Origin of the sequence: Vreelandella hamiltonii (assembly GCF_014651775.1) — a bacterium.
Taxonomy (GTDB): domain Bacteria; phylum Pseudomonadota; class Gammaproteobacteria; order Pseudomonadales; family Halomonadaceae; genus Vreelandella; species Vreelandella hamiltonii.
In genome coordinates this window covers 1-57,671 of the sequence record NZ_BMXN01000017.1, presented here as the reverse complement: position 1 = coordinate 57,671, position 57,671 = coordinate 1, and the positions used below count along the sequence as shown (strand labels likewise).

44 protein-coding genes (1 of these 44 running past the window's edge) are annotated in these 57,671 nt (G+C 62.5%); 35 read left to right on the top strand and 9 right to left on the bottom strand.

The features are described from left to right. Positions 1 to 293, bottom strand: the beginning of a protein-coding gene (locus IE091_RS13545; RefSeq protein ID WP_422822530.1) for a hypothetical protein. The gene continues 376 nt to the left of window position 1, outside the view; only the first 293 of its 669 coding nucleotides appear in the window; it begins with the start codon at positions 291 to 293; the stop codon falls past the left edge of the window. Between the two features lie 186 nt (positions 294 to 479). Here IE091_RS13545 and IE091_RS13540 point away from each other — a divergent pair, with 186 nt between their 5' ends. The 3 genes from IE091_RS13540 to IE091_RS13530 all read left to right on the top strand — a co-directional run bounded on the left by IE091_RS13540 (position 480) and on the right by IE091_RS13530 (position 4,474). Beyond that, positions 480 to 1,511 carry an OmpA family protein gene (locus IE091_RS13540; RefSeq protein ID WP_189463880.1) on the top strand — a complete coding sequence of 344 codons (1,032 nt, stop codon included), beginning with the start codon at positions 480 to 482 and terminating at the stop codon, positions 1,509 to 1,511. Between the two features lie 818 nt (positions 1,512 to 2,329). Then, positions 2,330 to 3,235 carry an HAD-IIB family hydrolase gene (locus tag IE091_RS13535; protein ID WP_189463879.1) on the top strand — a complete coding sequence of 302 codons (906 nt, stop codon included), beginning with the start codon at positions 2,330 to 2,332 and terminating at the stop codon, positions 3,233 to 3,235. A gap of 18 nt (positions 3,236 to 3,253) precedes the next feature. Then, positions 3,254 to 4,474: a glycosyltransferase family protein gene (locus IE091_RS13530; protein ID WP_081193615.1), complete on the top strand. Its 1,221-nt coding sequence runs from the start codon at positions 3,254 to 3,256 to the stop codon at positions 4,472 to 4,474. Positions 4,475 to 4,498: 24 nt separating this feature from the next. Here the strand turns inward: IE091_RS13530 and IE091_RS13525 are convergent, their stop codons facing one another. Next, positions 4,499 to 6,106, bottom strand: a complete 1,608-nt coding sequence (locus IE091_RS13525) for a methyl-accepting chemotaxis protein (RefSeq protein ID WP_189463878.1) — start codon at positions 6,104 to 6,106, stop codon at positions 4,499 to 4,501. A gap of 195 nt (positions 6,107 to 6,301) precedes the next feature. Here IE091_RS13525 and IE091_RS13520 point away from each other — a divergent pair, with 195 nt between their 5' ends. From IE091_RS13520 to IE091_RS13490, 7 genes are all read left to right on the top strand, one after another. Then, entirely contained in the window at positions 6,302 to 7,168 is an 867-nt protein-coding gene (locus tag IE091_RS13520) for an MBL fold metallo-hydrolase (protein WP_189463877.1), read from the top strand. Positions 7,169 to 7,202: 34 nt separating this feature from the next. Continuing rightward, positions 7,203 to 7,664, top strand: coding sequence for a YeeE/YedE family protein (locus IE091_RS13515; RefSeq protein WP_084123833.1), 462 nt, complete (start codon positions 7,203 to 7,205; stop codon positions 7,662 to 7,664). After that, positions 7,661 to 8,083 (top strand): DUF6691 family protein, encoded by a 423-nt coding sequence (locus IE091_RS13510; protein WP_189463876.1) that lies wholly within the window; start codon positions 7,661 to 7,663, stop codon positions 8,081 to 8,083. The genes IE091_RS13515 and IE091_RS13510 overlap by 4 nt, the downstream gene beginning before the upstream one ends. 145 nt (positions 8,084 to 8,228) lie before the next feature. After that, positions 8,229 to 8,930 carry a response regulator gene (locus IE091_RS13505; protein ID WP_016913284.1) on the top strand — a complete coding sequence of 234 codons (702 nt, stop codon included), beginning with the start codon at positions 8,229 to 8,231 and terminating at the stop codon, positions 8,928 to 8,930. Next, positions 8,927 to 10,282, top strand: a complete 1,356-nt coding sequence (locus tag IE091_RS13500) for an ATP-binding protein (RefSeq protein WP_189463875.1) — start codon at positions 8,927 to 8,929, stop codon at positions 10,280 to 10,282. Before IE091_RS13505 ends, IE091_RS13500 begins: the two co-directional genes overlap by 4 nt. Before the next feature lie 22 nt (positions 10,283 to 10,304). Beyond that, positions 10,305 to 10,967 carry a c-type cytochrome gene (locus tag IE091_RS13495; RefSeq protein WP_189463874.1) on the top strand — a complete coding sequence of 221 codons (663 nt, stop codon included), beginning with the start codon at positions 10,305 to 10,307 and terminating at the stop codon, positions 10,965 to 10,967. After that, the gene (locus tag IE091_RS13490; protein ID WP_016913287.1) at positions 10,964 to 11,983 is read left to right on the top strand and encodes a c-type cytochrome; all 1,020 of its coding nucleotides are present in this window, start codon (positions 10,964 to 10,966) and stop codon (positions 11,981 to 11,983) included. The genes IE091_RS13495 and IE091_RS13490 overlap by 4 nt, the downstream gene beginning before the upstream one ends. A 2,024-nt stretch (positions 11,984 to 14,007) precedes the next feature. Here the strand turns inward: IE091_RS13490 and dsbG are convergent. The 3 genes from dsbG to IE091_RS13475 all read right to left on the bottom strand — a co-directional run bounded on the left by dsbG (position 14,008) and on the right by IE091_RS13475 (position 17,535). Beyond that, positions 14,008 to 14,790, bottom strand: a complete 783-nt coding sequence (dsbG, locus tag IE091_RS13485; protein ID WP_189463873.1) for a thiol:disulfide interchange protein DsbG — start codon at positions 14,788 to 14,790, stop codon at positions 14,008 to 14,010. A gap of 64 nt (positions 14,791 to 14,854) precedes the next feature. Beyond that, positions 14,855 to 15,670: a TlpA family protein disulfide reductase gene (locus IE091_RS13480; protein WP_189463872.1), complete on the bottom strand. Its 816-nt coding sequence runs from the start codon at positions 15,668 to 15,670 to the stop codon at positions 14,855 to 14,857. A gap of 101 nt (positions 15,671 to 15,771) precedes the next feature. Next, positions 15,772 to 17,535, bottom strand: coding sequence for a sugar phosphorylase (locus tag IE091_RS13475; RefSeq protein ID WP_189463871.1), 1,764 nt, complete (start codon positions 17,533 to 17,535; stop codon positions 15,772 to 15,774). A gap of 282 nt (positions 17,536 to 17,817) precedes the next feature. Here IE091_RS13475 and nrdR point away from each other — a divergent pair, with 282 nt between their 5' ends. The 13 genes from nrdR to IE091_RS13410 all read left to right on the top strand — a co-directional run bounded on the left by nrdR (position 17,818) and on the right by IE091_RS13410 (position 34,887). Further along, entirely contained in the window at positions 17,818 to 18,330 is a 513-nt protein-coding gene (nrdR, locus tag IE091_RS13470; RefSeq protein ID WP_040460675.1) for a transcriptional regulator NrdR, read from the top strand. After that, complete coding sequence (gene ribD, locus IE091_RS13465) at positions 18,327 to 19,478, top strand: bifunctional diaminohydroxyphosphoribosylaminopyrimidine deaminase/5-amino-6-(5-phosphoribosylamino)uracil reductase RibD (RefSeq protein ID WP_016913292.1); 1,152 nt, start codon at positions 18,327 to 18,329, stop codon at positions 19,476 to 19,478. The genes nrdR and ribD overlap by 4 nt, the downstream gene beginning before the upstream one ends. A 72-nt stretch (positions 19,479 to 19,550) precedes the next feature. Then, the gene (ribBA, locus tag IE091_RS13460) at positions 19,551 to 20,717 is read left to right on the top strand and encodes a bifunctional 3,4-dihydroxy-2-butanone-4-phosphate synthase/GTP cyclohydrolase II (RefSeq protein WP_016913293.1); all 1,167 of its coding nucleotides are present in this window, start codon (positions 19,551 to 19,553) and stop codon (positions 20,715 to 20,717) included. A gap of 4 nt (positions 20,718 to 20,721) precedes the next feature. Beyond that, positions 20,722 to 21,210, top strand: a complete 489-nt coding sequence (gene ribH / locus IE091_RS13455; protein ID WP_016913294.1) for a 6,7-dimethyl-8-ribityllumazine synthase — start codon at positions 20,722 to 20,724, stop codon at positions 21,208 to 21,210. Then, positions 21,207 to 21,710 carry a transcription antitermination factor NusB gene (gene nusB / locus IE091_RS13450; RefSeq protein WP_016913295.1) on the top strand — a complete coding sequence of 168 codons (504 nt, stop codon included), beginning with the start codon at positions 21,207 to 21,209 and terminating at the stop codon, positions 21,708 to 21,710. Before ribH ends, nusB begins: the two co-directional genes overlap by 4 nt. 34 nt (positions 21,711 to 21,744) lie before the next feature. After that, positions 21,745 to 22,722 carry a thiamine-phosphate kinase gene (thiL, locus tag IE091_RS13445; protein WP_189463870.1) on the top strand — a complete coding sequence of 326 codons (978 nt, stop codon included), beginning with the start codon at positions 21,745 to 21,747 and terminating at the stop codon, positions 22,720 to 22,722. Beyond that, complete coding sequence (locus tag IE091_RS13440; RefSeq protein WP_039183688.1) at positions 22,719 to 23,192, top strand: phosphatidylglycerophosphatase A family protein; 474 nt, start codon at positions 22,719 to 22,721, stop codon at positions 23,190 to 23,192. Before thiL ends, IE091_RS13440 begins: the two co-directional genes overlap by 4 nt. Positions 23,193 to 23,247: 55 nt before the next feature. Then, positions 23,248 to 24,501: a DUF945 family protein gene (locus IE091_RS13435; RefSeq protein WP_189463869.1), complete on the top strand. Its 1,254-nt coding sequence runs from the start codon at positions 23,248 to 23,250 to the stop codon at positions 24,499 to 24,501. Between the two features lie 149 nt (positions 24,502 to 24,650). Next, the gene (lon, locus tag IE091_RS13430; protein ID WP_096923300.1) at positions 24,651 to 27,122 is read left to right on the top strand and encodes an endopeptidase La; all 2,472 of its coding nucleotides are present in this window, start codon (positions 24,651 to 24,653) and stop codon (positions 27,120 to 27,122) included. Between the two features lie 173 nt (positions 27,123 to 27,295). Continuing rightward, on the top strand, positions 27,296 to 29,440 hold the full coding sequence (locus IE091_RS13425) for a methyl-accepting chemotaxis protein (RefSeq protein WP_189463868.1): 2,145 nt from the start codon (positions 27,296 to 27,298) through the stop codon (positions 29,438 to 29,440). A gap of 190 nt (positions 29,441 to 29,630) precedes the next feature. Then, positions 29,631 to 31,781: a methyl-accepting chemotaxis protein gene (locus IE091_RS13420; RefSeq protein WP_189463867.1), complete on the top strand. Its 2,151-nt coding sequence runs from the start codon at positions 29,631 to 29,633 to the stop codon at positions 31,779 to 31,781. 130 nt (positions 31,782 to 31,911) lie between these two features. Continuing rightward, positions 31,912 to 33,756, top strand: a complete 1,845-nt coding sequence (gene ilvD / locus IE091_RS13415; RefSeq protein WP_189463866.1) for a dihydroxy-acid dehydratase — start codon at positions 31,912 to 31,914, stop codon at positions 33,754 to 33,756. Positions 33,757 to 33,831: 75 nt separating this feature from the next. Then, positions 33,832 to 34,887: an oxidoreductase gene (locus IE091_RS13410; RefSeq protein ID WP_189463865.1), complete on the top strand. Its 1,056-nt coding sequence runs from the start codon at positions 33,832 to 33,834 to the stop codon at positions 34,885 to 34,887. A 3,016-nt stretch (positions 34,888 to 37,903) separates the two neighbouring features. On the opposite strand, the gene nudE is transcribed toward IE091_RS13410, so the two are convergent. Beyond that, a complete protein-coding gene (nudE, locus tag IE091_RS13405; protein WP_189463864.1) occupies positions 37,904 to 38,518 on the bottom strand; it encodes an ADP compounds hydrolase NudE in 615 nt (204 codons plus the stop codon). 70 nt (positions 38,519 to 38,588) lie between these two features. Here nudE and yrfG point away from each other — a divergent pair, with 70 nt between their 5' ends. The 4 genes from yrfG (at position 38,589) to IE091_RS13385 (ending at position 42,505) form a co-directional block, all read left to right on the top strand. After that, complete coding sequence (gene yrfG / locus IE091_RS13400; protein ID WP_189463863.1) at positions 38,589 to 39,236, top strand: GMP/IMP nucleotidase; 648 nt, start codon at positions 38,589 to 38,591, stop codon at positions 39,234 to 39,236. A gap of 79 nt (positions 39,237 to 39,315) precedes the next feature. Beyond that, positions 39,316 to 39,705: a ribosome-associated heat shock protein Hsp15 gene (gene hslR / locus IE091_RS13395; protein ID WP_016913307.1), complete on the top strand. Its 390-nt coding sequence runs from the start codon at positions 39,316 to 39,318 to the stop codon at positions 39,703 to 39,705. Positions 39,706 to 39,759: 54 nt separating this feature from the next. After that, a complete protein-coding gene (hslO, locus tag IE091_RS13390; RefSeq protein WP_189463862.1) occupies positions 39,760 to 40,635 on the top strand; it encodes an Hsp33 family molecular chaperone HslO in 876 nt (291 codons plus the stop codon). 313 nt (positions 40,636 to 40,948) lie between these two features. Then, entirely contained in the window at positions 40,949 to 42,505 is a 1,557-nt protein-coding gene (locus tag IE091_RS13385) for a phosphoenolpyruvate carboxykinase (protein ID WP_100731819.1), read from the top strand. A 115-nt stretch (positions 42,506 to 42,620) separates the two neighbouring features. On the opposite strand, the gene IE091_RS13380 is transcribed toward IE091_RS13385, so the two are convergent. After that, positions 42,621 to 43,481, bottom strand: coding sequence for a LysR substrate-binding domain-containing protein (locus tag IE091_RS13380; RefSeq protein ID WP_189463861.1), 861 nt, complete (start codon positions 43,479 to 43,481; stop codon positions 42,621 to 42,623). A 111-nt stretch (positions 43,482 to 43,592) separates the two neighbouring features. On the opposite strand from IE091_RS13380, the gene IE091_RS13375 reads away from it, so the two are divergent. The 7 genes from IE091_RS13375 to rsd all read left to right on the top strand — a co-directional run bounded on the left by IE091_RS13375 (position 43,593) and on the right by rsd (position 51,259). Further along, positions 43,593 to 43,823, top strand: coding sequence for a DUF1127 domain-containing protein (locus IE091_RS13375; protein WP_229800839.1), 231 nt, complete (start codon positions 43,593 to 43,595; stop codon positions 43,821 to 43,823). A gap of 189 nt (positions 43,824 to 44,012) precedes the next feature. Beyond that, positions 44,013 to 45,365, top strand: coding sequence for an NADP-specific glutamate dehydrogenase (gene gdhA / locus IE091_RS13370; protein ID WP_189463859.1), 1,353 nt, complete (start codon positions 44,013 to 44,015; stop codon positions 45,363 to 45,365). Positions 45,366 to 45,499: 134 nt separating this feature from the next. Next, positions 45,500 to 45,913 carry a nucleoside diphosphate kinase regulator gene (gene rnk / locus IE091_RS13365; protein ID WP_039183820.1) on the top strand — a complete coding sequence of 138 codons (414 nt, stop codon included), beginning with the start codon at positions 45,500 to 45,502 and terminating at the stop codon, positions 45,911 to 45,913. 89 nt (positions 45,914 to 46,002) lie between these two features. Further along, the gene (locus IE091_RS13360) at positions 46,003 to 48,357 is read left to right on the top strand and encodes a Tex family protein (RefSeq protein ID WP_189463858.1); all 2,355 of its coding nucleotides are present in this window, start codon (positions 46,003 to 46,005) and stop codon (positions 48,355 to 48,357) included. A 139-nt stretch (positions 48,358 to 48,496) separates the two neighbouring features. Next, complete coding sequence (gene gshA / locus IE091_RS13355) at positions 48,497 to 50,137, top strand: glutamate--cysteine ligase (RefSeq protein WP_189463857.1); 1,641 nt, start codon at positions 48,497 to 48,499, stop codon at positions 50,135 to 50,137. Next, on the top strand, positions 50,134 to 50,655 hold the full coding sequence (locus IE091_RS13350) for a disulfide bond formation protein B (protein ID WP_189463856.1): 522 nt from the start codon (positions 50,134 to 50,136) through the stop codon (positions 50,653 to 50,655). The genes gshA and IE091_RS13350 overlap by 4 nt, the downstream gene beginning before the upstream one ends. Before the next feature lie 115 nt (positions 50,656 to 50,770). After that, on the top strand, positions 50,771 to 51,259 hold the full coding sequence (gene rsd / locus IE091_RS13345; protein ID WP_039183827.1) for a sigma D regulator: 489 nt from the start codon (positions 50,771 to 50,773) through the stop codon (positions 51,257 to 51,259). A 771-nt stretch (positions 51,260 to 52,030) separates the two neighbouring features. Here the strand turns inward: rsd and IE091_RS13340 are convergent. Beyond that, on the bottom strand, positions 52,031 to 55,114 hold the full coding sequence (locus IE091_RS13340) for an efflux RND transporter permease subunit (RefSeq protein ID WP_189463855.1): 3,084 nt from the start codon (positions 55,112 to 55,114) through the stop codon (positions 52,031 to 52,033). Beyond that, positions 55,098 to 56,189, bottom strand: a complete 1,092-nt coding sequence (locus tag IE091_RS13335; protein ID WP_189463854.1) for an efflux RND transporter periplasmic adaptor subunit — start codon at positions 56,187 to 56,189, stop codon at positions 55,098 to 55,100. The genes IE091_RS13340 and IE091_RS13335 overlap by 17 nt, the downstream gene beginning before the upstream one ends. A gap of 201 nt (positions 56,190 to 56,390) precedes the next feature. Here IE091_RS13335 and IE091_RS13330 point away from each other — a divergent pair, with 201 nt between their 5' ends. Further along, the gene (locus IE091_RS13330) at positions 56,391 to 57,365 is read left to right on the top strand and encodes a malate dehydrogenase (RefSeq protein ID WP_039183870.1); all 975 of its coding nucleotides are present in this window, start codon (positions 56,391 to 56,393) and stop codon (positions 57,363 to 57,365) included. Positions 57,366 to 57,671 lie beyond the last annotated feature (306 nt).

The following is a 57,671-nucleotide window of genomic DNA, read 5'->3' as shown; positions in this document are numbered from 1 at the left end:
CGGGGCTGGGTAGTGACGCTGCCACCGCGTGACACCAGCTCGCTGGTCAGCAGGGTTCTGAAGCCTCGTTCGAACTCTCCGCCACTGTAATAGCTGCCGTACTGCGCATGCTCGGGTGCCAGCACGTGCAGGTCCCGAAATCGCACGCGCTCGCTGGCCAGAATGCCCGCGGCTTCGTGGCGGGCAAGAACTTCCCAATGCTGGGCGGCCTGCATGCGCTGCTGCTCACTGTAAGGGTAGGTGGTAGCAATCGGCGTTTGTGATGTGTTGGCGTAAAAACAGCCGCTTAGCATCAAGCTAACCGCGCCAAGCCCGAGTGGGGCAAGATAGCGGCGAGTGAGAGACAGCAAAGGACGAATGCGCACCGGGTAGTTCCTTATCGCTAGTAAACGGCTTTTTGACAGGGCTTTTTGATAGACTAGTTTGCCATGCTCATAGTAGATCGGCCACGAGGTTTAAAACTTGAATGAGTAACCCCCATGCTTGAGGACCACCGTAGCGGCCCTCGTCACGATTCGTTGCTGTCATCTTACCCGGAAGACGATAGCAATAATGGCTGGATGATCAGTTACATCGACATCATGACGCTACTGGTGGCGCTGTTCGTGATCATCATTGCGGCGGCCGGGGTGACCGGCCCCGGTTGGAGCCCTGAAGCAGATGACACCGACGTCAGCGAAAGCAGTGTGCCTGCTCTTGAAGTGCCGCTGCCTGCATTGTTGGATGAACGACGCCAAAAGCGCAACATCGCTTACCTGAATGAGCCCGGCACGCTTAGCCCGATGGCCATCAGCGCGGCCTTGGGGGTGGCGGGCCTGCCTTCGCCCGTCATGCCTGTCCTTCCGCTGACTGAAGTGCCTCCCTTGCTGGCTCGCGCGCCCATCGAAAGCGACACATCGCCCGTCGCGCCGCTGCTGGAGCGCTACTTGCCTGCCTTGCCAACGCCGCTGCTCGTCGATGAGACGCAGCGCCTGGGCCAGCCGCTGGCCAGTTACATGGTACTGCTGACCGACCGGCCGCCTGTCAACGTGCAACAGATCGACGATGAGGCCATCAGCAGCGCTTTGGCGCTAGATGAGCAGCTGTCCGAACGCGTCGAAACATCGCTTTATTTGCCGAACCTGGAAGGCGTCGAGGTCTCCAGGGTAGCGGAAGGTATCAGCCTGCGGGTGCAGGATCAGCTGCTGTTTCCCTCTGCCGCGGCGGGGTTGTCGGAAGGCGGTACATCGCTGGTGGGCAGCCTGCTGGAAACCATCCAGCGCTATGACGGCGAAGTATGGGTCGAAGGGCACTCGGACAGTCAGCCGATCAATACCCCTGAGTTCTCGTCCAACTGGGCGCTTTCCAGCGCACGGGCCATTGCCATCGTTGAAGCACTGGAGGCCGCAGGTGTCGAGCCAGAGCGGCTGCGCGCCGTCGGGTTTGCCGATACCCGCCCGCTGGAGGATAACAGCAGCGCCGAAGGGCGCGCCCGCAACCGCCGTGTCGAAGTGGTGATTCACGTGGAGTAGGCACTCACGCGCTGGCTTGGGGCAGCTCACTGTTGTAGGGGGGCTTCAGCCCGCGATGATTGCAGCATCTGGCTTGATATGGGTGGCTACTCAGGCAGTCGCCCAATGAAATTGGCCTCCCACAGGCAGGCTTGAGTAGCTGCTTTGGCTATAAGCCAATGAATGGGCCTCCCACTGTTCAAGAAGCCCTGCTGTTAGTGGGAGCTTTTTGTGGGAGGGAGCTTTAGCTCGCGATGATTCAAGCACAGGTGCCTGCCCAGGCAGTCGCCCAATGAAATTGGCCTCCCACAGGATAGCCTGGGTGACTGCTCTGGCTATAAGCCAAAGAACGGGCCTCCCACAGGTAGGCTTGGGACTGCTTTGCTTTGCTGAACAAAAAAAGCCCGCCAGGGGGGTGGCGGGCATCAAAGGGCTTGGCTCACTGCAGCCCACTGACATCAGGTGAGGGGGTGTACGAGACAGTCAGTGGGTACAATTCGAGTATAGCTATTCTGGAATGTTTGCCAAGGGTTTGTGCAAATTTTTTGCTTTTTTTATGCTCGGTGTTTTAATTAGATAAATCTTGTACAACAATCCCGCGCTATTTCTCCGTCTTCTGTACCTCTTTTTCATGCTCTGTTTTGGTGCATTATGGGTTGCCCTATTTTGGTGCTTGCTCTGGCATCGCTTAGATCGTGTTTTAATCTTTTGATTTTATTTAATTAAAGCATCTTGGCATGCATTCTGCTTTGGTGGTTGTCTACCTTGGGTATTGATCTCAAAAGATGGCTACGTTGGGCTTTTGGGTGACCTGATTTCAGTTTGCAGAAGGTGCTGCCATGACCGAGTTCGCTAGTCCTGAACTACTTGATCCCGCGTTACAGCCGCGTTTGGTGGTCACTGATCTCGACGGTTCCTTGCTGGACCACCATAGCTATGATTTTTCGCCTGCCGCTCCCTGGCTTGCTCGTCTCAAGCAGCTGGGTGTCCCGGTGATTCCCGTGACCAGCAAAACTCGGGCAGAACTACTGCCGCTGCGTGAAGCCCTGGGGCTGACGGCGACGCCCTTCATTGCCGAAAACGGTGCCGTGATTGGCCTGCCGCCAGGCTGGTGCCATGCCAGCCTTGATCGGCCGGGTAGTGGGCCAGACGGCGTGGTCATCAAGCACACGGGGGTTGATATCCGCTTTATCCGTGCGCGGTTGGCCATCTGGAAGCAGCGCCTCAACCTGCGGTTTACGCCCATGGGAGAGATGGAGGTGGCGGAAGTCATCGCCAGAACCGGCCTGGACGAGCCTCGGGCCAAGGCGGCCAAACGGCGTGAGGGCAGCGAGCCGCTGATCTGGGAAGACGACGAGCGTGCCCTGGAGACCCTGCGCGAGGCGCTGGAGGGCGATGGTTTGACCATGACCCAGGGCGGGCGTTTTTGGCACGTCATGGCGCAGGCATCAGGCAAGGGGAGTGCGGTGACCTGGTTGATCCAGCGCTTTGCGGCGCTGCGCGGGCGCCAGCCGCTGGCGCTGGGGCTCGGCGATGGCCCCAACGACGTTACCATGCTGGAAGCCGTGGACCAGGCCGTGGTGATCAAGGGCTGCCATGACCTGATAGTGGCACCGCACAACCGGGCGTTGTATCGCACCCAGGCAACCGGGCCAGCCGGATGGGCCGAGGGGGTGGCTCACTGGTGGGGGCGAGACGACCGCCGATTAGCGGCGGACTCCCACCAGCAAGCGGCCACGGCTTAACCCAACGAGGAAGTGCCCATGAGTGATTTTCATCAGAATGGCGTCATCACCGATTTTCATAACCTGACCCGTCGCCCCGTGGAAGAGCTCGAGCGGGAGCTGTGCCAATTTGCCAAGCGCCGCCCCATGGGGCTGATTCTACCGTCGCTGTTTTCCGAGCTGGAAGGGCCTGCACTCTCGGCCATTGTGGACGAGCTGGCCAAAGTGCCGTATCTCAACGAAATCGTGATTGGACTGGACCGGGCCGATCGCGAACAATTTCTTTATGCCCGCGAGTTTTTCTCACGCTTGCCGCAGCACACCCGCATTCTATGGAACGATGGACCCCGGCTGCGTGAGCTGGATGCCGAGCTTGAACACCACGGGCTGGGAGCGTTGGAACCTGGCAAGGGGCGCAATGTGTGGTATTGCGCGGGCTATGTGCTGGCCTCCGGGCGCTCGACCGTGGTTGGGCTGCACGACTGCGACATTCTTACCTATGACCGTAGCCTGCTGGCGCGCTTGATGTACCCGGTGGCGCACCCACGCTTCAACTACAGCTTCTGCAAGGGGTACTACCCGCGCATCGCCGAAGGCAAGCTGAATGGCCGGGTGTCTCGCTTGATGGTAACGCCCCTGCTGCGAGCGCTGAAGACCGTGTGCGGCCCGCTACCGTATCTGGATTACCTGGACAGTTTCCGCTACCCGCTGTCGGGGGAGTTTGCCATGCGCAGCGACGTGCTGGAGGGCATTCGCATTCCTGCCGATTGGGGGCTGGAAATTGGCGTGCTCTCGGAGCTACAGCGCAACTACTCGCATCGCCAGCTGTGCCAGGTAGATATTGCCGATGCCTACGACCACAAGCACCAGCCAGTGAGCGAAGAGGATGCCAGCGGTGGCTTGAACCGCATGAGCCTGGATATTGCCAAGGCACTTTATCGCAAGCTGGCCACGCAAGGCGTCAGTTTTAGCAGCGAAGATTTCCGTACCTTGAAAGCCACCTACTATCGGTTGGCGCTGGACTTGATCGAGGCCTATGACCACGACGCCACCATGAATGGCCTGAGTCTGGACCGCCACTGCGAAGAGCAGGCGGTAGAGCTGTTTGCCAGCAACCTGCTGGAAGCTGGCAACCTGTTTCTGGACAACCCGCGTGAGCGTCCGTTCATTCCTAGCTGGAACCGGGTGCAGGCCGCTGTACCTGACCTGCTGACCCGGATGCACGAAGCGGTCGCGCTGGATAACCAGGGGGATGTGTAGGCCATGACGGCCTACGTTTGACGCCTAGAAATCGTCGCTGTGCGCCTGTGTGCTGGAAGGCGCCAGTGACAACGCCTTGGCTTGATGCCGTGACGCATTGAGCTTGAAGTTGCTGACCATCTGACGCAGCTGGGTGCTCAAATGCGCCAATTGCTGGGTAGCGTGGTTGCTCTGCTGCACCAGTCCGGCATTTTGCTGGGTCATCTGGTCCATCTGTGTCACGGCCTGGTTGACCTGCTCGATGCCGCTACTTTGTTCGATGGTGGCCGCAGAGATCTCCTGAACCAGCGTGCTGAGCTGTTGGATATCGCCTACCATGCCATTGATCACTTCGCCGGTGCTGCGCACTCGGCGGCTGCCTTCCACCACCTGGGCATCGGCATTTTCGATCAGCCCCTTGATCTCCTGAGCGGCAGAAGCGGAGCGGCTGGCCAGTTGGCGAACCTCATTGGCCACCACGGCAAAACCGCGACCCTGTTCCCCGGCGCGGGCGGCTTCCACGGAGGCATTCAGCGCCAGGATATTGGTCTGGAAGGCAATCGCATTGATCGTCTCGACGATGCTGCTCATGCGAGTGGCGCTTTCATTGATGGTGGCCATGGTGTCGATGACGGACGACATGGCGTCACTACCGCGTTGAGCGCTCTCAGCGGTTCGCGAGGCCAGGTTGCGGGCATGGTCGGCATGCTCAGCGTTCTGTTTTACCGTTGCGGTCAGCTGCTCCATGCTGGAGGCCGTTTCCGCCAGCGACGCAGCCTGCTCTTCGGTGCGCGTCGAGAGTTCTTCGTTGACGCCCACGATCTGCTCGACGCCGTTATTGACCTGGTCCGCGCCGTGATGGATATCGCTGATGGTGTCCGCCAGAGTTTCACGCATGCGGTTGATGTCGAACAGCAGGCTGCTGTGGTCACTGCTTTTCAGCGTGGCGGCCTGGGTCAGGTCGCCGTCGGCAATATGACGCACTACGCTGGCGGCATAGCGTGGGTCACCGCCCAGCCGACGAGCCACATCCCTGATCACCCAGCCCATCAGCAGCGTCACGGGTAGACCAATGATCAGCAGAATGACCGCCGAACGCACCAGCCCAGCGACAAAGGCAGCATCGATATCGTCCACATAGACACCCGCCGCCATGGACCAGCCCCATTCGGGTAAGTGGGCCACATAGCTCACCTTGGGCGATTGCTCTTCCCCCGAGATGCGTCGCGAGTAGTAGTCCACGTGGCCACCGCCCGCCTGGGCCACGTCACGCAGTACGCTGTAAAGGCGCATGCCGCTGGCGTCCTGGAAGTTGGTCATGTCTTCGCCACGGGGGCGGTTGGGGTGTGACACGATGGCCAGCTGGTTGTCGAACGCAAACACGTACTCGCCGTCACCGAAGCGTACGCTGGCAAGGTTGTCGATGGCCCGCTGCTGCGCTTCATCGACGCTCAGTTCACCGCTGGCGGCACGGGCCTGCAGATCGGCGAGCTGACCGTGAACGCTGTTGACGATGTATTGAATGCTATCGCGGCGTTCATTGGCGATGGTCTGGCGATTTTCCCACGCCAGCCAGCCCACCAAAAGCAGCATGGCCACCCAGATGATGCCCAGCGTGCTCCACAGTTTCTGTGTAGTAGTCAGGTTGTTCATGGCGTCCTTATATCGATTAGTTCAGTGAGTGAGCCCTCACTCCTATCGGCCATGAGGCGGCCTACCTTAGTCGAAAGGAGTGTTTTTAACTAAATTTTACAATTGATAATTCTAAAAGGTAATAAACATATAATATTTTGTGCGCTACACTGGGTGAAATGTCTAACGCATGCGGTCAACTGCTGGAGGTCCATCATGCAACGCCCCGTCGTCACGCCCTTTTTCGATGAGCCAACCAACACGTTCAGTTACGTGGTGAGAGACCCCGATGGCACCGCCTGCGCCATCATCGACTCCGTACTCGATTTTGATTACGCCGCTGGGCGAACCGATACCCGTTCAGCGGAGCAGATCATCTCGTTCGTGCGCCGTGAAGGGCTAAACGTGGCCTGGATACTGGAAACCCACGTTCATGCCGACCACCTTTCGGCGGCCCCCTACTTGCACGCTCAGCTGGGCGGCAAGACCGGCATTGGAGCGCACATCGTCGAGGTACAGGAGATCTTCGGCAAGGCCTTCAATGCGGGCACCGAGTTTGCTCGGGACGGTAGCCAGTTCGACGCGCTGTTCCAGGAGGGTGATACCTTCATGATTGGAGCCCTGGAAGCCAGCGTGCTGCATACGCCTGGCCACACCCCCGCCTGTTTGACCTATGTGGTGGGGGATGCCGCGTTTGTCGGCGATACGCTGTTCATGCCCGACTACGGCACCGCCCGCTGTGATTTTCCCGGTGGCGATGCCCGCACTCTCTATCGTTCGATTCAGAAAGTGCTGGCCCTGCCTGACACGACACGGCTGTTTCTGTGCCACGACTACAAGGCCCCGGGGCGTGACGTGTACCAGCACGAAACCAGCGTTGCCGAGCAGCGCCAGGCCAACGTTCATGTGCATGAGGGCATCAGTGAAGACGCCTTCGTGCGTATGCGCACTGAGCGAGATGCCACCCTAGGCATGCCTCGGCTGATCATCCCGTCGGTGCAAGTCAACATGCGGGCTGGGGAGCTGCCCCCCGAGGAAGACAACGGTCAGGTGTATCTCAAGGTGCCGCTCAATCGTTTCTGAATCTTTTCAACCCACGCAATACAAGGAGCAAACGGTGGACGTAATGGCAAGCCTGCAAGGGCTGGTGGGGGGCGTGTTGATTGGGCTCTCTGCCGTTTGGTTGATGGGGGCGCTGGGGCGTGTTGCTGGCATCAGCGGGATCATCGGAGGGCTGGTGCTTCAGCGGCCCAAGGGCGATAGCGCCTGGCGGGTGGCTTTTTTGGCGGGCCTGGTCAGCGGCCCGCTGCTGGTCATGGCGCTGGGCGGAGGCCTGGGCAATGTGGCTGGCAGCCCCGGTGAGGTGATTGGCGCGCCTGCCGGTGGCGTTGCGTTGATGCTGTTGGCAGGCCTGCTGGTGGGGTTGGGCACCGGGCTGGGCAGCGGCTGCACCAGCGGCCACGGCGTATGTGGTTTGGCGCGTTTGGCGCCGCGTTCCATGGCGGCCACGGGCATGTTTCTGGTGACCGCCATCGCCACCGTGTATGTGGTGCGTCATGTCATTGGGGGTGGCGTATGAGCCGGGCCGCGTTGAAAACGGCAGCGGGCTACGTGGCAGGGCTGCTGTTTGGACTGGGGCTAGCTATTTCCGGCATGACCGACCCGGCGAGGGTGCTGGGGTTTCTGGACATCGCGGGCGCCTGGGACCCCACGCTGATGTTCGTGCTGGGGGGTGCGGTGTGCACCACGTTTGTCGGTTACCGGCTGGTGTTTGCTCGGGGGCAGCCGCTGTTGGCCGGTGGCTTTCAAATGCCCACGCGCCAGGAGCTGGATGGCAAGCTGCTGGGCGGTGCGGCGCTGTTTGGTGTGGGCTGGGGGCTTTCCGGCTACTGCCCGGGGCCTGCCATTGCTTCTCTGGGCGGCGTCACGCTGCCGTTACTGGCCATGTTGGCGGCCATGGTGCTGGGCTGGTGGGGGGCTGCACGCCTGTCTCGCTAGCACCACCGAACCAACGCGGCATGTTGTCGCCCTTGCCCCTGTCGGCAGGGGCGTTTTTTTTGATCTGAGGCAAGGGTTTTCGACCGGCGCTTAACGCTCGGTTAATACGCTTTTGTCATGCTGCTTCCATAACAAGGAAACCGCTATGCACGTCCTATTGATTGAAGATGACCCGCTGGTGGCGTCGGGTATTCGCGCCGGACTGATGATGTATCACTTTGTGGTCGAGCACGTGACGTCGTTACAGGCAGCGCGGCAGGCCATGCAGAGTGTCGCCAGCGACGTGGTCATCCTCGACCGTGGGTTACCGGATGGCGATGGCTTGACCCTGCTGCAAGCCTGGCGTGACGAAGGGGTCACCACGCCGGTGCTGGTGCTCACGGCCAGAGATGCCGTGCGTGACCGGGTGGATGGGCTGCAAACCGGTGCTGACGACTACCTGATCAAACCCTTCGACCTGGATGAGCTGGTCGCGCGCCTGCATGCGCTGTTGCGGCGTGTGGCAGGACGCAGCCAGGGCTTGACCGTGCACGGCACCCTGACCCTGGATCCGGCTGCTCGAGAAGTGAGAGTTGCCGATCACCTGGTTGCCCTGTCACGTCGTGAACTGGTGCTGCTGGAAGCTTTCCTGCATGCGCCGCGCAGCGTGCTTTCCGCCGACCAGCTCAAGGATAGCCTGTATGGCTTGAGCGACGATGTCGAAAGCAACGCGCTCAATGTGCACATTCACCACCTGCGGCGCAAATTGGGCAGCGGCATCATCGAAACCGTGCGTGGGTTGGGGTATCGGTTGGGCAAGCCCGAGGCGGTCCAGGTGCCCGGCCAGCGGCCCAAGGGGCAGCGATGAGCCTGCGCGCACGGCTACTGTTGACGCTGGGCATCACGCTGGTGCTGCTCTGGGGCGTGGCTGCCGCGTGGCTGTTGAACGATTTACAGGCGTCTTTCGTGCGCACCCTCGACCAGCGGCTGGCCCAGTCGGCGCGCATGGTGGCTGGGCTGGTCCATCAGCTGCCGCCAGAGGTGTGGGAGCAGAACATGACCGCCGCACTTTCCATTCCGCCCATTGAAGGGCTGGCCTGCCAGGTGCACTCGCCGCGTGGTGAGATCATTGCACGCACCCACGCCAATATGGAGGCCGTGTTGGCTCCCGGCCAGCACGGCCATAGCTACCGTCAGGAAGGGGAGACCACCTGGCGTGTGTTCACCTACGAGCGAGGTGGGCTGATCATCACCACGGCAGACCGCATGGATGAGCGCAACCTGCTGCTGGGCGGCATCGTGCGGGTGGCTGTGGTGCCGTTCGTGGTGGCGCTGGTGGGTAGCCTGGTCGCCCTGTGGATTGGGGTATGGCGTGGGCTGGCGCCACTGTCACGTTTGCGCGCCTCCCTGGCCAGCCGCCATCCGGAAGCGCTGGCGCCGGTGTCTACCTATGGTGTGCCCAAGGAGATCAAGCCGCTGATCGACACGCTCAATGGGCTGCTGGTGCGTGTTCAACAGACGCTGGTGCGCGAGCAGCGCTTCACCAACGATGCCGCCCATGAGCTGCGTACGCCGCTAACGGCTATCAAGACCCACCTTCAAGTGGCGCAGCGGGCAGAAGGCCTGCTGGCACGCGAAGCCTTGAGCCACGCCGAAGAAGGCGTGGTGCGGCTGGCCGATACGCTGGATCAGCTGCTCACCCTGGCCCGGGTGGAAGGGCGCATGCGTTTCGACGATGGCGAACCCTGCAGCGTCGTTCCGGTGGTCGAGCTGGCCGTCACCGATAGCGTGGTCGACCCATCACAGTGCCGCGTGCCTGAGGCATTGCCCGATGTGCAGCTGGCCATGCCTCGTGAGCTGGCGATTACCGCGCTGCGCAATTTGCTGGACAACGCCGTGCGCCATGGGCCTGCCAACGCGCTGATTCACCTGAGCGTGCAGCGTTTGGGTGGTCGGGTCACGTTCACCGTGGGCGACGAGGGGCCTGGGGTGGATGACGCCACGCTGAAGCAGCTAACGCAACGATTCTGGCGGGCCAGCAAGCACCAGGGCAGTGGCCTAGGGCTGGCCATCGTGGCCGCCATCGCCGAGCGCTTTGGCGGCAGCGTTCACTTTGCCAATGCACCCACCGGAGGTTTCCTGGCCCACCTCACGGTGCCCGAAGTGCTACCACCACACGCGTCATCACCAACAACGCCGTTACTGCAAGACCCAACATAACAAGCAATGCCAAGGGGGAAGAATGCCATACATCCAATCGACGCACGTCGGCCTGCTGGCGGGGGCCTGCCTGCTGGCAAGTGCTGCCATGGCCCCGGCGGGAGACCCGGAACGGGGGCAAACCGCCGCCGCCACCTGTGTTGCCTGCCACCAGGCAGACGGCAGCGGCATGAACATTCCGGGCGGCGAGTCCTGGCCGCGCCTGGCGGGGCTGGATGCCGACTATCTGGCCAAGCAACTGCACGACTTTCAGTCCGGTGAGCGGCAAAACGCCACCATGCTGACCTTTGCCAACATGCTCAATGACCAGCAAATCGCCGATGTGGCTGCCTATTACAGCCAACTGCCCGCGACACCAGGCCAAGGCGGCGATGTGGAAGATAGCCTGCTGGCGCGTGGCCAGCAGCTGGCCGAACGTGGCGACTGGAATGCCTACATCGTGTCGTGCCAAAGCTGCCATGGGCCCGGCGGCTACGGAGTGGGCAGCGACTTTCCCGGGATCGCCGGGCAGCATGCAGGCTATATCAGTGCCCAATTGCACGCATGGAAAAACGATACCCGTCATAACGATCCACAACACCTGATGGGCGCCGTGGCCAAGCGCATGAACGATGACGACATTGCCGCCGTCTCGGCCTGGTACGCCGCTCAACCCTCTCAACGCGACCAGGAGGCTAGCCAATGATGACGCGTCCAACGACCTTGACGTTCACCTTGTCGGGCGGCCTGCTGGCCTCGGCAGCCGCGCTGGCGCTCTATGCAGGCGCGGTGTCGGCCCAGCAGCCGCGTGCCGATGACGCCCTGGACATGCTGGTCCACGAGCCGCCCACCATGGACGACCTGGAAGCCTCCGATCTGCACCCGGAGCTCAAGAAAGTCATTCGCTACGGCTACGACCTGTTCACGGATACCCAGCAGCTGCGCGGTGAGTACGTGTACAACGATATGAACTGCTCCAGCTGCCACCTGGGAGAAGGGCGCGTGCCGTTCAGCGCGCCGGTATGGGCCGCCGCCATCACGCTACCGGATTTTCGTGGCAAGAATCAGCACGTCAACAATCTGGAAGAGCGCATTGCCGGATGTTTTGCCTACTCCATGAACGGCACACCGCCGGCGTATGGCAGCGATGAAATGCTGGCGTTGAGCGCCTACCACCAGTGGCTGGCCACGGGGGCGCCCATGTACCCCGACAAGCCCATCTATGGGCGCGGCTTTCCAGCCCCCGAGCATGAAGAAGCGCCCAGCTATGCCCGAGGGGAAACGGCCTACCTCGAAAATTGCGCCCTGTGCCATCAGTCCGACGGCTCAGGCCACTACGAAAACGGAGAATACGTCTTCCCACCGCCCTGGGGCGATGGCTCCAACAACTGGGGGGCCGGCATTGTTCGGGTAGAAACCATGGCAGGCTTCATCTATCAGAATATGCCGCTGGGCCAGCCACGCTCGCTCACCGGCCAGCAAGCCTGGGACATCGCCTACTACATCAATAGCCAGGAGCGCCCCCAGGACCCACGCTACACCGGCGATATCGCCGAAACCGCCGAGCGCTTCGGCCCCACCTTCCACAACCGTTCGCTCTACGGCCACACCCGTGAGCATGACGGCCACGTCCTCGGCGACCACGACAACTACGGCGAAAACGGTAACATCCAACCCTGGAACGTCGGCGCCCCGCGTTTTCAGCACCTTTCGGAGGAGTAGCGGCTGTGAGGTGGGCAGCGGCTGCCCGTAACGATGAGGCCGCCGCCACGTTCGGTGGCTCCATCGGCAACGCTGGCGCGTTGCTTCGCGGGTGCGCTCCGCTTACGCCGCGCTACGGGTACATCGCCAACATTGAGTATGGGGGCACGGGCACGGATATCCCCGTAGCGCGGCGTAACGATTGAGCGAGAGCAACGAGCGAGTGAGGCACCCGCGGAGGCGGCGCCAGCCGCCCTGATGGTGCCACAGCACCCACAGCATCCTCGAATGACAACATGCCACCGCCACCCCCGGCGCCCTCATCGGCAACGCTTTCCGCGTTGCTTCGCGGGTGCGCTCCGCTTACGCCGCGCTACGGTATGTCGCCAACATCACTCCCAATACGTCACCACGTCAAATCGCGGCACCCCTGTAGCGCGGCGTAACGATTGAGCGAGAGCAACGAGCGAAAGAGGCACCCGCGGAGGCGACGCCAGCCGCCCCGATGGCGCCACAGCACCCGCAGCATCCTCGAATGACAACATGCCACCGCCACCCCCGGTGCCCTCATCGGCAACGCTCTCGCGTTGCTTCGCGGGTGCGCTCCGCTTACGCCGCGCTACGGTATGCGCCCACATCACCCCAATACGTCACCACGTCAAATCGCGGCACCCCCGTAGCGCGGCGTAACGATTGAGCGAGAGCAACGAGCGAAAGAGGCACCCGCGGAGGCGGCGCCAGCCGCCCTGATGGCGCCACAGCACCCACAGCATCCTCGAATGACAACATGCCACCGCCACCCCCGGTGCCCTCATCGGCAACGCTCCGCGTTGCTTCGCGGGTGCGCTCCGCTTACGCCGCGCTACGGTATGCGCCCACATCACCCCAATACGTCACCACGTCAAATCGCGGCACCCCCGTAGCGCGGCGTAACGATTGAGCGAGAGCAACGAGCGAAAGAGGCACCCGCGGAGGCGGCGCCAGCCGCCCTGATGGCGCCACAGCACCCACAGCATCCTCGAATGACAACATGCCACCGCCACCCCCGGTGCCCTCATCGGCAACGCTCCGCGTTGCTTCGCGGGTGCGCTCCGCTTACGCCGCGCTACGGTATGCGCCCACATCACCCCAATACGTCACCACGTCAAATCGCGGCACCCCCGTAGCGCGGCGTAACGATTGAGCGAGAGCAACGAGCGAAAGAGGCACCCGCGGAGGCGACGCCAGCCGCCCCGATGGCGCCACAGCACCCGCAGCATCCTCGAATGACAACATGCCACCGCCACCCCCGGTGCCCTCATCGGCAACGCTCTCGCGTTGCTTCGCGGGTGCGCTCCGCTTACGCCGCGCTACGGTATGCGCCCACATCACCCCAATACGTCACCACGTCAAATCGCGGCACCCCCGTAGCGCGGCGTAACGATTGAGCGAGAGCAACGAGCGAAAGAGGCACCCGCGGAGGCGGCGCCAGCCGCCCCGATGGTGCCACAGCACCCACAGTATCCTCGAATGACAACATGCCACCAGCCACCCCCGGCGCCCTCATCGGCAACGCTCTCCGCGTTGCTTCGCGGGTGCGCTCCGCTTACGCCGCGCTACGGGTACATCGCCAACATTGGGTATGGGGGCACGGGCAACGGATATCCCCGTAGCGCGGCGTAACGATTGAGCGAGAGCAACGAGCGAAAGAGGCACCCGCGGAGGCGGCGCCAGCCGCCCTGATGGCGCCACAGCACCCACAGCATCCTCGAATGACAACATGCCACCGCCACCCCCGGTGCCCTCATCGGCAACGCTCCGCGTTGCTTCGCGGGTGCGCTCCGCTTACGCCGCGCTACGGTATGCGCCCACATCACCCCAATACGTCACCACGTCAAATCGCGGCACCCCCGTAGCGCGGCGTAACGATTGAGCGAGAGCAACGAGCGAAAGGCACCCGCGGAGGCGGCGCCAGCCGCCCTGATGGTGCCACAGCACCCACAGCATCCTCGAATGACAAAGAGCCACAGCCACGTTGGGCTTGGCGGCTAGTCTGGCCTCCATGCTTACGGTGCTTCGCTGCCCATCATGTCCAGAAGGCGGGCTTCGTTGGGCATGCCCTGGATGCGGTCGATGCGTAGCAGGCCTGTGTCGGTTTCGCGTTGGTAGGCGCTGGTGGGGGTGGCGTACAGTCCCAGCTCATCGAAAAGCTGGTTATTGGCATAGACCTGTTCTTCGATATCGCGAGGTTGCGCACTGGCGCTCAGGGATTCGCCTTCGCTATGGCGGTGCAGGGCCTCGGCGGGGTCGTCGGCACCGAGGAGGGTGGCGGCGAGGGCGGGGCTGTTTGGCGCCAGAATGCCTACCATGATGTGGCGCAACTGAACTTCACCGGCTTCCACCCAAGGGCGCGTCTGTTGCCATAGCTGGCGGCAGTAAGGGCAGTTGGCGTCGGTGAAGGTGTAAATCACGCGGGGGGCGTCCGGGTTGCCGTCCTGAATCCAATGGCTCTCTTCCAACAGTTGCCAGGTCTCGGCTTCGAGAGGGACGCGCACATGTTCGTCCAGCTGCGCTTCGGTCAGGTCATTGCCCGCGCTGTCCATCAGTGTGCCGACAATGGCGTGTTCGCCGTCGGCGGTCAGGTAGATGGCCATGTCCTGGCCTTGCACGCTGGCGCCGTAGCCGCGCATGCCGCCGGGGGCCTCGAACTGCCCGTGAATGCTGATGCCCTGGTCGGCCAGGGCCTGCACCGGGGCGGGTAGAGCATCGGCCTGGCTGGTAATGGCAAAGCCGCTCAGCGCAGCCAGCAGGGTCAGACGGCCCGTCTGAATGGGAAACATCCGTTGCATCACTTTATCCTCAAATAGGCCGCACTCGCGGCAGCGGGTAACTCATGATCACGCTGTAGAAGGCTCAACGAATACGTGATAGCCCATCGTTCAGGGTGGCCCGGGAAAGCTCGCCAAAGTGGGTGCTGACCAATTGGCCCTGGGCATCATAATAAAGCGTGGTGGGCATGGCGTGGGCACCTGTCACTTGACCCAGCGCATTGCGCGGGTCTTGCCAGACGTTGTCGAGCTGAAAGCCATGTTCTGCCATGAAGCGGTTGATCTGTGGAAGACTCTCCCCCTGATTGACGAACACGAACGTCACGTCCTGCTCCTGCTGCTGAGCCGCTTCGAAGACCGGCATTTCGCGAATGCAGGGCGGGCACCAGCTGGCCCACAGGTTCACTACCATGGGTTGGCCCTGTTGCTGAGCCAGCTCCGGGAGGCTGATGGGGGTGTCTTCCAGGGTGCTGAGTGGGGTGGTGGGTAGCGGCCGGGTCTGCTGTTCGATGAGCAGGGTGCTGCCCAGCGTGACGCCCCACACCAGACCGCCGGTGAGCATGGCCGCGCCCAGCGGCGCGCGTTGACGCGGCGAGCGCCACAGTGCCCAGACGCCATACCCCATCCCGGCCAATGCACCGGCCAGCAGGTCAAAGCCACCGTCACGAATATCCAGCCGCGCGAGCAGGCCGTCGTATTCCCCCCAGTAACGCACGGCGAATACCAGCCTGGCCGCCAGCAGGGCGACCATCAGCAGGGTAAACAGGGTATCGCTGACCGAAACCTGCTGGCGCCTGCCCAGCAGGGCGCCTACCAACAGGGCGAGTAAGAAGGCAAAACCGATGATCAACTGATGCAGGCTGAACCCCATGGGGCCAATGGCCAGGCTTTGTTGCAACATAAACGCTCACGTATCCACCGTCGAATTGGATGGACAGTGTCGCAGGACAGGATTATTAAAGGATTATCTTGTTCTGTCCTGAGACGTTATGTCGCAAGGCGTCAGGCGTTAGCCACCAGCCAGAGCACGGCATAGGGAGGCAGGGATGTCGGCGGGTGAGGCGAAGACGAGGTATCCAGCGGCTGCCAGGCGTGCTGCTGCAGTCGCTGAGTCAATGCCTCGCCGCCCTGGTCGAGGGCTATGCGGCGATCGGTGACGTTGAACAGGGCCAGCAAGCGTCGGCCATCGGCCAGCGGGCCGCGCTCGATGGCCAGCAGCTCTGCCGGTGTGCTGATGACCTGCTGGGGCACGTTGGGGTGAAAGCAGGGCTCCTGACGGCGAAGGTCCAACAGCCGACGCAGGGCATGGAAGACATCGTGGGTCGGGGTAGAGGGGCTTTCCAGCAGCAGCTCCAGTTCGTCCAGCGGCCAGCGACGCCGGTTGATGGAGCGCAGCCGCCCGCTGCGCTCGACGCCTTCGACATCGTTGAGCGTGCCGGTCAAGGTGTGCAGGTAGAGCGCAGGAATGCCTTGCAGGCTGAGCATGATGGCCTGACTGCACAGGAAGCGCGCAATTTGCCAAGGGTCGGGGCCGCGCCGGGTACCGCGCATGGCCTCGAACCAGGTGATATTGATTTCGTAGGGCGTGTCGCTGCCGTCCGGGTTGCTGCGCATGCTGACGAAGCCACCGAAGCGGTGCATCAGCTCCAGCAGGGCGTCCCGTTCGTGGTCCGGCAGCAGGCCCTCCAGCGGGCGCACCCCGATGCCGTCGTGGCTGGCGGTAAAGTTGAGGTAAGTACAGTGTTCAGGCAGCACCGGCAGGCTGGCTAGCCAGCCTTGCAGGGTGCTGGCCTCCCCACGGGTGAGGGTGTGCAGCAGCAGCGGGGGCAGCGCGAACTGGTACACCATGTGCGCTTCGTCCGGCGGGCCTTCCGCCAGGCGTTCGAGGCCGAAATAGCTGATGTTTTCGGCATGGGGCACGTTGGTTTCGGTGATGATCAAGGTGCCGGGGGCGATTTCATCGACGATGGCGCGTAGCAGGCGCACCACGGTATGGGTTTCGGGCAGGTGAATACAGGCCGTGCCCAGCCGCTTCCACAAGAATGCCACGGCATCGAGGCGGATGATCCTCACTCCCTGCTGCAGGTAAAACAGCAGGATGCCGACGAATTCCAGCAGGACATCCGGGTTCTCGAAATTCAGATCGATCTGGTCTTCCGAAAACGTGGCCCACAGGTGGCGTGTGCCCCGGCGGGTGGAGACAGGCACGAGCAGCGGGCTACTGCGGGGCCGCGTGACCTGGGAAACATCGGTGTCAGGGTCCACCTCGATAAAGTAGTCCCGCCCCGGCAGGCTGCCGGTCAGGTAATCCACGAACCACAGCGATTCACGGGAAACATGGTTGAGCACCAGGTCGCCCATCACGTCATAGTGGCTGGCCAGGTCACGGATATGCGACCAGTCTCCCAGTTCGGGGTTGACCTCCCGGTAATGGATGACCGAAAAACCGTCGTCGCTGCTCCAGGGGAAGAAGGGCAGCACGTGCACCCCGCTGATCGTCTCGCCCAGGTGGCGCTGCAGAAAGTGGTTCAGTACGCCCAGTGGGGGCGTGCCGTCTGCCACGATGGAGTCACCATAGCTGATGACCCACTGATCCTTTTCGCTCCATGCTGGTGCAATGCCGCTCTGCTCAGCAGATAAAGGCGCCGCTGGAAGCAGCGGTCGGAAGTGGGCCAGATGCTGTTCGAGGCGCCGCTGTACTTCCCCTGCGCGCTCGCCGTACAGGTGGGTCAAGTAACGCTGTAGCCTGAGCTCAAATGCCGTCATGGGTGCCTCCTTTCAATCAACCTTCGACAAACGCTGCAGCTTGTGTGCCAAATCGTTACAATATAGGAGAATACTGTGCGAAATGACGTACAAGTCATGAGTACGCCTGCTTTTGCAGGCACGACAAGCGGTAGTGGGATGGTTTACCCAATGACCCCTGAAGGGTTCTTAAAATAGCTTACAAAACAAGAGATAGCAGGCGGCCCGTTGGCACGGCTGGTATCTACGGGGCTGACACGCTGAGCGCACTTGAGGGTGCGTGCCGACAATAGGTTGACTGCCATGCATTGTCCTTTTTGTGGTGCAAACGATACGCGAGTAACGGATTCACGCCTGGTGGCCGACGGTGACCAGGTGCGTCGCCGACGCCAGTGTGCAAGCTGCCATGAGCGCTTCACGACCTATGAAACGGCGGAGCTGATCATGCCCAGGGTGGTGAAGTCGGATGGCTCGCGGGAGACCTTCAGCGAGGCTAAATTACGAGCTGGCATGCTGCGGGCGTTGGAAAAGCGCCCGGTCAGCGCGGAAGCCATCGAAGCCGCCGTGGAGCGTATCCGCCAATCCCTGCGCGCCCGCGGTGATCGCGAGGTGAATGCCCGTGACGTGGGCGAGGCCGTCATGCAGGCGCTACGCAGCCTGGATCAGGTGGCGTATATTCGCTTTGCGTCGGTGTATCGTAAGTTTCAGGATCTGGACGAGTTTCGGGCTGAAATCGACCGGCTGTCTCAGGAACCTGCTCAAGAGCCTGGCGATGACGCTGCCAGTGGGCCCGCGTCGAAAGAGGCTGAAGGATGAGCCTGTTCTCTGTTGCAGACCACCGTTTCATGGCCCGCGCCCTGAAACTGGCCCGCCAGGGCCTGTATACCACTGACCCCAATCCCCGCGTGGGGTGCGTCATCGTCCGCTACGATCGTTCGGCCGAAGGGCAGGTCGTGGGCGAAGGCTACCACTTACGCGCCGGTGAGCCTCATGCCGAAGTGCATGCGTTGGCAGCCGCAGGGGAACAGGCCCTTGGCGCCACGGCCTATGTGACGCTGGAGCCCTGTTCCCATACCGGGCGTACCGGCCCCTGTGCCGTGGCGCTGGCCAATGCCGGTGTAGGGCGCGTGGTAGTGGCCATGGGGGACCCCAATCCGCAAGTGAGTGGGCGGGGGATAGAGCATTTGAGAGCTGCCGGTATCGAGGTTCACGTGGGCCTGCTTGAGCAGGATGCACGGGCGCTCAATCCCGGGTTCGTGTTGCGCATGCAGTCACGGCGTCCGTTCGTGCGCTTGAAAATGGCGATGAGCCTGGATGGTCGAACGGCCATGGGCTCAGGGGAGTCGCAGTGGATCACTGGCCCGCAGGCGCGCACCCAGGTGCAGCGCCTGCGGGCACGCTCCAGCGCGATTCTCAGTGGCGTGGAGTCCATGATCATGGACGATGCGCGGCTGACGTTGCGGCCCGAACAACTGGCGCTACCCCAGGCCGAAGAGATCGTGCTGCGCCAACCGCTGCGGGTCATTCTGGATTCTCGGTTGCGGCTGCCGCTGGCGGCGGCCTGCCTGCGTGAGCCGGGGCGCACGCTGATCATCACCACCGAGCAGCACAGCCCCGACAAGCGTCAGCGACTGGAAGCGGCTGGTGCCGAGATTCAGGTGTTGCCCAGCGACGCCGGGGGGCGCGTCGAGCTTGCTGACATGCTGCGCTGGTTAGCCGATAATGAGCAGGTAAACGAACTATTGGTAGAGACCGGTGCGACGCTGGCCGGGGCACTGCTGGACGCGCAACTGGTCGATGAGTTGCAGCTGTTCGTCGCGCCTACACTACTCGGGGGCGATGCCCGGCCGCTGTTCGAGTTGCCGGGGATCACCCGAATGGCGGATCAAAAGCGCCTGGTGATCAAGGAGTTTCGCCAGGTAGGCCAGGACTGGCAGATTATCGCGACCCCCCGGGGCGACTAGCGCAAGCGGCCATAGCAAGGTACCCTGACGCCCGAAATCGCATCCCATGCGACCACTTTTTTTGGAGATTCCATGGCGCACTCCGCTTCTGAGGGCCTGTCCCCTATCGCCGAGCTGGTGGAAGACATTCGCCAGGGCAAAATGGTGATCCTCATGGACGATGAGGATCGCGAAAACGAAGGCGATATCATCATGGCGGCCGAACTGGTCAAGCCAGAGCATATCAACTTCATGGCGCGCTACGCCTGCGGTCTGATCTGCATGCCCATGACCCGAGAACGCTGCGAGCAGCTTAACCTGCCGCTCATGGTGCGCGACAACGGGTCTGGTTTTGGCACCAAGTTCACGCTGTCCATCGAGGCGACCGAAGGCGTGACCACCGGCATCTCTGCCGCGGACCGCGCACGCACGGTGCAGGCCGCCGCTGCGCCCAATGCCAAGCCCACGGATATCGTGCAGCCCGGCCATATCTTTCCGCTGATGGCCGAGCCGGGCGGCGTACTGCGCCGGGCAGGCCACACCGAAGCGGCCTGCGATCTGGCGGCGCTGGCAGGGCTCGACCCCAGCGGCGTGATCTGTGAAATCATGAACGACGATGGCAGCATGGCGCGTCGCCCCGAGCTGGAAGCCTTCGCCAAGGCCCACGGTATCAAGATCGGCACCATTGCCGATTTGATCCACTACCGGATCGTCAACGAACAGACGGTCGACGCCATCGAGACCAGTCGTGTGTCCACGGTGCATGGCGAGCTGGCGCTGCATGTGTTCCGTGACCGTATCCAGGGGGCTCACCACCTGGCGCTGGTGAAAGGCCAGCCCACCGCCGAGCAGCCCACCACGGTTCGTGTACACTTGGCCGATACGCTGCGCGACGTGCTGGGGCTGATGAAAGGCGAGCAGTGCCGCTGGGATGCCCACCGTGCCCTGCGTGAAATCGCCGAAGCGCCCGCCGGTGTGTTCGTCCTGATCGATGACGGGCGCCCACATCAGGATCTGAAAGACCAGCTGGACATCTTCCTGGATCGGGTACGCCAGCCGCGTACCAACGATTCGGACGGTGCCGGCAACTATTTAACCATTGGTACGGGTTCGCAAATTCTGCGCCATCTGGGCGTCGGCAAGATGCGGCTACTCAGCTCCCCGTGGAAATTCTCGGCGCTTTCCGGGTTCGATCTTGAAGTGGTCGAGCGTCTGGGGCCCAATGACACGGCGTATGAGCCCACTACTCAGCAGGAATAAATCGATGCAATCCCTTTCGCAAGTTGAAGGCACTTTTGTCGACGTCGATGGCCGTTATGTCATCGTGGTGGGGCGATTCAACCATCACGTGGTCGATAGCCTGGTAGAAGGCGCGGTGGATAGCCTGACCCGCCACGGCGTCGATGCCGAGCAAATCCATATCGTTCACGTGCCGGGTGCCTGGGAACTGCCGTTGGCGGTCAAGCGTGTGCTCAGCGTCATGAAGCCGGATGCCGTCATCGCGTTGGGCGCGGTCATTCGTGGCGGCACGCCGCATTTCGAGTACGTGGCGGGCGGCTGCAACACGGCCATCAATCACCTGCAGCTGGAATTCGACACGCCGGTCGCCAATGGCGTGCTGACCGTGGAATCCATTGAACAGGCCATCGAACGAGCGGGCACCAAAGCAGGCAATAAAGGCACCGAAGCCGCCATGGCCGCCATGGAAATGGTTTCGCTGCTGCGCGCGCTGCCCGCAGGAGATACCCAATGAGCGAGCGACGTGAGCGCAAGTCCTCTGCGGCACAGCAGGGACGCCACGCCGCAAGGGAGTTGGCGGTACAAGGGTTATATCAATGGCACATGACCGGCAAGTCGATCTCGACCATCGAGGCCGAGTTTCGTAGCCAGAAGGCGGACGACGACCTGGAAGACCACGAGAACTGGGTCAAGGTCATGGAAATCGCCGACAAAGCGCTGTTTCATGAGCTGCTGCACAACACGGTCCGCTTCAAAGCCGAGCTGGATCGTGACATTGCACCGCTGCTGGATCGTCGTCTGGAAGACCTGGACGCGGTAGAGCTGGCCATTCTGCGGCTGGGCGCTTACGAGCTCTCGCGCCGCATGGAAGTGCCTTACCGCGTGGTCATTAACGAAGGCGTTGAGCTGGCAAAATCGTTTGGCGCCACCGACGGCCATAAGTACGTGAATGGCATTCTCGACAAGCTGGCCAACCGCTTGCGAAGTGCCGAAGTCAGCGCCCGCCGCTTGTAAGCGGGCGACCTGATCAAGCGTTTAAGGGGCCTTTGTGCTTGCCGAATTTGATTTGATTCGACGTTTCTTCATGTCGCCGCAGGAGGCGAAAGCGACGGATGGCGTTGCCCTGGGATGCGGCGATGACGCCACCTTACTGCTGCCCCAAGCGGGGCAGCAGCTCGTGGTCAGTGTGGACACCTCCGTGGTGGACGTGCACTTTCCCCATGATGCGCCTGCTCATGCGGTCGGCCATCGCGCCTTGGCCGTGGCGCTCAGCGACCTGGCGGCCATGGGGGCACGCTCCCGCTGGTGCTTGATGGCGCTGACCCTCGACCAGCGTGCGTTCCCCGGCAGTGCGGCCGCCGAGGCGTGGCTATCGGGCTATGCCGATGGCTTTCATGACCTGTGCCGTCGGCACGAGACTACGCTGGCGGGGGGCGATGTCACTGCAGGAGCGCTAAGCATTGCCGTGACGGTGATGGGCGAAGTGCCCTCCGGTGAAGCATTGACCCGCTCCGGGGCTCGTGTCGGCGATGTGATTGCCGTCACGGGCGCGCTGGGCGGTGGTGCGGGCGGGCTAGCGCTGTGGCAACAGGGTGAAAGAGACATGCAGCACCCGTTGCTCCAGCGCTATCTGTTGCCCCAGCCGCGCCTGGCAGCAGGCATGGCCCTGCGTGGCCTGGCCAGCGCGGCGCTGGATATCTCCGATGGCCTGCTGGCGGATCTCACGCATCTTTGTGAAGCTTCCCAAGTGGGGGCTGCGCTGGAGGCAGAGCAACTGCCGCTGGCGGAAGGGCTGGAAGCCTGTCTGGGCGCGCAAGCAGCCCAGCGCGCAGCGCTTTCCGGAGGCGACGACTACGAGCTGCTGGTCACGCTGCCCCCGTCGCACGTTTCCCTGGCCAGGCAACGGCTGGCAGAGCAGGGGATCGCGCTCAGCGTGATTGGCCAGTGCACCGATACGCCTGGCATCACCGGCGTGGCGCCGTTGGCCGAGTCTGGCTGGCAGCACTTTCGTGGGGGTGTCCAATGAACCGTGCACCGGCCAGCGTCTGGCGACGCCCCACTCACTTCTTCGCCTTTGGCCTGGGGAGTGGCACCGTGCCCTGGGCGCCGGGCACCTTCGGCACGCTGGCGGCGATTCCCTTCTATTGGATGATGGCGGACCTGCCGCTGGTCTGGTATCTCAGTATCGTGTTCGTAGCCTTCATCGTCGGTGTCTGGCTATGCGATAAAACTTCCCATGACCTGGGGGTACACGACCACTCCGGCATCGTCTGGGACGAGTTCGTCGGTTACTGGATCACCATGGCCGCCGTGCCCTTTTCCTGGGAAGCGGCCATCTGGGGGTTCATCGTCTTTCGTATTTTCGATGTGTTCAAGCCCTGGCCCATCCGTTGGGCCGACCGCCGAGTGGCGGGGGGCTTTGGCATCATGATCGACGACGTCATGGCAGGCATCTACGCCTGGAGTACCATGCACTTATGGTTCTGGCTCCACTAGTCGACGCCCGATAGCAGGCGCTGCGCTTTGTCAGGAGGCCATACAAGGAGATAGCATGCGCAAGGAACGTCTGATCGTGCCTATCCTCTCGGTGATTGCCGTGATATGGATGGTCGCGCAACTGCTATCGAGCATCCTGTTCGAACGGAGCCTGCGTCAGGCGCTGGAAGACCTGGAAGCCCGAGGTGAATGGCGGGTAGAGCGCCTGGATAGCCGTCAGGGCTGGTTGACCTCCCGTGGTCAGCTCGTGCTGTCGCCCTTGCTGGGCCGCCCCTGGCGGCTGGAGTTGACCTACCACGCCCGCCACGGCCTGCTCTCTACCGATGTGCAGGGCACGCTGTTGCCTCGCCTGGACAGCGTGCTGCAAAAAGCCGTGGGCGATGTATCTGCCCCTTCCGTGCCGCGTTGGCAGGGTCGCTATCAGACGCTGAGTGGTCGCACCGAGCTGCGTTTGGCGCTGGCCCCCTTCGTGATCCAGCAGAATGGTCGGGAACTGGATGTTCGGGGCGCTCGGGTTCGCCTGGAAGGCATGTTTGGCGATTGGCGCCTGCGGGGGTTGTTCGACCAGTTGACGCTGACCGATGGCTTGTCTCAATTGATACTGGGGCCCACCACCCTGGAAAGCCGCTATACCTACATCGACGATGCCTACCATTTCACCCAGCGTGACCACCTGCGCATCGACCGCCTGTCGATGCACTACCCTGCCTACGATATCCAGATCACCCCGCTGGATATCTACAGCCAGATGACGCTGGATGAAACCGAGCTGAGCATTCAGGGAGAGCTGGTGCTGGGCGAGGTGCTGGTGCCCAGCGAAGCGCCGGAGACACCGCTGCTGAGCGGCCGTGTCGCGGCCGAACTGTCGCGGCTGAACGGTGATGCCGTGCGACAGGTGATCCGTCGGCTGCGCCAGGAAGCTGCCTGGGGAGATACCGCGCTGCCCATGGCCGAAGGGCTGCTGGCGCGCCTGGAACCTGATCTGCTGCAAGTATTGAGCGACTCTCCACGGCTCGATGTCACCACCATCGAACTCGATAGCCCGCTGCTCGGCCTGCAAGTTGCCGCAGACGGGGCGCTGTTTTTCGACGGACGACAGCTGGATAGATTGCGCGTCGTCTCGCTGGACAAGCCCGAGGAGCAAGCGCGCTGGCGGGCACGTATCGACGGCGACTTCATCTGGCACGACGCCCCTACCGTAGCGGCCCTGTGGCTGGGGTTGCCCCTCGGTACCCGGGAGCTGCAGTTCGACGTGGTGCGCGGCGTCTGGCGCATCAATGGTCGTCCCATGCCGACACTGTGGCCGTAACGTTCCACCAATAAGTACGCTGTCAAATGGCGCTCAGGGTTGAAGTTTTCCCTGGCTGCCCACATCCCAGTAACCATACGAAGCGGCGACAGTGGCAGGCAAACCGCTTGCTGGCCACTGCTGCTGGTTACTGTGGATGGGGAGGGCGCATGAGCGACCAGGATTACGACCGCGATCACGAACACCTCGATTGGCTCGCCGCAGGCGAGCATTCGGACCGTCACGAAGAACACCACGCAGAACACCACGACGAAAACGACCACCGCTCGGATGGTGAGCGCACCCATTCACTGGTGCCTGCCAGCGACATGCTGCCCGAGCGTATCTATCTGCTGCCAATTCACAACCGCCCGTTCTTTCCCGCCCAGGTACAGCCTCTGGTGATCAATCGTGAGCGCTGGGAAGAGACCATGCGCCGCGTTGGCAACACGCCACATCACACCATTGGAGTAGCGTTCGTCGGAGAACAAGGGGTGCACTCCCTGGATCATGACGGCTTCCCCGAGATCGGAACGGCCGTCAAGGTGCACAAGCTGAAAAACGAAGAGCAGCAGATTCAGTTCATTGCCCAGGGCCTGCAGCGTTTCAAGATTCAGCGCTGGCTCTCCAAGGAGCCGCCCTATCTGGTGGAAGTGACCTACCCGAAAGAGCCGGTCAATGCCGAAGATGAAGAAACCCGGGCCTACGCCATGGCGATCATCAACGGCATCAAGGAACTGCTGCCCATCAACCCGCTGTACGGGGAGGAGCTGAAGCACTACCTCAATCGATTCAGCCCCCATCAGCCTGGGCCGCTCACCGACTTTGCCGCGGCCATCACCTCGGCCAAAGGCCCTGAATTGCAGGACGTGCTGGCCACACTGCCCGTGGCGGAGCGCATGCACAAGGTGCTGCCGCTGCTGCGCAAGGAGATCGACGTTGCCCAGCTGCAAAGCGAAATCAGCGAGCAGGTCAACGCGCAGATGCAGGAGCGCCAGCGTGAATTCTTCCTGCGTGAACAGTTGAAGGTGATACAGCGTGAGCTGGGCATCTCCAAGGGCGACCGCGAGAACGACGTGGATACGTTCAGGAACCGTCTGGAGTCTCTGGTGGTGCCGGAGCGTGTTCAGGCCCGCATCGACGAAGAGCTCAACAAGCTCAGCGTGCTGGAAACCGGCTCGCCGGAGTATGGCACCACGCGCAACTATCTGGACTGGCTGACATCGCTGCCCTGGGGCGTCACCAGCCAGGACAAGCTGGATCTCGGCCATGCCCGCGCGGTGCTGGACCGAGACCACGATGGCCTGAAAGACGTCAAGGAGCGCATCATCGAGTTCCTGGCCGAAGGCACGTTCAAAGGCGATGTGGGGGGCTCCATCGTGCTGCTGGTGGGGCCGCCTGGGGTGGGCAAGACCTCCATCGGCCGTTCCATTGCCGAGGCGTTGGGGCGTGAGTTCTATCGTTTCTCGGTGGGGGGCATGCGCGACGAAGCCGAGATCAAAGGCCACCGACGCACCTACATCGGTGCCATGCCCGGCAAGCTGGTACAGGCGTTCAAGGAAGTGGAGGTCGAAAACCCGGTCATCATGCTCGATGAGATCGACAAGCTGGGCCAGTCCTTCCAGGGCGACCCCGCCTCGGCGCTGCTCGAAGTGCTGGACCCCGAGCAGAACGTGGATTTCCTTGACCACTATCTGGACGTACGCATGGACCTCTCCAAGGTGCTGTTCGTGTGTACGGCCAATACCCTGGACAGCATCCCCGGCCCGCTGCTGGACCGTATGGAGCAGATTCGCCTGTCCGGCTATATCGCCGAAGAGAAGCTGGAGATCGCCAAGCACCACCTGTGGCCCAAGCTGCTCAAGCGTGACAACCTGCCGAAAAAACGCATCAACCTGACCGATGCTGCCCTCAAGCAGGTCATCGACGGCTACGCCCGCGAAGCGGGGGTGCGCCAGTTGGAAAAACAGCTGCACCGCATCGTGCGCAAGGCGGCGGTCAAATTGCTGGAAGAGCAGGTGGAAACGGTCAAGATTTCGGTCAAGAACCTGGAAGAGTTCCTGGGCGCGCCGCTCTTCCGCAAGGAGAAAGTACTCAAGGGTGAAGGGGTCGTGACCGGCCTGGCCTGGACCTCCATGGGGGGCGCCACGCTGCCTATCGAAGCGGGCAAGATCCACTCCCTGGACCGAGGCTTCAAGCTCACCGGCAAGTTGGGGGAGGTCATGAAGGAGTCGGCCAATATCGCCTACAGCTACACCTTGGGGCACTTGGCCGAGTTCGGTGCCGATGCCGACTTCTTCGATTCCGCGTTCGTGCATCTACACGTACCCGAAGGGGCAACACCCAAGGATGGCCCGTCGGCGGGGGTCACCATGACCACGGCGCTGCTGTCACTGGCCAAGCACCAGGCCATCGATCGCCCGCTGGCCATGACCGGGGAGCTGACCCTGACCGGGCAGGTTCTGCCGGTGGGCGGGATACGCGAAAAAGTCATTGCTGCGCGGCGCAGCGACATCTTCGAAGTGATCCTGCCGGAAGCCAACCGTCGCGATTACGACGAACTGCCGGAGTACCTGAAAGAAGGCATGACGGTTCACTTCGCCAGCCGTTACCGAGATGTGGCCAACGTGGTGTTCAAGTAACGTCGGGTAAGCCCTGGTAACCAGTAAAGGGCTTAGTACGGTATCGGTCTTTCCTTTCGGCGCCGCTCTTTGAAGAGCGGCGTTTTTTATATGGCTATTTGAGGATTAACGCGACTTAATACGTTGGATAATGAGAGAACTCAAAAAATCGAATAACACCCTGGGGAGCCGCGATGCGTAACAACCAGCCCGTGACACAGCGCGAATACGTGCTGGACGAAGAAACCGTTCTGATTTCTCGCTCCGACCTGAAAGGCAACGTGACTTATGCCAACGCAGCCTTCGTGGAGGTCAGCGGTTACAGCCGTGAGGAGTTGATGGGGGCACCCCACAACATGATCCGACACCCGGACATGCCCGAGGCCGCCTACGCCGACTTCTGGAAAACCATCCAGGCAGGCGGCACCTGGCAGGGTACGGTCAAGAACCGTCGCAAGAACGGCGATCACTACTGGGTCAATGCCACCGTGGCGCCGCTGCGCGACGGCGAGCGGATCGTGGGCTATACCTCGCTGCGTCGCAAGGCGTCTGCCAAGCGGATCGCCCGGGCCGAGCAGGTGTATGCCGAGATTCGTGCCAAGGGCAAATCGCGCCGCTACCGGTTGCACCAGGGGGCACTGATTCGGCGAGGCCTGGGTGGGCTTGTGGCGCGCTTTCAGTTCAGTAGTTTAAAGGCCAAGCTGACGGGGATGGTCATTACCGCGCTGTTGCTGCTGGGCATGGCGGGGGGGCTTGGCGTCTATGGGTTGATGGTGTCGGGGGAGCGGTTGGATACGCTGAACCGCTCGGGGCTCGAGGCGATTGCCAACCTGCAGCTCATGGAGCGCCAGGTAGGGCTCACCGTCGAACAGCTGGAGCCCGCGGTGCGCAACCCGCGCCGGGTAGACTTGGTGGCCCTTGAATCGCGGCTGCAAGAAGTCACTCAGTCGGTCCAGACCCTGTGGGATGAGTATGAGTCGGATAGCGCAGCCGCTCCTGACGTGCTGCAAGTGGTCGAGGCGTCGTTGAATGCCTGGATCACTGGCGTGACCAGCGCCATGACGGCGGTCAGTCAGGCCAACGGCTTTGCCGCGTTCGAAGCTTTCAATGATGCCGTGCAGCCCGCCACCGAGCAGTTGCGACAGTTGAGTGACCAGCTCGTCGATGCCGAGCGGGAAGGCGCCCATGCGCTGGTGGCTCTGGCGCATCAGGGCCGTCAGCAGATGCTGGTGGCGCAACTGGTGCTGATGGCCGTAGGGCTACTGGTGATGATCGGCTTGAGCGTGATGATCCTGCGCTCGGTGATGCGCAGCCTGGCGGGCGCGCGCTACATGACCTTCCAGATTGCCGCAGGCAACCTGGCCGCCCGTGAGCGTCGTCAAAGCAACGATGAGCTGGGAGAGCTGCTCTATTCGCTGGACACCATGCGTTTCAGCCTTTCCAGTATCGTCAGCGAGGTCGAAAACCGGGTAGCGGTGGTGACGCCTGCGATTCAGCAGATCGCCGCCGAGAACGAGGAGCTGGCATCGCGTACCGAGCAACAGGCCTCCTCGCTGCAGCAAACGGCTTCCAGCATGGAAGAGATGACCTCTACCGTGCAGCAGAATACCGACAACGCGCGCCAGGCCACCGAACTCGCGCAGCAGAACGCCCACAGCACTCAGGAAACCCGCCAGCAAATGGAGCAGTTGGTGGAGCGCATGCAGCGCATTGCCCAGCGCGCCGAGAAAATGACCGAGATGATCGGCGTGATTGATGGCATTGCCTTCCAGACCAATATCCTGGCGCTGAACGCCTCCGTCGAGGCCGCTCGGGCCGGGGAGCATGGCCGCGGCTTTGCCGTGGTGGCCAGCGAAGTGCGCACCCTGGCCAGCCGCAGTGCTGATGCTGCCCAGGAAATCCGCAAGATGATCGACAGCACCACTCAGGAAGTCAGCGGTGGGCGCAGCGCCGTGGAGCAGGCCGAAAGCGCCATCGAGAACGTCGTGCGTCAGGTCAATCAGGTGAGCGAACTGATGGCCTCGATCAGCACCGCTTCCAGCGAGCAGAGCAGTGGAATCGGCCAGATCAACTCGGCGATTGCAGAGATGGACAACGTCACACAGCAAAATGCCACCAAGGTTCAGTCCATTGCCGCCTCCGCAGACAACCTGACCCTGGAAGCCTTCGAACTGGCCAACGTGGTCGATGCTTTCCGTTTGGAGGGTGCCCAGGACGAGAGCGTAGCGGCGGCTCGGGAGAAGCTGGCGCGGGTCAAGAAAGCCGTGCCTCAGCAAACAGCCGCGTCATCCCGTCACGCGCTTGGCCACCAGCAGGACGAGCCATGGGAGACCTTCTGATCGGTGCGTTTAATCAGCATTGACGAAAAACCATGATCTGCTTTGCCTATGCCACCTTCGGGTGGCATATTTTTTGCCTATTCTTGATGATTCTTGCTGCACGTCATCGCGTGCCATCACGTCGGCTTGGTAAAAGGAAGCGCTGGGTCATCGGGCGAAACATGCCTTTCATAAAAACACAGGGGACTTCATGAGCACATCTAGCCAGGCAACCCTTGAGCTGACAGACGATCAGGTGCTGATTTCACGCTCTGATCGTCAGGGAAACATCACCTACGTCAATCAGACGTTCATCGAAGTAAGCGGCTACTCACAAGCCGAACTACTGGGCGAACCCCATCGTATTTTCCGTGATCCCGAGATGCCTGCTCAGGTCTTCAAGAACATGTGGGCCACCATCGAGCAAGGCAAAACCTGGCAGGGGGTGGTCAAGAACCGCTGCAAGAATGGCGATACCTATTGGGTGCATACCACCGTGGCGCCGCTACTGGATGGTGAGCGGGTGGCGGGCTATACCGCCATACGTCGCCGGGCGGCGAACAAGGCCATTGCACGGGCGGCCAGGGCCTACCATGCCATGCAGCAGGGGCGAGTGCGGGGCTTTACGCTTCATTATGGTGCATTGCGTCGCACGGGGGTGCGTGGATGGGTGCAACGCTTCAGTTTCAGTAGCATGCAGGCCAAATTGATGGGCATGGTGGTGGCTGCCATTCTCTTGCTGACGGTGGCGGGGGCCGCCGGCGTCTATGGCTTGACCAGCTCTGCCGAGCGCCTGCGTACCCTCAACCAGACCGGCCTGGAAGGCATTGCCGACCTGCAGCAGATCGAGCAGCGCAGTGCCCAGCTACTGCAGGTGCTGGAGCCTGCGGTGCGCAATCCTCGTCGTGCCGATCTCGACCAGCTCGATCAACAGCTGGCATCGCTGCAGAGCCAGATCGAACATACCTGGCAGACCTATACCGAACAGCGTCAGCAGGCCAGCGGTGTGCAGCAAGGGTTGACTGCTCATCTGGCGACGTTTCTTGGCGGTTCGACCACGGCCATGACGGCGATTCGCCAAGGCAATGGCTTTGCGGCTTTCGAAGCCTTCAATGATGTGGTCAGGCCCACCTCCGAGAGCATCAGCGCCACCATCAATCTGCTGGTCGATAACGAGCGCGCGGCAGCTCACAGCCTGATGGCCGATGCCGAGCGGCAGCAGCAATGGCTGCTATGGGGGCAAGTGGGCGTGCTGCTGTTCGGTATTGCGCTCATGGTCGGGCTCAGCGTGGCGGTGTTGAAATCACTGCTGAAGTCGCTCAGCGAGGCGCGGCGTGTCACCTTTCAAATTGCTGCGGGCAACCTGGCCAACCGTGTCACCTTGAAGCGGGATGACGAACTGGGCGAATTGCTGGCCTCGCTGGAAACCATGCGGGCCAGCCTCTCAGGGCTGATTACCGAAGTGGGCAACAAGGTCGAAGTGGTCACGCCTGCGTCCGAGCAGATCAAGCAGGAGAACGAAGACCTCGCCTCACGTACCGAGCAGCAGGCTTCGTCGCTGCAGCAGACGGCGTCCAGCATGGATCAGATCACCGCAACGGTGCAGCAGAATACCGAAAATGCCCGCCAGGCCAACCAACTGGCCATGCAGAATGCCGCCACCAGCCGTGAAACCGGCGAGCACATGCAGGCTCTGGTGGAGCGTATGGAGCGCATTGCGGCCAGCGCCGACAAGATGAACGACATCATCAGCGTCATCGATGGCATTGCCTTCCAGACCAATATCCTCGCGCTGAATGCCTCGGTGGAGGCTGCCCGTGCCGGAGAGCAGGGGCGTGGTTTTGCCGTGGTGGCCAACGAGGTGCGCAACCTGGCGGGTCGCAGTGCCGACGCAGCAGGCGAAATTCGCCGCTTGATCGACACCTCTACCCAGGAAATCGCGGGTGGGACCAGTGCGGTGAAGCAAGCCGAGCAGGCCATCGAGCAGGTGGTCAGTCAGGTCATGCGTGTCAGCGACATCATGGAGGAGATCAGCACTGCGTCCGACGAGCAGAGCAGCGGTATTGCCCAGATCAACATGGCCGTCTCCGAGATGGATCACGTGACCCAGCAAAACGCCACCAAGGTGCAGTCCATTTCCAGCGCTGCTCAGCGGTTGACCAATGAAGCCTTGGACCTTGCCAACGTGATCGCGGCTTTCCGCCTGGAAGGGGCCGAGGAGGAGAGCAGCGAAATGGCGCGGATTCGCGTGGCGCGTGCTGGGCAGTCGGCCAGCTTGCCGTCGCCCTCGGCCTCTTCGTCAGCGCCGTCGAAGCGTCCGCTGGTGAAGGCTCGTGCCGCGGAGGAGTGGGAGACGTTCTGAAGCGGGTGGGGTATTGGATGTCGTCTACGTCTAGTCTCAGCGGTTCGCTCATGCCACAATCGAAGATCGCTGGATTCACCCGCCCGCCACCTCGTATGTGGCGGGCCATGATAAAGACGTAGAGGACACCATGCCCCAGTATCGCTCCCGTACCACTACCGCTGGCCGCAATATGGCAGGCGCTCGTGCCCTTTGGCGTGCCACCGGCATGAAGGATGACGACTTTCACAAACCGATCATCGCGGTAGCCAACTCGTTCACCCAGTTCGTGCCCGGCCATGTGCACCTGAAAGACATGGGGCAACTGGTCGCCCGCGAAATCGAAAAAGCGGGTGGCGTTGCCAAAGAGTTCAATACCATCGCCGTGGATGACGGTATCGCCATGGGCCATGACGGCATGCTCTACTCGCTGCCCAGCCGCGATATCATTGCCGACAGCGTCGAGTACATGTGCAACGCCCACTGTGCCGATGCGCTGGTGTGCATTTCCAACTGCGACAAGATCACCCCCGGAATGCTCATGGCCGCCATGCGGCTCAACATTCCCGTCATTTTCGTCTCCGGCGGCCCCATGGAAGCCGGCAAGACCAAGCTTCTGGATCACGGCCTGGACCTGGTCGATGCCATGGTCATGGCCGCAGACGACAGCGTCGACGACGAAACCCTGGCAGAAGTCGAGCGCAGCGCATGCCCCACCTGTGGCAGCTGCTCGGGCATGTTCACCGCCAACTCCATGAACTGTCTGATGGAGGCGCTGGGCCTGGCACTTCCCGGTAACGGCACCGTGCTGGCGACCCATGCCGATCGCCGTCGCCTGTTCGAAACGGCGGGCCATCGTATCGTCGAGCTGGCCAAGCGCTATTACGAAGGCGAAGAGGCACACCTGCTGCCCCGCGCCATTGGCAACAAGGCCGCCTTCAAGAATGCCATGACCCTGGACATCGCCATGGGCGGTTCCACCAATACCATCCTGCACCTGCTGGCGGCGGCTCAAGAGGCAGAAGTCGACTTCACCATGGCGGATATCGACCGCCTTTCCCGTGAAGTGCCGCAGCTGTGCAAAGTGGCGCCCAATACTCAGAAATACCATATCGAAGACGTGCACCGCGCGGGTGGCATCATGGCCATTCTGGGCGAGCTGGACCGGGCGGGGGTGCTGGATACCTCGGTGCCCACCGTGTACGGCGACAGCCTGAAGGACGCGCTGGACGAGTGGGATATCATGCGCTCGCCCAGTTCAGAAGTGGTCGAATTCTTCAAGGCAGGCCCGGGGGGCATTCCGACCCAAACCGCGTTCTCCCAGAGCGCCCGTTGGCCAAGCCTGGACGGCGACCGTGCCACTGGCTGTATCCGCGATCTGAAGCACGCCTTCTCCCGTGAGGGCGGCCTCGCCGTGCTCTACGGCAACATCGCCCTGGATGGCTGTGTGGTCAAGACCGCCGGTGTAGACGACTCCATCCTGGTATTCGAGGGCAAGGCTCACGTGGTGGAGTCCCAGGATCAGGCAGTGGCCAACGTGCTGGATGGCAAAGTCAAAGAGGGCGACGTGGTGGTCATCCGCTACGAAGGCCCCAAAGGTGGCCCCGGTATGCAAGAGATGCTGTACCCCACCTCCTACCTGAAATCCAAAGGGCTGGGCAAGGCGTGCGCGCTGCTGACCGACGGCCGTTTCTCCGGGGGCACCTCAGGCTTGTCGATTGGTCACGTATCACCTGAGGCCGCCGCCGGGGGTGCCATCGGGCTGGTCGAGCAGGGCGATACCATTCTGATCGACATCCCCAACCGCACCATCAACGTGCAGCTGAGCGATGCCGAGCTGGCCAAGCGCCGCGACGCCATGGAGTCGCGTGGCAAGGACGCCTGGAAGCCCGTCGAGCAGCGCCCGCGCAAGGTGACGCCTGCCCTCAAGGCCTATGCCCTGCTGGCCACCTCCGCCGACAAGGGCGCAGTACGCGACCTCTCCAAACTGGATTGATCGGCTTATCTCACAGCCCGCGAAAGCGGGCTGTTTTTTTTGTGGTATATCATCCAACACCTATCGAGGAGCGTCATGAAGGCGACGATCAATGTGGGCCTGGTCGGCTATGGTTTTGCGAGTAAAACGTTTCATGCGCCGCTGATTCAGGCGGTACCGGGGTTGGAACTGGTGGCGGTATCTTCCAGCGATGCCAGCAAGGTGACTGCCGACTTGCCCCAGGTGGCGGTCGAGCGCGAGGCTCTGGTGCTGTGTCAACGCAAGGATCTGGATCTGATCGTTATCCCAACGCCCAATGATACTCACTTTCCCCTGGCCAAGGCCGCGCTGGCGGCAGGAAAGCATGTGGTGGTCGACAAGCCCTTCACCGTCACGCTGTCGGAGGCCAGGCAACTCAAGGCCTTGGCGGCGGATAAAGAGTGCCTGCTCTCGGTATTTCACAATCGCCGTTGGGACAGTGACTTCCTGACCGTCAAGGCACTGCTGGCCGAAGGCACGCTGGGGCGAGTGACGGGCTTCGAATCCCGCTTCGATCGTTTTCGTCCGGAGGTGCGCGACCGCTGGCGCGAAAAAGCCGCGCCCGGGGGCGGCATCTGGTACGACCTGGGGCCTCACCTGCTGGACCAGGCCTGCGAGCTGTTTGGCATGCCCCACGCCATCCTGCTGGAGATCGGCGCGCGCCGAGACGCCGCCCATGCCGACGATGATTTCCTGGCCCTGCTGGAGTACGACGACTGCCGTGTCAGCTTGAGTGCAGGCACCCTGGTGGCTGAACCCACTCCCCGCTACCGCCTGCATGGCACGCTGGGCAGCTATGTGAAGATGGGGCTCGACCCACAGGAAGCGCGCTTGAAAGCAGGCGAGCCCCCCACCCCGCACTGGGGGCAGGACATTCCCGGCACGCTCACCCTACGCGAAGGGCAAGGCGAAGATGCCCCACTGGTCAGTCACGAACACCCCACGCTACCCGGCGACTACCTCGCCTATTACCAGGGCGTTGCCGACGCCATCCGCCAACAAGCCTCCCTCCCAGTCTCCGTCGAGGACGCCCTGCGCAGCATGACCTTGCTCGAAGCCGGCCTCGACAGCCACCGCCAACGCCGCTGGATAGCGTTGAAGCACCACTCATAAAGCCGCCCATGTATTAAATGCCGGCCTGAATGTGGAGCGGCAGGGTGGTTTCGTGGCCTCACCGGGGCGGCTGGCGCCGCCCTCCGCGGGTGCCTCTTTCGCTCGTTGCTCTCGCTCAATCGTTACGCCGCGCTACGGGAGGTTGCATGTGCTGGGGAGTGGTATAACCGTAGCGCGGCGTAAGCTGAGCGCACCCGCGAAGCAGCGCGGAGAGCGCTGCCGATGGGGGCTCGGGGGTGGCGGTGGCACGGTTAGTTGTGGTGGCATGATCGGGGCGGCTGGCGCCGCCCTTCGCGGGTGCCTCATTTGCTCGTGCCTCGCAATATTCGTTACGCCGCGCTACGGGATATTGCCGAAATTTGGAAGGGCGGGTTACCCGTAGCGCGGCGTAAGCGGAGCGCACCCGCGAAGCAGCGCGAGGAGCGCTGCCGATGGGGGCTCGGGGGTGGCGGTGGCACGGTTGGTTGTGGTGGCATGATCGGGGCGGCTGGCGCCGCCTTCGCGCCGGGCCGCCGCTGCGGGTGCCTCATTTGCTCGTGCCTCGCAAGATTCGTTACGCCGCGCTACGGGAGGTTGCCGGAATTTGGAGGGGCGGGTTACCCGTAGCGCGGCGTAAGCGGAGCGCACCCGCGAAGCAGCGCGAGGAGCGCTGCCGATAGGGGCACGGGGATGGCGGTGGCACGGTGGGGGATGGTGGCATGATCGGGGCGGCTGGCGCCGCCCTTCGCGGGTGCCTCATTTGCTCGTGCCTCGCAAGATTCGTTACGCCGCGCTACGGGATATTGCCGGAGTTTGGAGGGCCGGGATACCCGTAGCGCGGCGTAAGCGAAGCGCACCCGCGAAGCAGCGCGAGGAGCGCTGCCGATAGGGGCGCATAGGTGGGCGGTGGTGCGGTTAGTTGTGGTGGCGTGATCGGGGCGGCTGGCGCCGCCTTCGCGCCGGGCCGCCGCTGCGGGTGCCTCATTTGCTCGTGCCTCGCAAGATTCGTTACACCGCGCTACGGGGTGTTGCCGGAATTTGGAGGGGCGGGTTACCCGTAGCGCGGCGTAAGCGGAGCGCACCCGCGAAGCAGCGCGAGGAGCGCTGCCGATGGGGGCGCAGGGGGCGGCGGTGGCACGGTGGGGGTTGGTGGCATGATCGGGGCGGCTGGCGCCGCCCTTCGCGGGTGCCTCATTTGCTCGTGCCTCGCAAGATTCGTTACGCCGCGCTACGGGATGTTGCCGGAGTTTGGAGGGCCGGGATATCCGTAGCGCGGCGTAAGCGAAGCGCACCCGCGAAGCAGCGCGGAGAGCGCTGCCGATGGGGGCGCATAGGTGGGCGGTGGTGCGGTTAGTTGTGGTGGCGTGATCGGGGCGGCTGGCGCCGCCCTTCGCGGGTGCCTCATTTGCTCGTGCCTCGCAAGATTCGTTACGCCGCGCTACGGGGTGTTGCTGGCACTTGGAGGGTCGGGACACCCGTAGCGCGGCGTAAGCGGAGCGCACCCGCGAAGCAGCGCGGAGAGCGCTGCCGATGGGGGCGCATAGGTTGGCGGTGGTGCGGTTAGTTGTGGTGGCGTGATCGGGGCGGCTGGCCGCCGCCCTCCGCGGGTGCCTCATTTGCTCGTGCCCCGCAAGATTCGTTACGCCGCGCTACGGGAGGTTGCCGGAATTTGGGGGGGCGGGATACCCGTAGCGCGGCGTAAGCGGAGCGCACCCGCGAAGCAGCGCGGAGAGCGCTGCCGATGGGGGCTCGGGGGTGGGCGGTGGCGCGGTTAGTTGTGGTGGCTCCATCGGGGCAGCTGGTGCCGCCTTCGCGGGTGCCTCATTTGCTCGTGCCTCGCAAGATTCGTTACGCCGCGCTACGGGAGGTTGCTGGAATTTGGGGGGTCGGGACACCCGTAGCGCGGCGTAAGCGGAGCGCACCCGCGAAGCAGCGCGAGGAGCGCTGCCGGTGGGGGCTCGGGGGTGGGCGGTGGCACGGTTGGTGGTGATGGCGTGATCGGGGCGGCTGGCGCCGCCCTTCGCGGGTGCCTCATTTGCTCGTGCCTCGCAAGATTCGTTACGCCGCGCTACGGGAGGTTGCCGGAATTTGGAGGGGCGGGTTACCTGTAGCGCGGCGTAAGCGGAGCGCACCCGCGAAGCAGCGCGGAGAGCGCTGCCGATGGGGGCTCGGGGGTGGCGGTGGCACGGTTGGTTGTGGTGGCGTGATCGGGGCGGCTGGTGCCGCCTTCGCGCCGGGCCGCCGCTGCGGGTGCCTCTTTCGCTCGTTGCTCTCGCTCAATCGTTACGCCGCGCTACGGGAGGTTGCCGGAATTTGGGGGGTCGGGACACCTGTAGCGCGGCGTAAGCGGAGCGCACCCGCGAAGCAGCGCGGAGAGCGCTGCCGGTGGGGGTACACGGGCGGCGGTGGCAGATGGGTAATGATGGCCTTGTCGGGGCGGCTGGCCGCCGCCTTCGCGGGTGCCTCTTTCGCTCGTTGCTCTCGCTCAATCGTTACGCCGCGCTACGGGAGGTTGCCGGAATTTGGGGGGGCGGGTTACCCGTAGCGCGGCGTAAGCGGAGCGCACCCGCGAAGCAGCGCGGAGAGCGCTGCCGATGGGGGCTCGGGGGTGGCGGTGGCACGGTTAGTTGTGGTGGCATGATCGGGGCGGCTGGCGCCGCCCTTCGCGGGTGCCTCATTTGCTCGTGCCTCGCAATATTCGTTACGCCGCGCTACGGGAGGTTGCATGTGCTGGGTAGTGGTATAACCGTAGCGCGGTGTAAGCGGAGCGCACCCGCGAAGCAGCGCGAGGAGCGCTGCCGATGGGGGCACGGGGGTGGGGGTGGCACGGTTAGTTGTGGTGGCTTCATCGGGGCGGCTGGCGCCGCCCTTCGCGGGTGCCTCATTTGCTCGTGCCTCGCAAGATTCGTTACGCCGCGCTACGGGAGGTTGCCGGAATTTGGGGGTCGGGACACCCGTAGCGCGGCGTAAGCGGAGCGCACCCGCGAAGCAGCGCGGAGAGCGCTGCCGGTGGGGGCGCAGGGGTGTTGATTCGGCGCTAGAGTAAATTAATGCCGTTGCTGCGCTGCTCTTCGCGTAATCGGTCGCGTGCGATGTAGAGGGCGGCGATGGCGCGTGCTTCGTGGAAGTCTTCTCGAAGCAGCAGTGCGGGGAGCTCTTCGATGGCGTGGGTTTCCACGATCAGCGGCTCGGGCTCGTCGCCGGGCAGGCGTTTGGGGTAGAGGTCGGTGGCGATCAGTACCTGCATGCGGTGTCGCATGTAATTGGGGGCCAGCGAAAGCTCCACCAGCGGCTCGATACGGTGGGCGCCAAAGCCGCACTCTTCCATGAGTTCACGGTTGGCGGCGGCCACGACATCCTCGCCGGGGTCCACCAGGCCTTTGGGCAGGGTGAGTACGTAGTCTTCGAAACCGGCCGCATACTCACGAATCAGCAAGACGTGTTCCGGGTCCGGCATGGCGATGATCATCACGGCGCCACGGTCGGCACCGGTGAGGCGCTCGAACTGGCGCTCCTCGCCGTTCGAAAAGCGCAGGTCCAGCGCCTCGATCTGGAACAAGCGGCTTTGGGCCACGGGGTGGCGAGCCAGAATCTTGGGCTTGCGCGGGTAGCGCTCTGTGGCGTCGCTGGTGGTGGAATCGTCGCGGTCCATCATGCCTCCGTGGCTGCAAAAAACGGGTTACGCTACAATAGCACGCTTACTCTCAAAGACTGGAGTGGCCATGATTGATTGGCGCGAGATCGACACGGTGCTGTTGGACATGGATGGCACGCTGCTGGACCTTCACTTTGACAGCCACTTCTGGCTGGAGCATCTGCCACGCCGCTACGTTGAGCTGCATCAACTGGATCAAGCCAGTCAGGAAGCGCTGAAGAGCCGTATCATGGGAGAGCAGGGCACCCTCAACTGGTACAGCCTGGCCTATTGGAGCCGCGAGCTGAACGTCGATATCGTGGCCCTCAAGCGTGAAGTACAGCACCTGATTGGGTTACGTGGCGATGCACTGGATTTCCTGGGTTGGCTCAAGCAGGCCCATCCTCGAGTGGTGCTGGCCACCAACGCCGACCGTGCCAGTCTTGCACTAAAATTGCCGCTCACCGGGTTGGAAAACTACCTGGATGCCATCATCTCCTCGGAAGACGTTGGCGCTGCCAAGGAAGAGCAGGCCTTCTGGTTCGCGCTGCAGGAGCGAGAGCCCTTCGACCCCGCACGCACCCTGTTCATCGACGACAACGCCCGGGTGCTGGAAAGTGCCAGAGAGTTCGGAATCAAGTACTTGCTAGGCATCAAACAGCCTGATAGCCAGCGGCCCGAGAAGGAGTTGCAGGAGTTCGTGGCCCTGGACCGATTTGCCCAACTGATGCCATGAGTGCGGCCTGGGCATTGGCCACTGAGTGATCCGCCTGGGGCGACCTTCGCGGGGCAGCCAATAGATTAGGAGAGTGCCAATGAGCGACAGCGTTCGCCTAGACAAGTGGCTATGGGCTGCACGGTTTTTCAAGACCCGCGCCTTGGCCAAGAAAGCGATAGAAGGCGGCAAGGTTCACTACAACGGTGAGCGTGCCAAGACCAGCAAGAACGTCGAGCTGGGGGCGCTGATTCGCGTGCCCCAGGGCTGGGACATTTACGAGGTGGAAGTCACGGCGCTTTCAGACCAGCGCAGGGGCGCACCCGAAGCACGCACCCTGTACGCCGAAACCGAGGCCAGCGCCCAGCGTCGTGCCAAGGAAGCCGAGGCGCGTCGGCTCACCAACGAAGCGATGCAGCATCCCCTCAAGCGCCCCGATAAGAAGCAGCGCCGCGATATACACCGATTTCAACGCCAGCAGGGCGAGTAGCGTCGCTGACGCCTGCCTTGCCGACGTTCCCCTTTCTCTCTTCATGGTTTCACTATGTCTGATCAGATCCAGCGTTTTCTGTTTGACCAAACCAACGTGCGTGGCGAAATCGTCACGCTGAGCACCGCCTATCAGGAAGTGCTCGACCGTCATGCCTACCCACCTGCGGTCAATGCCCTGCTGGGCGAGCTGCTGGCAGCGGTGGCTCTGCTGACCGATACGGTCAAGCTGGACGGCACGCTCAGCATCGAAGTGCGCGGCCAGGGCGCGCTGGCGCTGCTGATGGCAGAGTCCAACCCGGGCGGTGAGCTGCGCGCCATTGCGCGTATCGCCGAAGAGGCCGCGCTGCCCAGCGAGCAGGCCAGTTTCCGTGAGCTGGTCGGTGACGGCCAGATCATGATCACCCTGGACCCCCGGGAAGGGCACCGCTACCAGGGTATCGTGGCACTGGATCACGATACGCTGAGTGGCTGCCTGGAAGCCTATTTCGGCCAGTCCGAACAGCTACCTACCCGGCTGTGGCTGGCCGCCGATGGTCAGCGAGCGGGTGGGCTGCTGCTGCAGCGCTTGCCGGATGCCTCGCAAAACCAGGACGTGGATGCCTGGGAGCGCAGCGTGCACCTTGCCGAAACGATCAAGAGCGAAGAGCTGCTGGGGCTGGAGCAGCGTGAGGTACTGTATCGGCTCTACCACGAAGAGACCGTCAGGGTCTTCGAACCCAAGGCGCTGCGCTTTGGCTGCACCTGTTCCCGGGAGCGTATGAGCCATGCACTGCACACCCTGGGCAAGGAAGAGTTGATGGATATTCTTCAGGAGCAGGGCGCCATCGACACCCAATGCCACTTTTGCCACACGAAATATCACTACACCGCCGCAGATATTGAAATTTTGTTGGAAGACCCGGGCGCACCACCGCCAGTCATTCACTGATTGTGTAGTCGGCTGCTGATGGGGTGGGCTTCCAGGCCGCCTGGCGCCACCCCAGAGGAGACAATGCGCTCGGCGCACCCAGCAAACGGTTGTTTGAAAATATACTGCGCTGCAACACAAAATGTAGTGTCATTGTAGTAGTTTAACTACAAGATATTTGCGAGAAGCCCCCGTTTCCCGGGGGCTTTCTTTTTGCCATAATGCGCCGGACTTCAGCGCGCCCAGCCCGTTCGCGAGTGGTTGGGATGACTTTTAAAGGCGTCGTACGACGCCCGGTAAACGAGATAAACGGCCGCAAGGCCCAGGAATCGACATGACCACGACTCAAGCCGCTCCTCAAGCCCACGTCAATCTCAGCAGCGCCGAACTGATCGAGCGCGCCGTGGCCCGTGGTGAAGGTCGCCTCTCGGCGAACGGAGCCCTGGTAGTCAACACCGGCGTACGCACCGGGCGTTCACCGAAAGACCGTTTTATCGTCGATGAGCCCTCCACCCGTGACAGCATCGATTGGGGCAGCGTCAACCGCCCGTTCGACGCCGAGAAGTTCTCGGCGCTGTGGGCGCGTGTCGAAGACTACCTGGAAAGCCGTGAGCGCTTCGTGGCCGAGCTGCACGTGGGCAGCGACAACACCCACTACCTGCCGGTACGTGTCACCACGGAAACGGCCTGGCAAAACCTCTTTGGCCGCACCATGTTCGTGCGCCCGCTGGCCTACAACCAGGCCGCCAAGGAAGAGTGGACCATCCTCAACGCTGCAGGCTTCGAGTGCGACCCGAACCGTGATGGCACCAACTCCGACGGCTGCGTGATCATCAACTTTGCCGAGCGCAAGGTGCTGATCGCCGGCATGCGTTACGCCGGTGAAATGAAGAAAGCCATGTTCTCGGTGCAGAACTACCTGCTGCCCGCCGCCGACGTGCTGCCGATGCACTGTTCTGCCAACGTGGGTGAAGATGGCGAAACCTGCCTGTTCTTCGGCCTCTCAGGCACCGGCAAGACCACGCTCTCAGCGGATCAGGCGCGTTTCTTGATTGGTGACGACGAGCACGCCTGGGGCGACGGCATCGTCTTCAACATGGAAGGCGGCTGCTACGCCAAGTGCATCGACCTTTCCGAGAAGAACGAGCCGGTCATCTGGAACGCCATCAAGTTTGGCACCGTGCTGGAAAACGTCGTGCTGGATGACCGCCGCGAGCCGGACTACGCCGACGACAGTCTGACCCAGAACTCCCGTGCCGCGTACCCGCTGGAGCACGTCGAGAAGCGCGTGGCCGAAAACCTGGCGGGTGAGCCCAACGCCATCGTATTCCTGACCTGCGACATGTCGGGCGTACTGCCGCCGGTGTCCATCCTGTCCAAGGAAGCCGCGGCCTACCACTTCCTGTCGGGCTACACCGCCAAGGTCGGCTCCACGGAAATGGGCTCTTCCGAAGGTCTGGCGGCAACGTTCTCTACCTGCTTTGGCGCGCCGTTCTTCCCGCGTCCGGCCCGTGAATACGCCGACCTGCTGATCAAGCGTGTCGAAAAGAAAGACGCCCAGGTGTACCTGGTGAATACTGGCTGGACCGGTGGTGCCTACGGTGAAGGCGGCTCGCGCTTCTCGATCCCCACCACGCGCGCCATCATCAGCGCGATTCAGTCAGGCATCCTGCGTGATGTCGAGACCAGGCACATCGACGGCCTGAACCTGCAAGTGCCGCTGGCCGTGCCGGGCGTGGATTCCAGCCTGCTGGACCCCCGCGACACCTGGACCGACCGCGACGCCTACGACCGTCACCTGCAAGACCTGGCCACCAAGTTCGTGGACAACTTCAAGAAGTTCGAAGGCGTCAACGAAGCGATCATCAAAGCTGGCCCGCAGCTGACCTGATACTCGCTGTTTCATCGCTTCAAGGGAGGATGCCTGGCATCCTCCCTTTTTTGTGCTTGTGATTTTGTGCTTCCGTCAGGCCATCCTGGACCGGTTCGCCCGGGCGTACAGGCCCTTACAAACGAAACCCCTCCGCAATGTGCTCTGCGAGGCTATCGATGATCGGTGACTGGGTCTGGGAAGTGCGTTGCAGCACGATGGAGGCCTCGGGGAGAGCAGGGTAGCCCTCCTGTCTGCCGAGAATCAGCATGTCGGGGGTGACCAGGCTGTGCATCCAGGCAGAAACGGCCAGCCCAGCCCCGACCACGGCCTGCAAGGTGGCCAGGCTGGGGCTGCTGTAAGCCACGCGATAGGTCTTGCCCGCGCGGTCCAGCGCATGGCAGGCATGGCGGCGGCAGAAGCAGGGGGCTTCGAACATGGCCAGTGGCACCGGCGTTTGTAGATGGATGGCGTGGTCGGCGGCCGTCACCCAGACGGTGGGTTCGCGTCTCAATAGCGTGCCGATCTCATCGCCTACCTCCCGGGTCATGATGATCAGGTCGAGGCTGTCCGGGGGCTGTCGTGAGAGTACCGATGAAGGAGCGCAGTGCACCTCGACATCCACCAGTGGCCATGCCTGGGAGAAGGTTTTCAGGATCCCCGGTAGAAAGCGCATGACGTAGTCGTCGGGCACGCCCAGGCGCACACGACCCACCATATCGGGCTGGCGCAAGAGCGTCAGCGCCTCACCCTGTAGCGAGAGAATCTTGCGCGCATAGCTCAGCAGCGTATGGCCTTCGCTGGTCAGCAGTAGCTGCCGATTCTGGCGAACGAAGAGGGGGCGTTGAATGATATCCTCCTCCAGGCGCTTCATCTGCATGCTTACCGCCGACTGGGTGCGGTTGACCGTCTGCGCCGCGCGGGTAAAGCCGCCCTGGTCGACAATCGCCACAAAGGTGCGCAGCAGTTCATGATCGATGGTGGGTAACATTGCCATGAGATATCAATCTGCCTGATGTTACGCATAAGAAGTATTCGTTGGATTGATTTTAGGCGCTCTTTGATACTTCTTCCACACCCAGAAGGAGAGATCGACATGGAGCGCATCATGACCTGTGTAAACGAGCGTCACGCATTATCAGAGCGGCAGCCGAACGTGGTGGAACGCCGCCGCACCCCTTGGCGGGTCAGGCTGGCGCGATGGCGGCAACTGCGTCGCGAGCGCTATGCACTACAGCAGCTCAACGATGACCTGCTCAAGGACATTGGCTTGAGTCGTGAAGTCGTACAGCGTGAAGCCAAGCGCCCTTTTTGGGATGATCGCGGCTGGCGTCGTTAAAGCAACGTTTATAAAATTTGGTTAATGCACCAATAGTGGGCAAAAAAAGTGCGACTTTAGTCGAGTTGCAGCCGGTTTTTTGCCCATACCAAACCGGCATAGGGTATGCAGAAAAACGCCGTCACAGTTAAATACCGTCATGCGCTGGCCAGCATAACGACAGTCTCATTACGGTAACGGTACGACGCCATGCCCTACGTTCATGACACCCTTGCGCGGCTAGCCAAGAGTAGCCCTGCCCAAACCGAGTTCTATCAAGCCACCGAGGAAGTGCTCGAGTGCTTGCGCCCCCTGTTCGAGCGCTCGCCGCACTATCACCAGCACAGTATCATCGAGCGTATGATCGAGCCTGAACGGCAGATCATGTTCCGTGTCAGTTGGCTGGATGACAAGGGTCGGGTGCAGGTCAACAAAGGGTATCGAGTGCAGTTCAACTCGGCCCTGGGGCCTTATAAAGGGGGTCTGCGGTTTCATCCCAGCGTGACCGCAGGCACCATCAAGTTTCTGGGGTTCGAGCAAATCTTCAAGAACGCGCTGACCGGCCTGGCGATTGGCGGCGGCAAGGGCGGCGCGGACTTCGACCCCAAGGGCAAGTCGGACAACGAGATCATGCGCTTCTGCCAGTCGTTCATGACCGAGCTGTACCGCCACGTGGGGCCCCATAGCGATGTGCCCGCCGGCGATATCGGCGTGGGCGCCCGCGAGATTGGCTATCTGTTTGGCCAGTACAAGCGGCTGACCGGGCGTTACGAAGGGGTGCTGACCGGCAAAGGGCTGAATTGGGGCGGCTCGCTCGGGCGCAAGGAGGCCACCGGCTACGGCGCGGTCTACTTTGCCCAGAACATGCTGGCCGCCCGGGGGGAGAGTCTGGCAGGCAAGACTTGCCTGGTGTCCGGCGCGGGCAACGTCGCCATCTATACCATCGAAAAGCTGCTGGAACTCGGTGCGCTACCGGTGACCTGCAGTGATTCCAAGGGCATGATTCACGACCCGCGAGGCATCGACCTGGGGCTGCTCAAGCGTCTGAAGGAGGTCGAGCGTGTTTCTCTGGAAGCTTATCTGCACGAGCACCCTGAGGCACACTATGTGGCGGCACGGGATTACCCCGCCGATGGCCATGCCGTATGGCGTCTACCGGCGCAGGTAGCGTTTCCTTGTGCCACCCAGAACGAATTGACCGAACAGGATGCCCAGGCGCTGATCGCCAACGGGGTGAGCTGTATCAGTGAAGGGGCCAACATGCCCTCTACCAAGGCGGCAGTGGAGCGCTTTATTGCCGCCAGGCTCGCATACGGCCCTGGCAAGGCCGCCAACGCCGGTGGCGTGGCCACGAGCCAGCTGGAAATGGCCCAGAACAGCAGCATGGAGCAGTGGTCGCTAGCGAAGGTCGATGACAAGCTCAAGCGCATCATGGCCGATATCTATCAGCAGTGTGCTGACACGGCAGAAGAGTTCGGCGAACCCGGTAACCTGGTGCTCGGTGCCAACATCGCAGGCTTCCGCAAGGTGGCCGATGCCATGATCGAGCAGGGCGTTACCTGATCATGTGGGTGGCCTGGTCGATTGAGTTACCGGGCCACTTTAAATAAGCTATCCTGCATATAGCGGATATCCACAGTCCTTTCCCTTTGGGGAAGGGCTGTTTTTTATGGTCGGTATCATCAAGGAGAGAGACCATGGGGCAGCGTCCTCCAATCATCATCAACCGTCTCGATGCAGAGCGTCTGCAGCGACTGATCGATCAAGCACCGGAAAAGGATCAGATGGTGGCGGAATTGCTCGAAGAAGAGCTGCTGCGCGGTGAGGTGCTCGACCCGCAGGACATTCCCGATAACGTCGTGAGCATGAATAGCCAGATCCGCTTCACCGACCTGACCCGTGGGCGGCAAATGATCCGCACGCTGGTCTATCCCCATGCGCTGGCCAGCGTGGAAGACGGTATTTCCGTCATGGCGCCGATCGGAGCCGCGCTGATTGGCCTGAAGGTGGGCGATGTCATCGAATGGCCGCTACCCAATGCCACCGACGTGAAGCTGCGGGTGGATGCCATCTTCTGGCAGCCCGAGCGGGAGAAGCAATTCCACCGCTAGGGCGGTCTCGGGCGCGCAAGCCATGCCAGCACAGGTGCTTTGTGGTACCGTGTCGGCACCTCGAATGCTGCATGAGCTGGTTGCACGTTATGGATGTCAAACAACGGATTATTGCGCGCCTGGCGTCAGAGCTGGGCGTACGACCTGAACAAGTCCTGGCCACGGTGGAATTGCTGGATGGCGGTGCCACCGTGCCCTTCATCGCCCGCTACCGCAAGGAAGTGACCGGCGCGCTGGACGATACTCAACTGCGCCAGTTGGATGAGCGCCTGCGTTACCTGCGCGAACTGGAAGAGCGGCGCGAAGCCGTGCTGGCGGCCATCGATGAACAAGGCAAGCTGGACCCCGCGCTCAAGGCCACTATCGAGGCCGCCGACACCAAGCAGCGCCTGGAAGACCTCTATCTCCCGTTCAAGAAAAAGCGCCGCACCAAAGCCCAGATTGCCCGGGAAGCCGGTCTCGAACCTCTGGCGGATGCGCTGCTGGCCGACCCCACCCTCGACCCGGAAAACGAAGCGGCACGCTACCTGCGCCCGGCAGAAGGGGAAGTGCCGGCCATCGAAGATGCCAAGGCCGCCCTCGACGGTGCCAAGCAGATTCTGATGGAGCGCTTTGCCGAAGACCCCGAGCTGATCGGCCAGCTGCGTGAGCGGCTCTGGCAGGAAGGCGAGCTGAGCGCCCGGGTGCTGGAAGGCAAGCAGCAGGAAGGCGCCAAGTTTTCGGATTACTTCGAGCACGACGAAAAACTCGCCAAGGTGCCCTCGCACCGTGCGCTGGCCATGTTCCGTGGCCGCAACGAAGGGATTCTGGGGCTGGCCATTCGCTTGCCCGGTGAAGAAGACGCCCCGGTGCATCCTGCCCAGGTGGCCATTGCCCGTCAGGTCGGTATTCGCGATGAAGGGCGCCCGGCCGACAAGTGGCTGGGCGAAGTGGTGCGCTGGACCTGGCGTGTCAAACTCTACACCGCACTGGAAACCGAGCTGCTGGGCCGCCTGCGCGAACAGGCCGAGCAGACCGCCATCGATGTCTTTGCTGCCAACCTGAAAGACCTGCTGCTGGCGGCCCCGGCGGGGCAGAAAGTCACCTTGGCGCTGGACCCCGGCCTGCGTACCGGCTGCAAGGTAGCGGTCATCGATGCCACCGGTCAGTTCATCGACCAGGCCACCATTTACCCCCACGCTCCCCAGAACCGCTGGAACGAATCGCTGGAGGTGCTGGCGCGGCTGGTCAAGCAGCATCGCGTGCAGCTGATTGCCGTGGGCAACGGAACCGCCAGCCGTGAAACCGACAAGCTGGCCGGGGAACTGGTGAAGGCGCTGGCGCCCGCGCAGCCGCTGAGCAAGGTCATGGTGTCGGAGGCCGGGGCATCGGTGTACTCGGCGTCGGAATACGCGGCCCGTGAGCTGCCCGATCTGGACGTCACCATCCGGGGGGCGGTTTCGATTGCCCGCCGCCTGCAGGACCCGCTGGCCGAGCTGGTGAAGATCGAGCCCAAATCCATCGGGGTAGGTCAGTATCAGCACGACGTCTCTCAGGTGCAGCTCTCGCGCAGCCTGGAAGCCGTCATCGAAGATTGTGTGAACGCGGTGGGCGTGGACCTCAACACGGCCTCCAGCGCATTGCTCTCCCGAGTGGCTGGCTTGAGCGCCGCGATGGCCGAAAACATCGTCGCGCAGCGCAACCTGCAGGGTGCCTTCAAAAGCCGCAAGGAGCTGCTCGGCGTCAGCCGTCTGGGGCCCAAGACGTTTGAACAGTGCGCCGGTTTCCTGCGTATCAGCAATGGCGACAACCCGCTGGATGCCAGCGCCGTCCACCCAGAGGCCTATACTCTGGTCGAGCGCATCGCCAAGCAAAGCGGGCGTGACCTCAAGGGCCTGATTGGCGACAGCGCCACCCTCAAGGCGCTGAAGCCCGCCGATTTCGCCGATGAGCGCTTCGGGGTGCCCACCGTCAGCGACATTCTCAAGGAGCTGGACAAGCCAGGCCGAGACCCGCGCCCGGAGTTCAAGGCGGCGGAGTTCCGCGAAGGCGTGGAAACGCTCAAGGACCTCACCCTGGGCATGGTGCTGGAAGGCACGGTGACCAACGTGACGCACTTCGGCGCGTTCGTGGATATCGGGGTTCATCAGGATGGCCTGGTGCATATCTCGGCCTTGTCGGAGCGGTTCATCGACGACCCGCGCAGCGTGGTCAAGGCGGGCGACATCGTTACCGTCAAAGTGATGAGCGTCGATATTCCCCGCAAGCGAGTCGGGCTTTCCATGCGTCTCAGCGATGAACCAGAGCAGCCTGAGCAAAACGGCAGCCGCGCCGCTCAGGAGCCCCGCAAGCCTGCGCGCAGCAGCCGTCAATCGGGCCAGCGCCAGGGGCAGCAGCAGGGCAATGCACCGGCGGCCATGGGTGCCTTGGGTGCCGCGTTGTTGAAGGCCAAGCGGGGCAAATAGTCGCGTGTCTTGAAAAACACAGGGTTGCCGCCATATCCTGCCCACTATTCCCTATCAGGTAGGATACAGCTCATGGTCACGCCCGCCGGTTTCCACAAGGCCTGCGTCATGCAGGCCTTATCAACAAGGAGTGTTCACCTTGTCTGAACCACTCACGGTGCCTACGTCGCTGACCGCTCAGGTCGAGCGCCTGCTCCCCAGCGCCCGTCTGGGTCGTTTGGGGCGGCTGCGTCGCGGGCTAGAAAAAGAGGGGCTAAGGGTCGATGCGCAGGGCCATATCGCACAGACCCCACACCCCCAGGCGCTGGGCTCCAAGCTGACCCACCCGCACATCACCACCGACTACTCCGAAGCGCTGCTGGAGTACATCACCCCGGTGTATTCGGAACCCAAGGAGGCGCTGGCCTTCCTGTCCGATCTGCATACCTTTACCTATCACCATCTCGATAACGAGTGGATCTGGCCTGGCAGCATGCCTTCCCGGCTCTCCGGTAACGACAGCGTGCCGATTGCCGACTACGGCAGCTCCAACGTGGGCACCATGAAGCACGTTTACCGCAAAGGGCTCGACGTGCGCTACGGGCGGATCATGCAAGCCATTGCCGGGGTGCACTACAACGTCTCGCTGCCTGAAGACATGTGGTACGCCCTGCGCGAGATGGAAAAAGCCACCCACGTACCGTTCAACGACTACCGTTCGACGCGCTACTTTGGCTTGATTCGTCACTTCCGTCGCCATAGCTGGCTGCTGCTCTATCTATTCGGTGCGTCTCCCGCCGTGGACAAGAGCTTCCTGCCCAGCGGGCAGGTGCCGGACAAGCTGCAGCCGCTCGGTGACGATACTTATATCGCCCCCTACGCTACCACGCTGCGCATGTCCGACCTGGGGTATCAGAACAAGGTCCAGTCGCAGCTGAAAATCTGCTTCAACTCGCTCTCCAACTACGTCAACACCCTGCGCCATGCGATTTCCACACCGTGGCCCGATTATGAAGCGCTGGGCGTTCGGCAAGGCGATGAGTGGCAGCAGCTCAATGCCAATATTCTGCAGATCGAGAACGAATACTACAGCGATATTCGCCCCAAACGCGTGGCGCGGCACAACGAAACCCCGAGCCAGGCACTCGAAGCTCGTGGCGTCGAGTACATCGAAGTGCGCTGTCTGGACCTCAATCCCTTCGATCCGCTGGGCGTCACGGAAGTGCAGATGCGCTTCGTCGACACCTTCCTGATGTGGTGTCTGCTCAGCGACAGCCCCTGGATTTCCGATGAAGAGTGTGACCGCCTGGATGACAACCGTCGCCTGGTGGTGGAGCGGGGGCGTGACCCTGAGCTGCGTCTCGTGCGTCAGGGGGAATCGGTGACGCTCCCCGAGTGGGGCGAGCAGATCTTCGCGGAAATGGCCGAGGTCGCTCGGCTGCTGGACGCCGTGGAAGACGACGCTCCCCATGCGGCCGCCCTGGCGGCGCTACAGCCCCGTTTGCGCCAGCCCGAGCTGACGCCCTCTGCGCAACTGCTGGCGAAGCTGCAATCCGGCAACGGCTCGCTCAGCGAGACTCTGCTGGGCATGGCCCAAGAACAGGCAGAGGCCTTGAAGAGCACCCCCATGCTGCGTTCACGGGAAGCGCTGCTGGCACAGCTCATCGACACCTCGCACCAGCAGCAGCGTGATATCGAAGCCGCGGATCAAGAAAGCTTCAGTACCTTCCTGGAAAACTACTTCGCCAAGGCGCGGGAATCGCGAGCGCTATCGGCCATTACACCTGAGGATGGGCAATGACCTCATCAACTATTCGTCCGGTCGCGCTACTCGGCGTTGCCTTCTGTATCCTGATGATGGCCGTGGCGCTAGGACTGGAACACATTGGCGGGCTGGAGCCTTGCCCGCTGTGCATCTTCCAGCGCGTCGCGGTCATCGCCGCCGGGCTGGTACTGGCCGTGGCTGCCATTCATAACCCCCGCGGCCGTTTCGGCAAGGGGTTATATGGCGTGCTCAGCTTGGCGGCGGTGGGTACCGGGGCGTTCATCGCAGGCCGCCATGTCTGGCTACAGGGGCTGCCCGCCGATGAAGTGCCCAGCTGTGGCCCCGGCCTGGAATACATGATGGATATTCTGCCCATGCAGGAAGTCGTGGCCATGGTGCTCACCGGCTCCGGCGAGTGCGCGGAAATCGACTTCATGCTGTTGGGGCTGTCGCTGCCTGGCTGGACGCTGGTCGGGTTCCTCATTCTCGCCCTGGTACCGTTACATATGTTATGGCTGGCCGTGACAGGGCAGGGTACGTTAGCCAAGCGTTGATTATTCAAGGCACACTCGGCAGTATCAAGGAAATCGTGCCCGCCTGCATTGACAGGGCTAGAAGGAACAGCGAGTCTAGCCTTGATGAAGGCGGCTATCAGCAAGGAGAAGCCCCATGCTCGAAGATTGCAAAAATGCCCTGGAGCGCTGGGGGGGCGTACACAGCCTGATCGACCGCTGGCTGGATCAACGGCGCGCACTACTGGTCAGCTTCATTGAGCTCAAGGAAGCCTGCGATGCGGAACTCGAAGCCGTCAGCAAGGCGCGCATCGACACCTTCAGCGAACTGCTGATGGATTACATCAGCGCGGGCCACTTCGAGATCTACCCCCAGTTGGCCGAAGAAGCCAAGGCCTTCGAAGATGAAGGAGCCCTGCAAATCGCGGCCCTGTTGCTGGAAAGGCTCGAAATGTCTACCGCCATGGTGCTGGAGTTCGACGAAGACTTCGCCACCCCGGTACGCTGCCAGCAAAACCTGGCCCGGCTGCCCGCCTGGATCGACCGGCTCGCCAAAGGGCTCACCGAACGCTTCGCCCTGGAGGATCAGCTCATCGCACGCCTCCACGCAGCCCACAGCCCCCAACAGATCAAATCTCCCGCTTAATGCCGCGCCCCCTGTAGCGCGGCGTAACGAAAGAGCGAGAGCAACGAGCGAAAGAGGCACCCGCGGAGGCGGCGTCAGCCGCCCCGATAGCGTCACCGAACCCACCACGCTCTCGAATCGCAAAACGCCACCGCCACCCCCGGTGCCCTCATCGGCAACGCTCTCCGCGTTGCTTCGCGGGTGCGCTCCGCTTACGCCGCGCTACGGCATGTCGCCAACATTGGGTATGGGGGCACGGGCACGGATACCCCCGTAGCGCGGCGTAACGACTGAGCGAGAGAAACGAGCGAAAGAGGCACCCGCAGCGGCGGCCCGGCGCGGAGGCGGCGCCAGCCGCCCTGATGACGTCACCGAACCCACCGAGCCCTCGAACCACAAAACGCCACCGCCACCCCCGTCGCCCTCATCGGCAACGCTCTCCGCGTTGCTTCGCGGGTGCGCTCCGCTTACGCCGCGCTACGGTATGTCGCCAACATTGGGTATGGGGGCACGGGCACGGATACCTCCGTAGCGCGGCGTAACGACTGAGCGAGAGCAACGAGCGAAAGAGGCACCCGCGGAGGCGGCCCGGCGCGAAGGCGGCGCCAGCCGCCCCGGTAGCGTCACCGAACCACAAACACGCCCTCGAATCACAAAACGCCACCACCACCCCCGGCGCCCCCATCGGCAACGCTCTCCGCGTTGCTTCGCGGGTGCGCTCCGCTTACGCCGCGCTACGGGTGCGGCGCCAACGATGCAAATGGGGGTGCCCGTAGCGGGGTGGGGCGCGTTTTATCCGAGATCTTTCTCCCGCCGTAAGCGGCCGCCGATCACCAGCATGCAGGGGGTGAGCAGCAGGGTGAGGAAGGTGGCGAACGTCAATCCACCGGCGATGGCGCTGGACATTTGTGTCCACCACTGGGCGGAGGGGGCGTTGAACCCGAGCGCGGGGGTGAAGAGGTTGACGTTGACTCCCAGCACCATGGGCATCAGCCCCAGCACGGTGGTGATGGCGGTCAGCAGGACGGGGCGCAGGCGCAGGCAGCCTGCTTCCAGGGCTGCCTGAGGAGGTGGCATGCCGTCGCGGCGCAGCTCGTTGTAGGTATCGATCAAGACGATATTGTTGTTGACCACGATGCCCGCCAGCGCGATCACGCCCATGCCTACCATGACGATGCCAAAGGCCTGGCCGGTGATCAGCAGGCCCATGAGTACGCCCGCCGTGGAGAACACGATGGCGGACAACACCAGCGCGGCCTGGTAATAGCTGTTGAACTGGGTCACCAGAATCAGCGCCATCAATCCTACGGCAATCAGGAAGGCACTGATCAGAAACTGCATCGACTCCTGCTGATCCTCCTGTTCGCCAGCCACATTGACCATCAGGCCATCCGGTAGTTGGCCTTGGCCAGCGGTCAGCAGGGCTCTCAGGCGCTCATCGGCCAGGTAGCCGGGCGCCAGATCCGCTTCCAACGTAATCGCGCGGCGGCCATCGATGCGGTTCAATGTCCCCACCTTGGGCGCCGGGGCGATTTCCACGAAATGGGAAATCGGCACCTGCCCACGGGAAGTATTGATGGTGAGCCGCTCCAACTGGTCCAGCGTGCGCCAGTGTTCCGGAAGGCGTACGCGAATATCGACCTCGTCACTCACCGTGGGTGGGCGGTAGCTGGCCACCTGCAGGCCGGTGGTGAGCAACTGAACCGCGCTGCCAATGGTGGTGATATCGGTCCCCATGCGGGCGGCGGCCTCACGATCCACGGTGATCTGCCACTCCACCCCGGGCAGGCTGCGGTTGTCCTGAATATCCACGAAGCCGCCCAGCTCACGCATCAGTCGGGTGAGTTGGTCGACCCCCGCATCGGCAACGTCTGGGTCCGTGGCGCTGACTTCCAGCACGATGGGTTTGCCGCCGCCGGGGCCCATTTCCTGCTCGCGGAATTCCAGGGTAATTCCCGGAATATCCGCCGTGCGCTCAGCCATGTCCGCCAGAATGGTGCGCGCCGGACGGCGCTGATACCAATCAATGAACTGGAACTGCAGCATGCCGACCACGTCGCTGCCCATCTGCTGGTCGGGCACTGCAAAAGAGCGTGCGTAGAGAGCCTCCACTTCACCCAGGCCGCCCAGGCGCTGCTCCACGCGGCGCAAAATGGCGTCGGTTTCCTGAGCGGAAAAATCGCCCCGGGCGCGTACCAGCACCTGGGCGCTATCGGGTTCGACGTTGGGGAAGAAATCCACGCCGTGGTTGAACCGCGCATAGCCGGTATACAGCAGTGCGATCAGCAGCATAGCAAAGGCCAGCACCCAGCCGGGGTAGCGCAGCAATCGGCTCAGCAAATGGCGGTAGCCTCGGCCCATCGCAGTGCTTTCATCCAGCGGGCCAGTGCCTGCACCGCTGGCCTTGGCGGTACGGGTAAACAGCCGCCCAAGCGTGGGCAGGAAGATGAGTGCCATGACCAGCGAGGCCAGCAGGCACAGAATCACCGTCGCGGGCAGGTACTTCATGAACTGGCCGACGACGCCGGGCCAGAACAGTAGCGGTAGAAACACCGCCAATGTGGTTGCCGTGGAGGCAATCACCGGCCAGCTCATCCGCGACGCGGCGTTCAGCCACGCCTGATGAGCCGTCTGCCCCTCGTGCAGATGGCGGTCGGCGAGCTCGCTGACCACGATGGCACCGTCCACCAGCATGCCCGCTACCAGAATCAGCGCAAACAGCACCACGATGTTGAGAGTGAAGCCAAAGGCCCAGACCAGCAGAATACCGGTCAGGAAAGCCCCTGGAATGGTCAGCCCGACCAGGAGTGCCATACGCCAGCCCATCACGGCGACCACCACGACCAGTACCAGCACCACCGCAGTCAGCACGTTGTTGAGCAGCTCGGAGAGCATGTTCTGCACGGTGACCGACTCGTCCAGGATGGTCGTCACCCGTAGCTGCTCGGGTAACAGCGTTTGCGCCTCCGCAAAGCGGTCCCGCACGGCGTCGATGGTGGCGATGATGTTGGCCCCGGCGCGTTTGGAGATTTCCAGCACCACGGCAGGCTGGCCGTCGATACGCGCAAAGCCTTCGGGCTCTTTGTAGGTGGGGTGAATCCAGGCCACGTCACCGAACGTGACCACTTGCTCGCCCTCTACTTTCACGGGCATGTTCATCACGTCTTCCAGGGCAGCGATGATGCCGGGCACCTTCAGCGCCAGCCTGCCTGCGCCAGTATCCAGGCTGCCGGCGGCCACCAGCCGATTGTTACGCGAGACCTGGTTGAACAAGGCATCGAAATCGACCCCGTAACTCTCCAGCTCCAGCGGGTCCACGACGATTTCCAGCAGGTCTTCACGGTCACCGGCAATGTCCACCTCCAGCACGTCGGCAATGCCTTCGATCTCCTCCTTCAGGCGGCGGGCGATGGCAATGCGCTCGCGGGTGTCCAGCTCCCCTGAAAGGCCGATGCTCAAGACCGGGAACTCCGAGACGTTGACCTCCATGACCCTCGGTTCGTCGGCTTCGGTGGGCAGGCTGCTACGTGCAATGTCTACCCGTTCCCGCACGTCGGAAAGCGCCGTGTCCGGATCGAAGCCCGGGTCGAACTCCAGCGTGACGGAGCCATGCCCCTCGCTGGACTGCGCCGTGAACTTGCGCAGCCCGGCAATGCCCCGCAGCTCCTGTTCCATCGGGCGAATCAGCAGCCGTTCGCCATCTTCCGGGCTGACCCCCTCCAGCGAGAGCGAGACATAAATGATCGGGATGGTGACGTCCGGGTTGGCTTCTTTGGGGATCACCTGCCAGGCCGTGAGCCCAGCCAGCAGCAGCCCTACCAGTAGCAACAGGGTGGTGCGCGTATGGGTCAGCGCGGCATTAATGAGTGAGCGCATGACCACCTTCCTGGGCAGGCACGGGGGTGACTTCCTCACCAGGGCTGACCAGGCCAGCCCCCAACGTGATCAGCGTGACCGGGTCGGGCAGGCCGCTGACATAGGCGCGCTGGGTGTCGGCACTGACCAGCTCCACGGCAGACTGCACCACGCGGTTTTCGGCATCCAGGTGCCGAATGGCCAGCTGGCCCCGCTCATCCAGGCTGAACAGCGCAGGCGAAAGCGTATGCACGGCGCGAGGGGGCAGGGTGATGGTCAGCTCGGCGCTACCGCCTGCCAGCCGCTGGCGCTCGGGGTTGTCGAGGATGACTTCCACATAGAACGTCCGGGTCGCTTCATCGGCACGGCGGCTGATATAGCTCACTTCGCCAGTCAGCTCGCCGCCATTCAACAGGCGGGCCGTCACCGGCAGCCCTTCGCTCAGAGTGCCTACCTGCTGCTGGGACACCCAGGCCTCTCCTTTCAGGCGACGGTCATCGACCAGACGCGCCCACTCTTCTCCGGGCTGCAGCAGGTCGCCGATTTCCACCTGTACTCGGTCCAGCACGCCTTCGAACGGAGCGCTGGGGCGGGTATCGCGTAGCTGCTTCTCCAGTTGAGCCACCTGGGCCGCGCTGGCGCTGAGTGCGCTTTGCAAGCGCAGCAGCTCGGGCTGGGAAATCAGCTCGCGACGGCGCAGGTTCTGGGCCCCCGCGTACTCGGCCTGCGCCAGGGCCAGCTCATCGCGTGCCTGCTGCAGGCGCTCTGGCAGGGCATCGCTCTCCAGTACCAGCAGCGTCTCGCCCGGTTGAACGCGCTCGCCTTGGGTGATGGGGGCTTCCGCCACCAGGCCCGCCACGTTGGCGCGCAATACCGCCTCGCGAGCGGCCGCCAGCTGGCCTTGAACGACCACCTGAGGAATGTAGAGCGTGCTGGGCTGGGTCGAGACCTCCACCCGAGCCAAGGTCTCGCCGTTGCTCTCGCGGTTTTCTACAGGGGCGGACTGAAAACGCTGAAAGTCGCCCAGGGCAAGCCATACCACCAGGGCCAGCACCAGCAGGCTAGCCAGTGCATAAGAGGGGGGGATTCTTCGCATGAGGAGTCACTGTTCCAAATAAAGAGGGGCTCGCAACCCGTCACACCATAGCGCAAGTGCTGCCGCTCAGCGAGTACCAAGCCGCCGCGCGAATGGGTAGTAGTCTCAAGTCTGATTGAGTTTTTAGGCGTGTGGGCATAACATCGGTGCGCGAATCTTTACCAGGCGAACCTTCACTAGGCGAACCATCAAGGAGCAATGATGAAAGATCCAGTACGTATTGCGATTACCGGCGGTGCCGGCCAGATCAGCTACTCTCTTATTTTCCGCATTGCCGCTGGCGACATGCTGGGGCCGGATCAGCCCGTCATTCTCCAGCTTCTCGAAATTCCCCAAGCCATGGGCGCGCTGAACGGCGTGGTCATGGAAGTGAACGACTGTGCGTTCCCGCTGGTGCAAGATATCGTCGCCACCGACGATCCCAACGTGGCGTTCAAGGATGCCGACTTCGCTCTGCTGGTAGGTGCTCGTCCGCGTGGCCCCGGCATGGAGCGTAAAGACCTGCTGGAAGCCAACGCCGCTATCTTCTCCGTACAAGGTAAAGCGCTGAACGACCACGCCAGCCGCGATGTGAAAGTGCTGGTCGTCGGCAACCCGGCCAACACCAACGCGCTGATTGCCTCCTGCAACGCGCCGGACCTGGACGCTGGCCAGTTCACCGCCATGACCCGTCTGGACCACAACCGCGCCCTGACGCAGCTGGCACAGAAGACCGGCAAGCACGTCACCGACGTCGAAAACATGATCATCTGGGGCAACCACAGTGCTACCCAGTACCCGGACCTGGCCCAGTGCAAGGTAGACGGCAAAGCCGCTTTCGATCTGGTCGAGCGCGACTGGTACGAAAACGACTTCATCCCGACCGTACAGCAGCGCGGTGCCGCCATCATCAAGGCACGCGGCGCCTCGTCTGCCGCCTCCGCTGCGTCTTCCGCCATCGACCACATGCGTGATTGGGCGCTGGGCTGCGACGGTATCGTCAGCATGGCCATCCCCTCCGACGGCAGCTACGGCATCGCCGAAGGCATCATCTACTCCTACCCGGTGCGCTGCCAGGGTGGCAAGTACGAAATCGTACAAGGTTTCGAACTCGATGCGTTCAGCAAAGAGAAGATGCAAGCCACGGAAAAAGAACTGCGCGAAGAGCGCGCTGCTGTAGAGCACCTGCTCGGCTAAGTACGCCGTTTGGCACTCGCCAACCGCACCCACCCCGCAAGCCATGCTTGCGGGGTTTTTTATGCTCAGCGTAATGGGTTTGGATGGAACGTTATGTCGCTTGCGGGATAGCTTGAGTGGGTGACCCCGTAGCGCGGCGTAAGCGGAACGCACCCGCGAAGCAACGCGAGAGCGTTGCCGATGAGGGCGACGAGGGTGGTAGTGGCATATTGTCGTTCGGTGGCTTCATCTCTGTGGGAGGCCAATTTCATTGGGCGACTGCCTGAATAGGCTGAGAGCTTGAATCATCGCGGGCTGAAGCCCCCT

Excerpts from the sequence above, each read along its gene's own strand:
- nusB (WP_016913295.1), top strand. The coding sequence starts at position 21,207 with ATGAGCGAGCGACGTGAGCGCAAGTCCTCTGCGGCACAGCAGGGACGC.
- IE091_RS13420 (WP_189463867.1), top strand. The coding sequence starts at position 29,631 with ATGAGCACATCTAGCCAGGCAACCCTTGAGCTGACAGACGATCAGGTG.
- IE091_RS13495 (WP_189463874.1), top strand. The coding sequence starts at position 10,305 with ATGCCATACATCCAATCGACGCACGTCGGCCTGCTGGCGGGGGCCTGC.
- IE091_RS13380 (WP_189463861.1), bottom strand. The coding sequence starts at position 43,481 with ATGGCAATGTTACCCACCATCGATCATGAACTGCTGCGCACCTTTGTG.
- IE091_RS13440 (WP_039183688.1), top strand. The coding sequence starts at position 22,719 with ATGAACCGTGCACCGGCCAGCGTCTGGCGACGCCCCACTCACTTCTTC.
- IE091_RS13475 (WP_189463871.1), bottom strand. The coding sequence starts at position 17,535 with ATGACGGCATTTGAGCTCAGGCTACAGCGTTACTTGACCCACCTGTAC.
- IE091_RS13505 (WP_016913284.1), top strand. The coding sequence starts at position 8,229 with ATGCACGTCCTATTGATTGAAGATGACCCGCTGGTGGCGTCGGGTATT.
- IE091_RS13540 (WP_189463880.1), top strand. The coding sequence starts at position 480 with ATGCTTGAGGACCACCGTAGCGGCCCTCGTCACGATTCGTTGCTGTCA.
- lon (WP_096923300.1), top strand. The coding sequence starts at position 24,651 with ATGAGCGACCAGGATTACGACCGCGATCACGAACACCTCGATTGGCTC.
- gdhA (WP_189463859.1), top strand. The coding sequence starts at position 44,013 with ATGCCCTACGTTCATGACACCCTTGCGCGGCTAGCCAAGAGTAGCCCT.
- IE091_RS13360 (WP_189463858.1), top strand. The coding sequence starts at position 46,003 with ATGGATGTCAAACAACGGATTATTGCGCGCCTGGCGTCAGAGCTGGGC.
- IE091_RS13490 (WP_016913287.1), top strand. The coding sequence starts at position 10,964 with ATGATGACGCGTCCAACGACCTTGACGTTCACCTTGTCGGGCGGCCTG.
- yrfG (WP_189463863.1), top strand. The coding sequence starts at position 38,589 with ATGATTGATTGGCGCGAGATCGACACGGTGCTGTTGGACATGGATGGC.
- nrdR (WP_040460675.1), top strand. The coding sequence starts at position 17,818 with ATGCATTGTCCTTTTTGTGGTGCAAACGATACGCGAGTAACGGATTCA.
- rnk (WP_039183820.1), top strand. The coding sequence starts at position 45,500 with ATGGGGCAGCGTCCTCCAATCATCATCAACCGTCTCGATGCAGAGCGT.
- ribD (WP_016913292.1), top strand. The coding sequence starts at position 18,327 with ATGAGCCTGTTCTCTGTTGCAGACCACCGTTTCATGGCCCGCGCCCTG.
- nudE (WP_189463864.1), bottom strand. The coding sequence starts at position 38,518 with ATGGACCGCGACGATTCCACCACCAGCGACGCCACAGAGCGCTACCCG.
- IE091_RS13330 (WP_039183870.1), top strand. The coding sequence starts at position 56,391 with ATGAAAGATCCAGTACGTATTGCGATTACCGGCGGTGCCGGCCAGATC.
- hslO (WP_189463862.1), top strand. The coding sequence starts at position 39,760 with ATGTCTGATCAGATCCAGCGTTTTCTGTTTGACCAAACCAACGTGCGT.
- IE091_RS13530 (WP_081193615.1), top strand. The coding sequence starts at position 3,254 with ATGAGTGATTTTCATCAGAATGGCGTCATCACCGATTTTCATAACCTG.
- ribBA (WP_016913293.1), top strand. The coding sequence starts at position 19,551 with ATGGCGCACTCCGCTTCTGAGGGCCTGTCCCCTATCGCCGAGCTGGTG.
- ilvD (WP_189463866.1), top strand. The coding sequence starts at position 31,912 with ATGCCCCAGTATCGCTCCCGTACCACTACCGCTGGCCGCAATATGGCA.
- IE091_RS13350 (WP_189463856.1), top strand. The coding sequence starts at position 50,134 with ATGACCTCATCAACTATTCGTCCGGTCGCGCTACTCGGCGTTGCCTTC.
- IE091_RS13525 (WP_189463878.1), bottom strand. The coding sequence starts at position 6,106 with ATGAACAACCTGACTACTACACAGAAACTGTGGAGCACGCTGGGCATC.
- IE091_RS13425 (WP_189463868.1), top strand. The coding sequence starts at position 27,296 with ATGCGTAACAACCAGCCCGTGACACAGCGCGAATACGTGCTGGACGAA.
- IE091_RS13500 (WP_189463875.1), top strand. The coding sequence starts at position 8,927 with ATGAGCCTGCGCGCACGGCTACTGTTGACGCTGGGCATCACGCTGGTG.
- dsbG (WP_189463873.1), bottom strand. The coding sequence starts at position 14,790 with ATGCAACGGATGTTTCCCATTCAGACGGGCCGTCTGACCCTGCTGGCT.
- IE091_RS13435 (WP_189463869.1), top strand. The coding sequence starts at position 23,248 with ATGCGCAAGGAACGTCTGATCGTGCCTATCCTCTCGGTGATTGCCGTG.
- IE091_RS13535 (WP_189463879.1), top strand. The coding sequence starts at position 2,330 with ATGACCGAGTTCGCTAGTCCTGAACTACTTGATCCCGCGTTACAGCCG.
- IE091_RS13385 (WP_100731819.1), top strand. The coding sequence starts at position 40,949 with ATGACCACGACTCAAGCCGCTCCTCAAGCCCACGTCAATCTCAGCAGC.
- IE091_RS13480 (WP_189463872.1), bottom strand. The coding sequence starts at position 15,670 with ATGTTGCAACAAAGCCTGGCCATTGGCCCCATGGGGTTCAGCCTGCAT.
- IE091_RS13520 (WP_189463877.1), top strand. The coding sequence starts at position 6,302 with ATGCAACGCCCCGTCGTCACGCCCTTTTTCGATGAGCCAACCAACACG.
- IE091_RS13410 (WP_189463865.1), top strand. The coding sequence starts at position 33,832 with ATGAAGGCGACGATCAATGTGGGCCTGGTCGGCTATGGTTTTGCGAGT.
- IE091_RS13335 (WP_189463854.1), bottom strand. The coding sequence starts at position 56,189 with ATGCGAAGAATCCCCCCCTCTTATGCACTGGCTAGCCTGCTGGTGCTG.
- IE091_RS13340 (WP_189463855.1), bottom strand. The coding sequence starts at position 55,114 with ATGCGCTCACTCATTAATGCCGCGCTGACCCATACGCGCACCACCCTG.
- hslR (WP_016913307.1), top strand. The coding sequence starts at position 39,316 with ATGAGCGACAGCGTTCGCCTAGACAAGTGGCTATGGGCTGCACGGTTT.
- rsd (WP_039183827.1), top strand. The coding sequence starts at position 50,771 with ATGCTCGAAGATTGCAAAAATGCCCTGGAGCGCTGGGGGGGCGTACAC.
- IE091_RS13375 (WP_229800839.1), top strand. The coding sequence starts at position 43,593 with ATGACCTGTGTAAACGAGCGTCACGCATTATCAGAGCGGCAGCCGAAC.
- IE091_RS13510 (WP_189463876.1), top strand. The coding sequence starts at position 7,661 with ATGAGCCGGGCCGCGTTGAAAACGGCAGCGGGCTACGTGGCAGGGCTG.
- ribH (WP_016913294.1), top strand. The coding sequence starts at position 20,722 with ATGCAATCCCTTTCGCAAGTTGAAGGCACTTTTGTCGACGTCGATGGC.